The following is a 55,966-nucleotide window of genomic DNA, read 5'->3' on the forward strand; positions in this document are numbered from 1 at the left end:
GCACCACCCCCCCCCCCCCCACACCCCCCCCCCCTCTTTTGTGTCGCGCCCCCCCCCCCCCCCCCCCCCCCCCCCCCCCCCCCCCCCCCCCCCCCCCCCACCCCACCTCCGCCGTACGGTCGACCCGAACCGAAACATGATCTGACTACGGTGGAGCGATGCGTCCGATCATCGGCATCACGAGTTATGTGTTGCCCGCGACCTACGGGGTGTGGCACGACCTGCCCACGGCACTGGTCCCGCACGACTACGTGCTGGCCGTGCGCGAGGCCGGCGGCCGGGCCGTGGTCCTGCCGCCCGACGACCTCGACGCCGGCGTGCTCGACGTCCTCGACGGCCTGGTGCTGGCCGGCGGCCCCGATCTGCATCCCCGCTGGTACGGCGCGGAGCCCGAGCCGCTGACCGAAAGCCACCCGGAGCGCGACGACGCGGAATTTCTCCTGGCCAGGCGGGCGTTGGAACTGGACAAGCCCCTTCTGGGGGTGTGCCGCGGGATGCAGCTGCTCGCCGTGGCCGCCGGCGGCCGGCTCCACCAGCACCTGCCCGACCTGCTCGGGCACGAGAAGCACCGGCCGGCCCCGGGCGTGTACGGCCAGCACGACGCGAGCTTCGAGCCGGGCAGCCGGATCGAGGCGCTCATGGGTGACGACGTGGCCATCCACTGCTACCACCACCAGGGCGTGGCCGACCCGGGCACGCTCCGGGTCACCGGCCGCGCCGAGGACGGGCTGCCGGAGGCGGTCGAGGATCCGGATCGCCGGTTCGTGCTCGGCGTCCAGTGGCATCCCGAACTGATACGAGATCGGCGCCTGTTCGGCGCGCTGGTGACGGCGGCGACGGCCTAAGTCCCGGCGCCGGGTTGCCGAACCTGGCGATGATGAGGAACAACGAGGAGGACAGCAGCACATGCGCAGGCCCCTGATCGGCATGACCGCGTACGCCCAGCAGGTGAAGTACGGCAGCAACGACCTCATGGCGGGCATGCTCCCCATGTCGTACGTGCGAGCGGTGCATGCGACCGGCGGGCGGGCCGTGCTGATCACCCCGGACGACCCCGGCACCGATGTGATCCACTCGCTGGACGGGATCGTGTTCTCCGGCGGCGGCGACATCGACCCGGCGAACTGGGGGGCCGAGCAGCACCCGGAGACCGACATCGACCCGGCCCGGGACGAGGCCGAGCTCCTGCTCATGCGCGCGGCGCTCGACGCCGACCTGCCGGTCCTCGGGGTGTGCCGGGGCATGCAGGTGATGGCCGTGATCGGCGGCGGCACGCTGCACCAGCACCTCCCCGACCTGATCGGGCACGACCGGCACCGGGCCGCCTCGGGCACCGACCCGCTGGCCGCCGACGCGTCCGCCTTCGGCCGGCACGACGTCGTGGTGCGTCCCGACTCGCGGTCCTTCGACCTGCTCGGCGAGCGCCTGACCGTCAACTCGTTCCACCACCAGGCGGTCGACGACCCCGGCAAGTTCCAGGCCGTCGGGTGGTGCCCCGACGACCGGGTCATCGAGATCATCGAGCACCCGGAGCACAGCTTCGCGCTCGGCGTGCAGTGGCACCCCGAGCGCACCTCCGACCTTCGCGTCTTCGCCGCGCTGGCCGAGGCGGCCGCGGTCCGCGCCGGAATCGCGCCGATCGCCCTCGCCGCCTGACCGGGTGGGCCGGTGTTACGGTGCTGAACCGTACCGGTCGGACAGCCGCCGGTCGCTCGATCCGCGGGAGGGGCCATGGGCGCCGAGGCGAACAGCGCCCCGGCCGCGCTGCTCACCGCGTTCGAGCGCGGCGGCGAGATGGGCCGGCGGATGCTCGAGCTGGACTGGTCCACGAGCCCGCTCGGACCACCCGCGACCTGGCCCGACGAGCTGGTCACCGCCGTCAGCGTCATGCTCGCGTCCAAGGTGCAGATCGCGCTCTTCTTCGGCCCGGAGCACTGCGGCCTCTACAACGACGCCTACATCCCGGCCCTCGGCACCAAGCATCCGGCGAACCTGGGCCGGCCCGGCCGGGACATGTGGGACGAGGTCTGGGCGGTGCTGCAAGATCTCTTCGACGGGGTTCGCGAGCGCGACACCGCGTTCTTCTCCCCGGACCACCCGTTCCTGCTGCGGCGGCACGGCTACCTCGAAGAGGTGTATTTCGACATCTCGTTCGACCCGCTCCGGGCCGCGGACGGGCAGGTCACCGGCATCTTCTGCATCGTCGCCGACACCACCGCCCGGGTGCTGGGCGCTCGGCGGTTGCGCACGCTGAGCGCGCTCGGCGCCCGGCTGGCGGACGCGGCGGACGAGGACGCGCTGGTCGCCGAGGCGGACGCCGTCCTCGCCGACAACCTCGCCGACGTGCCGTTCGCCCGGCTCGTGCTCGACCCGGCCGAGCTGCCGCCGGCGGCTCGCGCGGCGATGGCGACCGGCCGGCGCGGGACGGTGCGGCTGCGGGAGATCGTGGATCAGCCGCGGGACGCCGCGGACGAGGCCCTGGTGCTGCCCGTCGGCGCCGGCGCGCTGGTCGCGGGGGTGAGTCGCCACCTGCCGCTCGACCACCAGTACCGCAACTTCTTCGACCTCGCGGCGGCGCAGGTCTCGCAGGCGCTGACCCGGTTGCGGGCGTACGAGCAGGAGAAGGCCCGGGCCGCCGCGCTCGCGGCCCTCGACCAGGCCAAGACCAGCTTCTTCTCCAACGTCAGCCACGAGTTCCGTACGCCGCTGACGCTGATCCTGGGCCCGCTGGAGGACCTGCTCGACGACCCCGCGCTGCCGGCGGCCGAGCGGGAACGGCTGCTGACCATGCACCGCAACGGCCTGCGCCTGCTCAAGCTGGTCAACACGGTGCTCGACTTCTCGCGGCTCGAGTCCGGCCGGATGACCGCCTCCTTCCGCCCCACCGACCTCGCCGACTACACCGGCCGGCTGGCCAGCACGTTCCGCTCGGCCGCCGAGCGGGCCGGCCTGGAGTTGCTGGTGGACGCGCCGCCGCTGCCCGAGCGGGTGTACGTCGACCGCGAGATGTGGGAGAAGATCGTCCTCAACCTGCTCTCGAACGCGGTCAAGTTCACCGAGACCGGGCGGATCGTGCTGCGCGTCTTCGCCGAGGACGGCCACGCCGTGCTCTCGGTGCGCGACACCGGGGTGGGCGTGCCGGCGGGTGAGCTGCCGCTGCTGTTCGACCGCTTCCACCGGGTGACCGGCGCCTGGTCGCGGAGCCACGAGGGAACCGGCATCGGGCTCGCGCTGGTGCGCGAGCTGGCCGAGCAGCACGGCGGAACGGTGACGGCGCAGAGCGAGGTGGGTCGCGGCAGCGTCTTCCTCGTACGCATTCCCTTCGGTACGGCTCATCTCCCGCCCGACCGCCTGAGCCCGGACTCGACCCTGGTCGTCTCCGACACCGCGTCCCGGCTCTTCCTCGAGGAGACGTACTCGTGGCTGCGGGAGGAGCCGCCGGCGCCCGTCGGCACGGACCGCGAGCGCGGTCGCATCCTGCTCGTCGACGACAACGCCGACCTGCGCGACCACGTGGCCCGGCTGCTGCGCGCGCACTGGGATGTGACCACCGCGATCGACGGCGTGGCCGCCCTCGAACTGGCCGAGCGGCAGACGTTCGACCTGGTGCTGACCGACATCATGATGCCGCGGCTGGACGGCTTCGGCCTGATCGCCGCGCTGCGGGCCGACGAGCGCACCCGGGACGTGCCGATCCTGGCGCTCTCGGCCCGGGCCGGCGAGGAGGCCTCCGGTGAGGGCCTGGCCGCCGGCGCCGACGACTACCTGGTCAAGCCGTTCTCGGCGCGCGACCTGACCGCGCGGGTGCGGGCCAACCTCGACCTCGGCCAGGCGCGCCGCCAGGTGATCAGCCGGCTGCGGGGGCTGGTCGACGCGGCCGCCGCGGTGAGCACCGTGCGCACCACGGCCGAGGTGCTCGACGTGGCGGCCCGGCACGTGCAGGCGATGACCGGCGCCGGCCGGGTGGTGGTCACCGCCAACGGGGCGCGGGCCGAGGTGGACGGCGGCGCCGACCAGGAGGCAGAGGCCGACCAGGTGCTGACGCTGCCGGACACCTCCGGCGCCGGCGTCGGCGAGCTGCGGGTCTGGTCGGGCAAGTCCGGGCCGCTCGAGCCGGCCGTGCTCGCCCAGCTCGCCCGGCTGATCGGGCTGCGCCTGGAGAACGCGCGGCTCTACGAGGCCGAGCACCGGATCGCCACCACGCTGCAGCACAGCCTGCTGCCGCACTCGCTGCCCCGGGTGGCCGGCGCGATCGTGGCCAGCCGCTACCTGCCGGGCAGCACCGAGGCCGAGGTCGGCGGCGACTGGTACGACGTCTTCCCGGCCCCCGACGACCGGCTGTTCCTGGTGATCGGGGACGTGGTCGGCAAGGGGGTCCAGGCCGCGGCCGGCATGGGTCAGCTCCGCAACGCTCTCCGCGCGTACATCCTCGAAGGTTTTGATTGCGGTGAGGCCCTGACCCGCCTCAACCGCCTGGTCGACAACCTCGGCCGGCGGCAGTTCGCGACCGTGGTCTGCGCGCGCTTCGACCCGGTCGCCGGCCGGCTGCACTACTCCTCGGCCGGGCACCCGCCGCCGGTGCTGGTGCGGCCGGGCAAGCCGGGGGAGTTCCTCTACCGCAGCGCGCTCGGGCCGCCGATCGGGGCGCTGTCCGATGCGGAGTACCCGACGCTCGAGGCCGCGCTCGAGCCCGGCAGCCGCCTGCTGCTGTACACCGACGGCCTGGTCGAGGACCGCCGGACCCCGATCGACGTCGGCCTGGCCGAGCTGCTCTCCGACGTCGACCGGCCCGCCGACCACGTCGAGGATCTGCTCGACACGCTGCTGGCCAAGGCCGCCCGGCGGACCCGGCGCGACGACATCGCGCTGATCGCCGTGCAGGCCACCGAGCCGCGCGAGTTCGTGCTGCGGCTGCCCGCCGACCCGACCCGGCTCAGCGTGCTGCGCCGCCGGCTCGAGGACTTCCTGACCGGCAACGGCGTGCCCGAGGCCGACGTCTTCGACCTGACCGTGGCGGTCTCCGAGGCCGCCGCGAACGCGATCGAGCACCCGGTCGACCCGCTCGAGGAGCTGATCACCATCGAGGCCTCGGTCGAGGACGACGCGGTGCTGGTGACCGTGCGCGACACCGGAAGCTGGCGGCCGGCCGCGGCGGGCGGCTTCCGGGGGCGGGGGCTGGCGCTGATCGGGGCGCTGACCGAGCTGTCGGTGGCGCGCGGCGCCGAGGGCACCGCGGTGACGCTACGGCGGCCGATCAATCCGGGCTGAGCCACGGCTGGGTGGACAGGCCCGAGATCTCCAGCACCCGGCGCACCTGGGCCGAGGGCAGCACGGTCAGCCGCTCGCCGTAGAACGCGACCAGCTGGAGCAGCGCGTGGATCGCGGCCGAGTCGAAGAAGCTGACGTCGCGCAGGTCGAGGGTGGCGGTGGTGACGTCGTCCTTGGTCGCGGCGCGGAACATCGCGTCGGCGGTCGACATGTCGACCTCGCCGGAGATCGTCACGACCGCGCGCCCTCCGTCCACCACGGCGTCGGCCGAGAAGTTGAGGTCCGCGCCCTCTTGATCCACCAACACACGATTTCACAGGGGCCCGGGGGCAGCAAGAAGCGGGCGAAGAGGTCAGCCGAGCCGTTATGGTGCGGCGGCCGCCACACCGATCTTCGTGACCGGCGGCGATAGGCTGGAACTATGACCGTTCGCGCTCCATTGGCGCCGGGAAAGCAGTCGCCCTGGCGGGCGGTCCCGGCGCAGATCGTCCGTCCCGAGTACGTCGGCAAGAAGCGCCCGAAAGAGTGGCGCGGGTCGCACGTGCAGACCGCCGAGACCATCGAGAAGATGCGGATCGCCGGGCGGACAGCGGCGCAGGCGACGCAGCTCGCCGGGGAGCACTGCAAGCCGGGCGTGACCACCGACGAGATCGACCGGGTGGTGCACGAGTTCCTCTGCGACCACGGGGCCTACCCGTCGACGCTGGGCTACAAGGGCTTTCCAAAATCGTGCTGCACGTCCCTCAACGAGGTGATCTGTCACGGCATCCCCGACACGACCGTGCTCGAGGACGGCGACATCATCAACGTCGACGTGACCGCCTATCTGAACGGCGTGCACGGCGACACCGACGCCACGTTCCTGGTCGGCGACGTCAGCGAGGAGGCGCGCCTGCTCGTCGAGCGCACCCACGAGGCGATGATGCGGGGCATCCGGGCGGTCGCTCCCGGCCGGCCGATCAACGCGATCGGGCGGGTCATCGAGGCGTACGCCCGCCGCTTCGGTTATGGCGTCGTCCGCGACTTCACCGGTCACGGGATCGGCGAGACGTTCCACTCGGGGCTGTACATCCCGCACTACGACAACCCGCGGCTCGACACGATCATGGAGCCGGGGATGACCTTCACGATCGAGCCGATGATCACGCTCGGCACCCACGAGTACGACCTGTGGAAGGACGGCTGGACGGTCGTCACCAAGGACCGCAAGTGGACGGCGCAGTTCGAGCACACGCTGGTGGTGACCGAGGACGGGTTCGAGATCCTGACCCTCCCGTGACCGCGATCGTGGAGCATCACCACGCCGACGTCTCCGGGGGCTGGTTGCGCGCGGCCACCTTCGGCGCGATGGACGGCCTGGTCACGAACATCGCGCTGATCGCCGGCGTGGGTGGCGGCGGGGCCGGGCACCGTACGCTCGTGCTCACCGGCGTGGCCGGGCTGGTGGCCGGCGCGATCTCGATGGGCCTCGGCGAGTACACGTCGGTGCGCACCCAGAACGAGCAGGTCTCGGCCGAGCTGGCCAAGGAGCGGCACGAGCTCGAGGTCAACCCCGAGGGCGAGGCCGAGGAGCTGGCCGCCGCGTGGACCGCGCGCGGCCTGCCCGAGCACCTGGCCCGCCAGGTCGCGTCGGCGCTGCGTAACGACCCCGAGCAGGCGCTGCGGGTGCACGCGCAGGAGGAGCTGGGCGTGGTGCCCGACGAGCTGCCGAGCCCGTGGGTGGCGGCCGGGTCGTCGTTCGTCTGCTTCTCGGTCGGCGCGCTGATCCCATTGATCACATACCTGCTGGGCTTCGACAACCTGTGGCTCGCGCTCGGGGTGGGCGGGCTCGGCCTGTTCGCGGCGGGCGCGGTGGTGGCCCGCTTCACCGCCCGGTCCTGGTGGCGCAGCGGCCTGCGGCAGCTCGCCCTGGGCGCGCTCGCGGCCGGCGTCACCTATGTGATCGGCGCGTTGATCGGCGCCTAGTCGAACAGCTCGGCCAGGGTGCCGTCGACCGGGCGGCCGCGCGCGGTCAGCTCCCCGGCCTGCTCCTTGAGCACGGCGCCGAGCTCCTGGATGTCGGCGCCGGCCACGCCCGTGCGGCGGACGGCGTCGGCGGCGCCCCGGAAGTACGTGCGCGTGAGCAGGCCGGTCACCAGCGCCGCGTGCAGCCGGGCCTCGGCGATCAGGACGAGGGCGGCGTCGGTCTCGTACCACTCGGCCAGCCGTACGGCCCGGGTGTGCGCGGCCCCGGCCAGGGCCCAGTTGTGCCGGGCCAGCGTGCTGAACTCGGGCGGCCGCGCCTCGGCGAGCCGGGCCAGGTGGGTGTCGCGCAGCTCGGCGAACCAGCCCTTCGGATCGTGCAGCGGCCGGGTCGTCACGTAGCGGTCGGCCTCCAGCGGCCAGCGCGAGGTCAGCTCGCGGGCCCGGCGCAGGCCCTCGTCGCCGTCGACCACCTCGAGATCGACGAGCGTGCCGTCGACCTTGCGCAGCGCCGGTTTCGGCCCGGTGGCCGGCCGGTAGGTCACCACCAGCAGGTTGACGTCGCTGCCGTCGTGGTCGTCGCCGTGCGCGAGCGAGCCGTGCACGCCGATCGCCCGCACGTCGGCCGGCCATCGCCGCTGGATCACGTCGCCGAGGCGGACCGCCAGCTGCCCCCGCGGCGAGGTGGTGTCGATCTCCTCGTGCACCCGGTCATTCTCGGTGATCCGCCCGTCCACGGAGGGTGGCGGACGGTGGGTGCGAAAAGGGCTATTTGGTACGGCCGGGGAACGCCATCGTCACCGGGCTCACCTCGGCCAGGCGGCGCCAGCGGGTCGCGCGGACGGCGGCGTCGGTCATCGCGGCCAGCGCGGCCGTGCGGTCGGCGTCCTGGGTCACCGGCAGCATCGGCCGCCAGGCCTGCGCCACGCCGTCCTCGATCTGGATGGCCAGCTTGAGCGCCGTCGCCCGATCGGTGATCGGGAACGGCATCCGGTAACCGGCGGGCGCCGCGGCCGCGTCCTTCGCCAGGGGGATCAGGTAGTCGCGACGGTCGCGGTGGGCCTGCTCGGCCGCGCGGGCCTGGGTCACCTCGCCGGCGCCGGTCAATCTCACCCCGATGATCCCGTACGCGTAGATGGCCGCCTCCTCGGCCGCCAGCGCGGCCGCCATCTGCTCGTTCACTTCAGCGCCTCCGCGTGCGTGGCCCGGCAGGCCGCGATCGAGCCGACCAGGGCCGCCCGGTCGGCCGGGGCCGTCTTGCAGGCCGCCACCGCCGTGCGCTGGGCCGCCTGCTCGGCCGTCCGCAGGCTCGCGATCACGTCGTCCGCCGCGTTCGCGCCGCTCGGCGCGGGGGCCGCCGCGCCCGACGCCGGGGTCTTCCCGATCGCCTGGGCCAGCGCGTCGGCGTGCGCCCGGTGGTCGGCGGCGAGCGGGGTCAGCCGGGCGGCGAGGCCGGGCTGCGCGGCCGCGGCCTGCTCGTAGGCGGCGGCCAGCGCGAGCGCCTCGTCGAGCACGGGCTGCAGCGCGTCCGGCGCGGGTGGCGGTTTCGGGTCGTCCTCGAAGAGACCGCACCCGCCCGTCCCGGCCAGGGCCGCCACGCCGAGGCCGGCCCCGAGCAGCCGCCGACGGGTCGGTCCGGTGTTGCTCACATGCACCGCGTCAGTAGACCACGGGCCGGGAGTGTGCCGAATCGGTGCGCCGGGGGACGCCCCCGTCGTCCCGCGCGTTACGCTCTGCGTCAGCCGCGGGGCTTCTGGCCCGGCGGCATATAGTGCTTTCCTTTGAGAACGGAAGAGAGGTCGAGCCCGATGACGCAGCGTGGTCGCGCCGGTGCCCGGCCTGGCAACCGCCCCGGCGCCCGCCGGACCCGGGACGAGGCCCCTCCGCCGGCCCCGCCCCGCATCGATCTCGCGGCCGCCCGGGTCCGGGTGCGCGAGGTGATCGAGCCGGTGATCGAGCGGGCCGGCTACGACCTCGAGGACGTGCACATCTCCCGGGCCGGTCGCCGGCACGTGGTGCGGGTCCTGGTGGACAGCGACGGGGGAATCAATCTCGACGGCGTCGCCGTCGTCTCGCGGGAGATCTCGGCGGCCCTCGACGAGGCCGACGAGCGTGGCGGCGAGGTCCTGGCCGGGGAGTACCAGCTCGAGGTCGGCTCGCCCGGCGTCGACCGGCCGCTGACCGAGCCGCGGCACTGGCGGCGCAACCGCGGCCGGCTGGTCGCGGTCAACGGCCTGACCGGCCGGGTGGTGGACGTCGACGACGCGGGCGTGGTGCTCGACGTCGACGGCGTGCCGCGGACGATCGCCTTCGCCGAGCTCGGGCCCGGCAAGGTGCAGATCGAGTTCAAGCGCATGGACGAGGCCGACTTCGGCGACGAAGACGACGTAGACGACGAAGACGATGGGGAGGGCGAGGAGTGAACATCGACCTCGCGGCGCTGCGCGCACTGGAGCGCGAGCGGGAGATCCCGTTCGACACGATCCTCGCGGCCATCGAGACCGCGCTGCTGACCGCCTACCGGCACACCGAAGGCGCGCAGGGCCACGCCCGCGTCGAGATCGACCGCAAGACCGGCGTGGCGACGGTGCTCGCCCAGGAGCTCGACGCGGACGGCACCGTCGTCCGCGAGTGGGACGACACGCCGCACGACTTCGGCCGCATCGCGGCCATGACCGCCAAGCAGGTGATCCTGCAGCGCCTCCGCGAGGCCACCGACGAGCAGCACTTCGGTGAGTACGCGGGACGTGACGGCGATCTGATCACCGGCATCGTGCAGGCCGACGCGGCCCGGGCCGAGAAGGGCATCGTGACGGTCGACCTCGGCAAGATCGAGGCGGTCCTCCCGCAGTCCGAGCAGGTGCCCGGCGAGTCCTACGAGCACGGCGCCCGCCTCCGGGCCATCGTGGTGCACGTGGCCAAGGGCTTCCGCGGCCCGCAGGTGACCCTGTCCCGGTCGCACCCGGCCCTGGTCAAGAAGCTGTTCGCGCTCGAGGTCCCGGAGATCGCCGACGGCACCGTCGAGATCGCCGCGATCGCACGTGAGGCAGGTCACCGCACCAAGATCGCGGTGCATTCGACCGTTCCCGGCGTGAACGCGAAGGGCGCGTGCATCGGTCCGATGGGCCAGCGCGTCCGGGCCGTGATGAGCGAGCTGCACGGCGAGAAGATCGACATCATCGACTGGTCGGAGGATCCGGCCACGTTCGTCGGCAACGCCCTCTCGCCGGCGAAAGCCCTGCGTGTGGAGGTCGTGGACGCGGCCACCCGGACGGCCCGGGTAACCGTGCCCGACTTCCAGCTCTCCCTGGCCATCGGCCGGGAAGGTCAGAACGCCCGGCTGGCCGCCCGGCTGACCGGGTGGCGCATCGACATCCGACCGGACAACGAGCCGGCCAACGTCTCGGACCGTGATGCGGCCGAGGCGGGAAGCTGACCGGATACGCGGCGCGCGCGACCGAGGGGTAGACTTTTCCATGGTCGGTCCGACACGAACCTGTGTCGGTTGTCGTGAACGCGCGCCGGCCATCGAGTTGATCCGGTTCGTAGCGGTGGGCAGTGGAGACGACCCCGATGGGGACGCTCTCCGTCTGCAAGCCGATCCGGGCCGCCGATTGCCGGGCCGGGGAGCACATCTGCATCCCGATCCGGCCTGCTTCGCGCTGGCGGAGCGGCGTCGCGCCTTCGGGCGAGCGTTGCGATTCACCGGTGTTGCTGACACCGGTCCGCTTGCCGAGCACATCCGTTCGGTCACCGTGCCGCACGGAACCACCGATGATCCGGCTCTGTCGCCGGATCACGACCCAGCAAGGTAGGACGACCCAGATGAGCACACGATGAAGTCCCTGAAATGAACAGGCTTCTAGTGCACGAGTGAGGTCGTTGCGGGTGCGCTCGCACGACCTCGAAGTGAGGAGTGCAGTGCCAGGCAAGGCCCGCGTACACGAGCTCGCAAAGGAGCTCGGGGTCGACAGCAAGACCGTTCTCGCCAAGCTCAAGGAGATGGGCGAGTTCGTCAAATCCGCATCCAGCACGGTCGAGGCCCCCGTGGCCCGACGGCTGCGTGGCGCCCTCGAGGCCGGTTCCGCCCCCGCGGCGAGCCCGGCCGGATCGGCGTCGGGCGCTTCCGCGCCCGCCGCTGCTCGTTCGGCTCCGCCCACCAACGCGCGACCCCAGCCGCCGCGCCGGCCCACCAGTCCGGCCGCGGGTGCGCCCAACGCACCCACGTCCCCGGCGCCGGCGCCCGGCCCGTTCGTGCGTCCGAAGCCGCCGGCCGGCCGCCCGGGCCCCACGCCCGGTCCGGTCGCCAAGCCGGCGAGCGCCCACGACATCGAGGTCGCGGCGGCCGAGGCACGTGCCTCGGCGCTCAAGGCCGAGCAGGAGGCCGCGGTCAAGGCCGCACAGGCCGCCCGCACCCGCGACGCCGAGCGTCGCGCCCAGCAGCCGCCGACCGAGGGTCGCACCAGCGGCCCGCGTCCGGGTCCCGGCGCGGTCCCGCCCCGTCCGGGTTCCCCGGCCGCAGGCAGCCGTCCGGCCGCTCCCGGCGCTCCCGGCAGCCCGCGTCCCGGCCCCGCCGGTGGCGCGCCGCGGCCGCCGGCGCGCGGTCCCGGCAACAACCCGTTCGGTGTCTCCGGTGGCGGGTCCACGCGACCCACGCCCTCGGCGATGCCGCGTCCCAACCAGCCCGGCATGCCGCCGCGGCCGAGCCCGGCGTCCATGCCGCCGCGGCCCAGCCCCGCGTCCATGCCTTCCCAGCGTCCGGGTCGTCCGGGCCCCGGTGGCGGCGGCGGTGGCGCCGGTCGTCCCGGCGGTCCCGGTGGCGGTCGCGGCGGCCCCGGTGGCGGCGGCGGTGGCTTCCGTCCCGGTGGCGGCGGCGGTGGCGGTGGCGGTGGCTTCCGCAGTGGCGGCGGTCCCGGCGGTGGCGGTGGCGGCGGTGGCGGTGGCTATCGCGGCGGCCCCGGTGGTGGCGGCGGTGGCGGTGGCTACCGTGGCGGCCCCGGTGGCGGCGGTGGCGGTCCGGTCGGCGCCGGCGCTCCGGGTCGTCCCGGTGGCGGCGGTCGTGGCCGTGGCGGCGGCGCCGCGGGTGCCTTCGGGCGTCCGGGTGGCCGGCCGACCCGTGGCCGCAAGTCGAAGAAGCAGCGGCGTCAGGAGTTCGACAACCTGTCGGCTCCGGCCATGAGCTCGGGCGCGCCCCGCGGCAACGGCCAGGAGATCAGGCTGTCCCGTGGCGCGTCGCTCTCCGACTTCGCCGACAAGATCAACGCGAACCCCGGCTCGCTGGTCCAGGAGATGTTCAACCTGGGCGAGATGGTGACGGCGACGCAGTCGTGCTCCGACGACACGCTGCTGCTGCTCGGCGAGCACCTGGGCTTCGACGTGCAGATCGTCAGCCCCGAGGACGAGGACCGCGCGCTGCTCGCGCAGTTCAACATCGACCTCGACGCCGAGGTGGCCGAGGACCGGCTGGTCACTCGTCCGCCCGTCGTGACCGTCATGGGTCACGTCGACCACGGTAAGACGAAGCTGCTCGACGCGATCCGCAAGACGAACGTGGTGGCCGGCGAGGCGGGTGGCATCACCCAGCACATCGGCGCCTACCAGGTGTCGTACGAGCACAACGGCGAGGACCGGGCGATCACGTTCCTGGACACCCCGGGTCACGAGGCGTTCACCGCCATGCGTGCTCGTGGCGCCCAGGTGACCGACATCGTCATCCTGGTCGTGGCCGCCGACGACGGCGTGATGCCGCAGACGGTCGAGGCGTTGAACCACGCCAAGGCCGCCGAGGTGCCGATCGTGGTCGCGGTCAACAAGGTCGACAAGCCCGACGCCAACCCCGACAAGGTGCGTCAGCAGTTGACGGACTACGGCCTGCTCGCCGAGGAGTACGGCGGCGACACCATGTTCGTCAACGTGGCGGCCAAGCCCGGCATCGGCATCGACGACCTCCTCGAGGCCGTCCTGCTGACCGCCGACGCGTCCCTGGAGCTGACCGCTCCGACCGACGGGCCGGCGCAGGGTGTCGTGGTCGAGTCGCACCTCGACAAGGGCCGCGGCGCCGTCGCGACCGTGCTGGTGCAGAAGGGCACGCTCCGGGCCGGCGACTCGATCGTGGCGGGCGGCGCGCACGGCCGCGTCCGCGCCATGCTCGACGAGAACGGCAAGACCGTGGCCGAGGCCGAGCCGGCTCGTCCGGTCCTGGTCCTGGGTCTGACCTCGGTGCCGGGCGCCGGCGACACGTTCCTGGCGGCCGAGGACGACCGCACGGTGCGGCAGATCGCCGAGCAGCGTCAGGCTCGTCGCCGGGCGGCCAGCTTCGCGAACTCGCGGAGCCGGGCGACCCTCGAGACGCTCATGGAGCAGCTCAAGGAGGGCGAGAAGACCTCGCTCACCCTGGTCATCAAGGGCGACTCGTCCGGTTCGGTCGAGGCCCTCGAGGACGCGCTGTTCAAGATCGAGATCCCGGACGAGATCCAGCTCAAGGTCATCCACCGCGGCGTCGGTGCGATCACCGAGAGCGACGTGAACCTGGCGTCGGCGTCCTCGGACTCGACCGCCACGATCATCGGCTTCAACGTCCGCGCCTCGAACAAGGTCAAGGACATGGCCGACCGGGCGAACGTGGAGATCCGCTACTACAGCGTGATCTACCAGGCCATCGAGGAGATCGAGGCCGCGCTCAAGGGCCTGCTCAAGCCGGAGTACGAGGAGGTCGAGCTGGGCACCGCGGAGATCCGCGAGGTCTTCCGCTCGTCCAAGATCGGTCTCATCGCCGGCTGTCTGGTCCGTACCGGTCTGCTCCGCCGCAACGCCAAGGCTCGCGTCCTGCGCGAGGGCGTCGTGGTGGCCGAGAACGTCACGATCAGCTCGCTGCGTCGCTTCAAGGACGACGCGACCGAGGTCCGTGAGGGCTTCGAGTGTGGTCTGACCATGACGGGCTTCGGCTCGCCGCAGGTCGGCGACGTGATCGAGACCTTCGAGATGCGCGAGAAGCCGCGCGCGTAAGGCGATAGCCCTGGGAGCCCCCTGTCCTCGGAAAGCGCGGACAGGGGGCTCTCGCATGCCTGCTGTGGGGGCCGAGCCCCCAGACCCCACGGTGCGGCGGTTGCGTTCGCTGCGCCGGTCCCGCCACCTGCCAAGATGGAACCCATGTCCCGGTACGCCCTGCTGCTCGCCCCGTCCGCCAACCGCGTCTACGCCGATCAGGCCGGTCGCCTCGCCCGCGCCGAGCTGGCCGCGTTCGGACCGGCCCTGTCGTCCGACCTCTCGGACATCGACGTCACCGTCCTGGGTGGCGTGGAGTACCTGACCTTCGCCGGGAGCCTGTCTCCCCGGGACATCTCGTACCTGTCCAACCTGTCGTCGGCGTACGCGCTGTTCGAGGTGGTGGACGATCTTTTGCGTCCGGTCACCCTGACCGCGCTCGCCCGGTACGACAGCGACCTGATCACGATCCCGAAGTACGCCGGCAAGACGAACGAGCAGTTCACCAAGCTCGTCCTCAACCTCACGCTGCTGGCCTCGGCGTCGGCCGGCCGCATGCTCGACGGCCACCTCACCGTCATCGACCCGCTGTGCGGCCGCGGCACCACGCTCAACCAGGCGCTGATGTACGGCTACGACGCGATCGGGATCGAGGTCGACGGGAAGGACGTCGAGGCGTACAAGCTGTTCCTGCAGACCTGGCTCAAGCGCAAGCGGCTCAAGCACACCGCCGACCTGGTGCCCGTGCGGCGGCAGGGGCGGCGCGCGGCCCGGCGCCTCGAGGTGACGCTGGCCGCCAGCAAGGACGACCACAAGGCCGGCGCCGTGCAGAAGGTGACCGTGCTCCAGGCCGACACCACGCAGCTCGACGGCCTGTTGCGGGGTGGCGTCGCCGACGTGTTGGTGGCCGACCTCCCGTACGGGATCGCCCATGGCAGTTATGACGATCAGGGTGGGCTCTCCCGCAGCCCGCTCGACCTGCTCGAGCGCGCGGTGCCGCATTGGCTGCCGCTGGTGCGCCCGGGCGGCGCCCTCGGCCTGTCCTGGAACATCAAGGTCGCCCGGCGCGAGCTCGCCGAGGACATCCTGCTCGCGAACGGCCTGGAGATCGTCCGGCACGAGCCGCTGGCGCACCGCGTCGACCAGGGCATCGAGCGGGACGTCCTGATCGCCCGGAAACTGAGCTGAAAAAGGTCATAGCCCGGCGGTACGGTGCTCGCGATGTTTACCGAAACCGCAGTGTTCGACCTGCTGCTGCCCGGCGACTCCCGCTCGCTGAAGCAGAAGCGCTCCTACGTCCGCCCGATCATCGCGATGCTGAAGAAATTCGAGGTCAGCGTCGCCGAGGTCGGCATGCACGACCTGCACGGCCGGGCCCAGATCGGCGTGGCCGTGGTCGCGCCCGACGCCGCCCAGGTTCGCACGGTGATCGACACGTGCGAAAACCAGATGGCCGGCCGGCCCGAGATCGAGCTCCTGTCGGTCCGGCGCAGGCTCTACGGCGACGACGATTAGCCAGGTCGGCGGGACGTTCGTCGGCAACAGGTCGTGGGTAGGCTTCAGCAGTTGGGCGGGAGTAGTTCGGACCCCGCGGGAATCACAGTCGGAGGTGGGCGATATGTCGGACCCGGCCAAGACGCGTCGGCATGCGGAGCGCGTGAGGGAACTGGTGGCGTCGCTGGTACGTGAGATCAAGGACCCCCGGCTCGGCATGGTGACGATCACGGACGCCCGGATCACCGGCGACCTGCGTGAGGCCACCGTCTACTACACGGTTCTCGGCGACCCGACCGAGCAGGCCGCGACCCAGGCGGCGCTCGAGAGCGCCAAGGGCATGCTGCGCACCCGCGTCGGCCACGCCCTGGGCCTGCGGCACTCGCCGAGCCTGGCGTTCGTGCTCGACAACGTGCTCGACCACGCCAAGGAGATCGACGACCTGCTCGCCGAGGCCCGGCTGCGCGACGAAGAGGTCCAGCGCCTGTCCGCCGGCAAGCAGTACGCGGGCGATCCCGACCCGTACAAGTCGGAGGACGACGAGGACGGCGAGGACGGCGAAGAGTCCGAGCGGGTCGGCGCACGCGAGGACCTCGGGTGACGACTCCCTCGGGCGTGCCCGGGGGAGTGACCGGCGAGGAGTGGTCCGCGACCGTCGAGGCGGTTCGCGGGCTCGCTCCCGGCGCGGACGGCGACGAGGTCCAGCTGATCTGCCACGTGAACCCGGACGGGGACGCGCTGGGCAGCATGCTGGGCTTCGCGCTCGCGCTGCGGAAGTCGGGCATCACCCGTCTGCGGGCGACCTTTCCGGGCGAGTTCGAGCTCCCGGTCCCCTATCAATCTCTCCCCGGCGTCGACCTGCTCGTGCCCGAGTCCGGAGCCTTCGCCGCGCCGAAGGTGGTCATCACGTTCGACGTGGCCGCCGAGTCCCGGCTGGGCGGGCTGGTCCGGCTGCTGGACGCGCCGTGCGTGATCGTGCTCGACCACCACGCGTCGAACACGCGCTTCGGCCGGCTCAACCTGATCGACCCACACGCGGCGGCGACGTCGGTGGTGGTCGAGGGCCTGCTCACGCGACTGGGCGTGCCGCTGGACGCGGAGATCGCCGAGTGCCTGTACGTGGCGCTGGCCACCGACACCGGCTCGTTCAAGTTCGACATGACCACGCCCGAGGTGCACGAGCTGGCCGCCCGCCTGATCGCGACCGGCATCAGCCCCGGCGTCATCTCCCGGCGCATCTTCGACACCCGCCCGTTCGGGGCGATGAAGCTGGCCGGCGAGGCGCTGGGCCGCGCGGCGCTCGACCCGACGGCGGCCGGCGGCCACGGCATGGTGTGGACCTACGCCACGCTCGACGACCTGCGGCGGTACGGGCAGAAGCCGTACGTGCTGGACAGCTTGATCGACCCCATTCGCAGCGTCGCCGAGGCCGACGTCGCGGTGGTGGTGAAGCAGTCGGGCGAGAACGAGTGGGCGGTGTCCCTGCGCAGCAAGGGCGCCGTGGACGTGAGCGCGGTGGCGGTGTCGCTGGGCGGCGGCGGCCATCGGCTGGCGGCGGGGTTCACCGGGCACGGCACGCCGGGTGACGTGGTCGCCGCGGTTCGCGCGCGCCTGGAGGACTACCTGCTCTGACGGGCCCTTTGCTCTGCTCACCTATACGCGCGTCGTGGTGGCCTTGCTCTGCTCACCTATGCGTGCGTCGTGGTGGCCTTGCTCTGCTTACCTATGCGTGCGCCGTGGTGGCCTTGCTCTGCTCACCTATGCGTGCGCGCACGGTGGCCTTGCTCTGCTCACCCCTGCGCGCGGCCGAGGTCTTATGCGGTGGCCACGCACCAGCCGAACGGCTCGAGGGCGACCCGGCCGGCGCCCCCATCGACGGTGGCGGCGCCGGCCTCCACCTGCCACGAAGCCGGCGGGAGTTCGGCGTCGGCCGGCGTCGCGCCGAAGTTGAGGGCGGCCGCGACCCGTTCGCCGTTCGGGCCGGTCAGGGTGTAGCTGAGGACACCGTTGCCGAGGCTGTGCACCTCGGTGGTAGCGCGGACCAGCCAGGCGTGGCGCCGGCGGATGCCGATCAGGGCCTGGTGCAGGCGCTGGGTCTCGATGCCGTCGTCGCCGAGGGCGGCCGGTGACGCGGGGAACGCCGGGCGGACCGCGTCGTCGCCGCCCTCGCGCTCCTCCTTGACGCCGCGCCAGGCGCGCTCGTCGCCGTAGTAGACCGACGGCACGCCGCCGACCGTGAACAGGACGGCCAGGGCGTGCGGGAGGTGCCGCGGGTCGTCGAGGCGGCTCGCTATCCGGGTCACGTCGTGGTTGCCGACGAACGTCTGCGGCGCGAACGTCGCGAGCAACTCGTTGTGCCGGCCGAGCGCCCAGGCGAGCTCGTGCGGGTTGACGTCGTTCAGCGAGCTCCAGATCGCCTTCCACAGCTCGTACTGGGTGACCGAGTCGAGCCCGCCCTCGACGATGAACGACTCGTAGTCGCCGTGAATCACCTCGCCGGACAGCCACACGTCGGGGTGCTCATCGCGTACGCGCTGAGTGACGTTTTTCCAGAAAGGGACCGGCACCGCGTAGGCCGCGTCGAGACGCCAGCCCGCCACCCCGCGGTCGAGCCAGTGCCGGAGCACCGCGGTGACGTGATCGGCGACGGCCGGCGATGCGTGGTTGAGCGCGACGAGCTGCGAGTGCCCCTCGAAGGTGCGGAAATCGCCGTTGTCCCGCACGAACCAGTCGGCGAACTCGGAACTCGCGCCGAGGCGCTGCACATCCTGGAAGGCGGCGAACTCGCGGCCGACATGATTGAAAACCCCATCGAGCAGCACGCGTACGCCTTTGGCCGCCGCTTTTTCGACCAGGTCAGCGAGATCGTCCTCGGTGCCCAGCCGCGGATCGACGCGGAAGTGGTCGACGGTGTCGTAGCCGTGCGACTCGGACGCGAAGATCGGCCCCAGCGCCAGGCCGTTGCACCCGAGCTCGAGCAGGTGGTCGAGCCAGTCGGCGAGGACCGGCAGACGGTGGCGCACCGGCTCGCCCGGCGGCAGCGCCGTGCGCTCGGCGCCGAGGAAGCCGAGCGGATAGACGTGCCACCAGATCGCATGATCCGACCAGCGCATGCTGCCCTTTCTAGTGCCTGATCCCGTTGGCCACTTGTCGGCGGAACTCATCCGATCGGGTGGCCGAGTGTTGTTTTCGCAGGTCGTGAACGCTTTTCCAGCATCCCGCGCGGTTGCCGGGCCGGTTTCGTTTGTCTCGCAGGGTGGGAACGTCGCCTCGGCCGTTGGAACTGAACGATAGTTTGGTCCTTAACGGTGATTTGGTTTTGCGCGGCCGTGACCACCAGCCGCCGCGAAGCCTCGAGCCACCCGGGTCCACCGACTCGGGCCGCGTCATCTCGCGCCATGCGTCCGGCGACCCCGGACCGGCCACTTGACGCCCCGCTCGACCGATCTTGGGCGCATGCCGTCGAGCCGCGCCCCACCCACCGTGGAGGAACCACATCATGGCTGCCAAGCCGAAGCCGCCCACCACTGACGAAGCCCGCGAGCAGGCGCGTCGCGCCCTGCAGACCTCGCTGGACACGCGCCAGTAAGCGGTAAGCACTCAACTTCATTGCGATCCTTACGGCCCGGCGGGCATCATGGGTATCCATGAGCCCGCCTGCCCGGCCCGCTGCCCTTGATCGCGTCACTGCCCGTGGGATCGCCCGCCTGGCCGTGCCCGCCCTCGTGGTGCTGGCGGCCGAGCCCCTCTACGTTCTCGTCGACACCGCCGTCGTCGGGCATCTCGGGCGCGTCCCGCTCGCGGCCGTCGCCGTCAGCGGAACCGTCATGTCGATGGCCGCCTGGCTCGGCACGCTCATGGCCTACGGCACCACCAGCCGGGCCGCCCGCCGCTTCGGCGCCGGCGATCGAGCGGCCGCGGTGGCCGAGGGCGTACAGACCTCCTGGCTCGCGCTGATCGCGGGCGTGCTGCTGGCGCTGCTCGCCCAGGCCGGCGCCGGACCGCTCGCCCACGCCCTCGCCGGTTCCGCGGTGACCGCCGATGCCGCCGCCGGCTGGTTGCGCATCGCGGCGCTCGGCGCGCCCGGCCTGCTGCTCGCCGCCGCCGGCAACGGCTGGATGCGCGGCGTGCAGGACACCCGGCGGCCGTTGCTCTTCGTGCTCGGCGCGAATGTGCTCTCCGCGATCCTCTGCCCGCTGCTCGTCTACCCCGTGGGGTGGGGCCTGACCGGCTCGGCGGTGGCGAACGTGGCCGCCCAGAGCGTGTCCGGCGCCTGCTTCCTGATCGCCCTGATCCGCGAGACGCGGGCGCTGCGTCCCCGGCCGCAGATCATCGTGCAGCAGCTGGTCCTGGGCCGCGACCTGCTGATCCGGGGCGCGGCGTTCCAGGCGTGCTTCCTCTCCGCCACGGCCGTGGCGTCACGCTTCGGAGTGGCCGCCGTCGGGGCTCACCAGATCGCGTTGCAGCTGTGGTTCTTCAGCGCGCTGGCCCTGGACGCGGTCGCCATCGCGGCGCAGTCACTGGTCGGGGCGGCGCTCGGGGGCGGGGACGCGGAGGCGGATCGCGACGTGGCCCGGCGGGTGACGGTGGCCGGCGGCATCGCGGGGATCGGGTTCGCGGTGCTCGCGGCGGCCGGGGCCCGGGTGGTGCCCGGCTGGTTCACGCCCGATCCGTCGGTGCACGAGCAGGCGGCGGTCGTGTGGCCCTGGTTTGTCGGGCTGATGCCGTTCGCGGGGGTGGTGTACGCCCTGGATGGGGTGCTGATCGGAGCGGGGGATGTGCGTTACCTGCGCAATCTGACGCTCGCTTCGGCGCTGCTGGGCTTCTTGCCGGCGGTGTGGCTCGCGTATTGGCTGAAGCTTGGGTTGGGTGGGGTTTGGGCGGGGTTGGGGTTGTTTATTCTTGTGCGGTTTGTGACGACGGTGTGGCGGTGGCGGTCGGGGAAATGGGCCGTGCTGGGGGCTGTGCGCGTGGGGTGACCGGGGGTGTTGGGTGGCGGGGGCTTGACCTGATGGAGTGGCGGGTGGGGCTGTGGATGACGTGCTGAAAATGTCGTAGGCGGGCGGTTAGCTTTCCCCCACCCAGCAAACGGGGTGGGGTGGAGGTGGAGTCAGGCGGAATCTGGCGGACTCAGGCGGAGTCGAGTGAAGTCGGGCGGAGTCGGGCCGAGTGGGGTCGGGCGGGGTCGGGCGAGCGAGGCTGCGGCGTCGACTCGGCGGCTTGACTCTGCCCCTGGGGGAGACACCAGAATTCTTCGCGGGCGGTTCCCCCTGGGAGGGCGGGTTCTGTGACGCGCGGGGCTGCCGGAGCGGAGCGCGAGCCAATCCGCGGGCGCAAGCCGATCCGCGGGCCCAAGCCGATCCATGGGCCTTAGTCGATCCATGGGCCCAAGCCGATCCATGGGCCCAAGCCGATCCACGGGCCCAAGCCGATCCACGGGCCCAAGCCGATCCACGGGACGCGGTCCGCGGCCGGGTTGCCGGAGCGGAGCCAACCCGCGGGCCAACCCGCGACTTCCGGCGGCCAAAGCCGAGACAAGGCGCCCTCTCAGGCCGGGGAGCGGCGGGACCGAAGCCGGGTGGGCGTCGAACGCGGCCCGAAGCCCGGCACCTAGGGTGAACGGGTGAGTGCAGACGGCCTGATCGTGGTGGACAAACCCGCGGGGATGACCTCGCATGACGTGGTGGCTCGCATTCGGCGGCTGGCCAAGACCCGGCGGGTCGGTCATGGCGGGACGCTCGATCCGATGGCCACCGGGGTGCTGATCATCGGGGTCAACCGGGCCACGCGGCTGCTCACCTATGTGATCGGGGCGACCAAGAGCTATCGGGCCACGGTTCGGCTCGGGCAGACGACCGTCACGGACGACGCCGAGGGGGACGTCACGGCGGCCGTCTCGGCGGCGGGCGTCGGCGACGCGGACATCCGGGCGGGGCTGGCGGCTCAGCGCGGGGAGATCGATCAAGTGCCCAGCGCGGTCAGTGCCATCAAGATCAATGGGGAGCGGGCCTACAAGCGGGTTCGGGATGGGGAGACGGTTGAGCTTCCGGCTCGGCGGGTCACCGTCTCGCGGCTGGACGTGCTCGGGATTCGGGCGGTGGGGGACCTCGTCGACGTTGACATCGAGGTGGACTGCTCGTCGGGGACCTACATCCGGGCCATCGCGCGGGATCTGGGCGTGACGCTGGGGGTGGGTGGGCATCTGACTGCCCTGCGGCGTACGGCGGTGGGGCGCATGACGCTGGCCGAGGCGCACACGCTCGAGGAGCTCGAGTCGCGCGCGCCCGATGTGGTGGGACTGTCGATGGCGGAGGCGGCTCGGCAGGCGTTTCCGCAGCGGGAAGCCACGCCGGACGAAGCCAAGGTGCTCAGCCACGGTGGGCCGCTCGCGCCGGTGGGGATCGGTGGGCCCTATGCGGTGTTCGAGCCGGGCGGGGATGTGCTGGCCATCGTGTCCGAGCGCGATGGGCGGGCCCGGGCCGAGATCGTGCTCAAGCCGGCCTGAAAGCAAGACCTGAAAAGCAAGAAGAGCTCAGGCCGGGAGATGGCGGGCCACCGCGGCCACCAGGTCGGCGGCGGCGTAGGGCTTGTCCAGGAAGTCGTCGCAGCCGGCGTCGATCGCGGCGGCTCGGTCGGCGGGGAGGACGCTGGCCGTCACGGCGATGACCGTGGGGCGGGCCGGCGCGCCCGACAGCTCCCTGGCCAGGGTCAGGCCGTTGCCGTCGGGGAGGTTCATGTCGAGCAGGATCAGGTCGATGTGATCGGCGGACAGGCGGTCGCGGGCCGCGGCCAGGCTGGTCGCGTCCAGCACCTCGGCCTCGCGGACCGTGGGGTCGGCGGCTCGGGACAGGACGGCCTTGACCAGGGTTCGGTTCAGTTCCTCGTCCTCGACCAGCAGGATCTTGCTCAACGTGTGCTCCTTCAGCCGGTCGTGCGGGCGGGACGGCGGACCCGGGCCGCGGGGTGACGATCAAGATCAAGATCAAGGGCGGCCGGCAGCCGTACGGTGAAAGCGCTGCCCTCGCCCAGCGCCGATGCCAGGGTGATCTCGCCACCGTGGGCCTCGACCAGGCGTTTGGTCAGGGCCAGGCCGAGGCCGGTGCCGGCCCGTTGCCGGTCGGGGTCGCCGACCTGCTGGAACTCCTCGAAGACGCGGTCGTGATCTTCGGGGGCGATGCCGACCCCGGTGTCGGTCACCGACACGTACACGTCGTCCCCGGGTTGCCGCACCGCGACCGTGACCGAACCGCCGGGCTCGGTGAACTTGATCGCGTTGGAGAGCAGGTTCTCCACGATCTGCCGGAACCGCACCCGGTCGGCCATCGCCGTCGCCGTCCGCAGGTCGGTGTGCACCTCGATCCGCTTGGTGCTGAACAGCGGCGACAGGCCGGTGAGCAGCTCGGCCACCGCGGTGTCGACCCGCAGCGGGGCCGGGCGCAGCTCGAGCCGCCCGGCCTCGACCTTGGCGAGGTCGAGGATGTCGTTGATCAGGCCGAGCAGGTGCCGGCCGCTGGTGTGGATGTGCTCGACCCACTCGGCCGGCACGAGGCGGCGGTCGCCGGACGGCTCCTCGACGCGCATCAGGTCGCTGAAGCCGATGATCGCGTTGAGCGGGGTGCGCAGCTCGTGGCTCATGTTCGCGAGGAACGCGCTCTTGGCCTGGTTGGCCGCGGTCAGCGCGGCGACCGACGCGCTCAGCGTCTCGGCCACCGCCTGCCGCTCGGCGAGGATGCCGGCCTGGCCACCGAGCGCCGCGAGCAGGCGCAGGTCGTCGTCGCGGAACAGCGTGCGGTGCCGGTTGAAGAGCAGGACCGCGCCCTCGACGTCGGGCGGGACCGGCATGCCGAGGACGGTTACGAAGTCGTCGCCCAACCGGTCGCCGTAGTGCCCGACCAAGGCCGGCATGCCCTCGCGGAGACGGGCCGGGCGGTCGCCGTGGATCAGCGCGGTGAGATCCTCGGCGCTGAGCGACGGGTGGGCCGGCACCGGCGGGCCGGCGTACGCGGTCTGCGCCAGTTGACCGTCCGCCCGCGGCATCAGGACGGCCACCGCGTCGGCGCCGGTCTGCTCGCGCATGATCTCGGCGTAGAGCTGCCACACCTGGGCCGACGACTCGGCCGGCGCGCGCAGCAGGCGCTCGGTGACGCTGTGCGCGGCGCTGGCCGAGAACACCCGGCGCAGCCAGCGCGGAGGCAGGAACGCCACCAGGTAGCCGAGGCCGCTGGCCAGCGCCAGGACCCGGCTCCCGGCGAGCAGCGCCGCGTTGTCGTAGAGGCTGCTCAGCCCGATGAAGAAGACCATGATGGCGAACGCGAGCGTGGCGGTGGAGGCGATCATGAGGCGGGCCCGGTTCGCGCCGGCCCGGGTCCGGGCCTTGCCGAAGAGCAGGAGGGCGGGGATGGTCTCGCTGACGCTGAAGCCGATCACGACGGCGATCAGCGCGGTCGAGTCGAGCGGGCGCGGCTCCTTGACGATCGGGATGGCCAGGGCCACGTACGCGCAGAGGACGAGCCGATCCAGCCAGAGCGGCACCGCCCGCAGCCGCGCCGCGAGCCGGACGGTCAGGTACGGCTGGGCCAGCAGCGCCGTGGTCGAGACCAGCGACACCCAGTCCGGCAGCGGGCCGCCCAGCCGCCGGGCGATGTCCACGCAGAAGACCACGGTGCAGGGGAGGAAGACGAGCGTCACGTTGCCCTGGAGGGAGTCGCGGCGCCGGAGGTAGCCACCGAGCGCGCGCAGGAACAGCACCGCGAAGGTGAACTCCGCCGCGAGGAGGACGAGAGCACTCCAGCCGATGCGCATATCGGCCTCAATCGTAGCGTTTCGGGCGGTAGGCGCGACCGATACGCTGTGGCGCGGGACGTTCGTGGGAGAGGGCAGAGACATGCAGCGGTGGCGGGGCTACGAGGCGGTGCCCGGCGGGTGGGGCCGGTCGGTGGTCACGATCGGTGTCTTCGACGGCGTGCACCGCGGCCACCAGGCGATCATCGGGCACGCCGTGAAGCGCGCGCGCGACCTCGGCATGCAATCCGTGGTGATGACCTTCGACCCACACCCGGCCGAGGTCGTACGCCCGGGATCGCACCCGGCCGTGCTGACCGAGCCCGTGCGCAAGGCCGAGCTGATCGAGCAGCTCGGCGTCGACGCACTCTGCGTGGTGCCGTTCACGCCGGCGTTCTCGCAGCTGCCGGCCGAGGCCTTCGTGCACGACGTGCTGGTCGAGGCGCTGCACGCGGCGGTCGTGGTGGTCGGCGACAACTTCCGCTTCGGGCACCGGGCGGCCGGCGACGTGGCGCTGCTCGAGCGCCTGGGCCGGTCGTTCGGCTTCACGGTCGAGGACGCGCCCCTGGTGTCCGCCGACGGCGTGGTCTTCTCCTCGACGTACATCCGCAGCTGTGTCGACGCCGGGGATGTCCGCGCCGCCGCCGCCGCGCTCGGCCGGCCCCACCGCCTCGGTGGCGTGGTGGTCCGCGGCGACCAGCGCGGGCGCGAGATCGGCTTCCCGACCGCCAACCTCATGGTGCACCGCTACGCGGCGGTGCCGGCCGACGGCGTCTACGCGGCCTGGCTGATCCGGGGCGGCGAGCACGCCGGGCGGCTGCCGGCCAGCGTGTCGATCGGCACCAACCCGACGTTCAGCGGCCGGGAGCGCCGGGTCGAGGCCTACGTGCTCGACTTCGCGGGCGACCTCTACGGCGAGCGGGTGAGCCTCGATTTCGTCGCCCACCTGCGGGAACAGCGCGTCTACGACGGCATCGAACCGCTGGTGGCGCAGATCCGCGAGGACGTCGAAGAGACCCGCGCGTTGCTCCACTGACTGCCTGGTAGGATTGAGACGACCGTTGGCTGACCAACGTCCGGTTTCCGCGTGCCTGCCCGACGCCGCGGGTGCGGAAATCTGAGATCACCGGCAACACAGAAGCACGGAGAACATGGCGCTCGATCAAGAGACCAAGAACAAGATCATCGACGAGTACAAGGCTCAGGACGGCGACACCGGCTCGCCCGAGGTCCAGGTCGCGATGCTGACCAAGCGGATCGCCGACCTGACCGAGCACCTCAAGGTGCACAAGCACGACCACCACAGCCGTCGTGGTCTGCTTCTGCTGGTCGGCCGTCGCCGCCGACTGCTCAACTACGTGCAGAAGAAGGACATCGCGCGCTACCGGACGCTGATCGAGCGTCTCGGCCTGCGCCGATGATCTGACGGGGGAGCGGCCGAGGGCCGCTCCCCCGCGCTTTACCCATGGACCCGCGCGGCTCACGCCGTCAGCACCGGTCCTCGGTAGTGGTTCCCAGGCAGGTACGAAATCCTGGGTACTTCGATCGAAGACCGGCTCACCTGAACCGCGCTGCAGACCGCCGGGTCCTCGACGAAGGAGTACCGCAACAACATGACAGAGCAGAATGCTCTCGGGACCGAATCCCGCACCGCGATCATCGACAACGGCGCGTTCGGCACGCGCGAGGTGACGTTCTCCACCGGACGGCTGGCCAGGCAGGCCGCCGGCTCGGTGATCGTCCAGCTCGGCGAGACCGTCGTCCTGTCCGCGACCACCGCGAGCAAGGCGCCGAAGGAGCACTTCGACTTCTTCCCGCTCACGGTCGACGTCGAGGAGCGGATGTACGCGGCCGGCCGGATCCCCGGCTCGTTCTTCCGCCGCGAGGGCCGTCCCAGCGAGGACGCCATCCTCACCTGCCGCCTGATCGACCGGCCGCTGCGCCCGTCGTTCACCAAGGGCCTGCGTAACGAGGTCCAGGTCGTCGAGACGATCCTGGCGCTCGACCCCGCCCACCCGTACGACGTCGTCGCCATGAACGGCGCCTCGATGTCGACCAAGCTCTCCGGCCTGCCGTTCTCGGGCCCGGTCGGCTCGACGCGCGTCGCGCACGTCGAGGGCCAGTGGGTCGCGTTCCCGACCCTGGAGGAGCTCGAGCGGGCCACCTTCGACATGGTCGTGGCCGGCCGCGTCCTGCCGGACGGCGACGTCGCGATCATGATGGTCGAGGCCGAGGCCACCCCGCACGCGATCAAGCTGATCTCGGCCGGCGCCACCGCGCCCACCGAGGAGGTCGTCGCCAGCGGCCTCGAGGCCGCCAAGCCGGCGATCCGCGAGCTGTGCCGCGCGCAGAGCGAGCTGGCCGAGATCGCCGCCAAGCCGGTCGCCGAGTACCCGGTCTTCCTCGACTACCAGGACGACGTCTTCGCCGCCGTCGCGGAGGCCGTCCGCGAGGAGACCGCCGAGGCGCTGAAGATCGCCGCCAAGCAGGAGCGCGAGGAGGCCCTCGACCTGATCAAGGCGAAGGCCCACGACCTGTTCGACGAGCGGTTCGAGGGTCGCGAGAAGGAGGTCAGCGCCGCGTTCCGGTCGCTGACCAAGTCCGAGGTGCGCGCCCGCGTGCTGCGCGACCAGATCCGCATGGACGGCCGCGGCCCGCGCGACATCCGGCCGCTGACCGCTCAGGTCGGTGTGCTGCCGCGGGTGCACGGCTCGGCGCTGTTCGAGCGGGGCGAGACCCAGATCCTGGGCGTCAGCACGCTGAACATGCTGCGGCTCGAGCAGACGCTGGACACCCTCGCTCCCGAGAAGTCCAAGCGCTACATGCACAACTACAACTTCCCGCCGTACTCGACCGGTGAGACCGGCCGGGTCGGCTCGCCGAAGCGCCGCGAGATCGGGCACGGCGCGCTGGCCGAGCGGGCCCTGGTGCCCGTGCTGCCGTCGCGCGAGGAGTTCCCGTACGCGATCCGCCAGGTCTCCGAGGCGCTGGGCTCCAACGGCTCGACGTCGATGGGCTCGGTCTGCGCCTCGACCCTGTCGCTGCTGAGCGCCGGTGTGCCGCTGAAGGCGCCGGTCGCCGGCATCGCGATGGGCCTGATCTCGGACGAGGTCGACGGCAAGACGCAGTACGTGGCGCTCACCGACATCCTCGGCGCCGAGGACGCGTTCGGCGACATGGACTTCAAGGTCGCCGGCACCAGCGAGTTCGTCACCGCGCTCCAGCTGGACACCAAGCTCGACGGCATCCCGTCCGACGTGCTCGCGTCCGCCCTGCAGCAGGCGCACGACGCCCGCACCACGATCCTCGCGGTCATGGAGCAGGCGATCAACGCGCCGGCCGAGATGTCCGAGTACGCCCCGCGCGTCACCTCGGTCAAGATCCCGGTCGACAAGATCGGCATGGTCATCGGCCCCAAGGGCCAGACGATCAACGCGATCCAGGACGAGACCGGCGCCGACATCTCGATCGAGGACGACGGCACGATCTACGTCGGCGCGACCAACGGCCCGTCGGCCGAGGCCGCGGTCGAGCGGATCAACGCGATCGCCAACCCGACGCTGCCGAAGATCGGCGACAAGTTCCTCGGCACCGTGGTGAAGACGGCCGCGTTCGGCGCGTTCGTCTCGCTGCTGCCCGGCCGCGACGGCCTGCTGCACATCTCCAAGGTGGGCGACGGCAAGCGGGTCGAGCGGGTCGAGGACTTCCTGAACGTCGGCGACAAGGTCGAGGTGTCCATCGCGGACATCGACGCCCGCGGCAAGATCTACCTGGACAAGGTCCGCCCCGAGGGCGAGGAGGCCCCGGCCCCGGCCGAGGGTCAGGCCCGCGAGTCGCGGCCGCGCGAGGACCGTGGTCCCCGTGGCGACCGTGAGGGCGGCGGCGAGCCGCGCCGGCGTCGTTCGCGTCCGAGCGGCGACCGCGGTGGCGACCGTGGCGCACCCCGCGAGTAATCACCAGTGACATCGAGTTCGCGCGGGCCGGCCGGAAGGCCGGCCCGCGTTGTCACCCGGACCCTCTCGGAGGGCGTGCGTCGCACGACCTTCCCGAGCGGCCTTCGGGTGATCACGGAGAACATCCCGGGCACGCGCAGCGCGTCGCTCGGCGTCTGGGTGGGCATCGGCTCCCGGGACGAGACGCCGGCCATGTCGGGCGCCTCGCACTTCCTCGAGCACCTGCTCTTCAAGGGCACGCACAAGCGCACGGCGCTGCAGATCTCGGCCGAGATCGAGGCGGTCGGCGGCGAGACCAACGCCTTCACCACGAAGGAATACACCTGCTACTACGCGCGGGTGCTCGACACCGACCTGCCGCTGGCGGTCGACGTGATCTGCGACGCGGTGGCCGACTCGCTGCTCGAGCCGGCCGACGTCGAGGTCGAGCGGGGCGTGATCCTCGAAGAGATCGCCATGCACGAGGACGAGCCCGGCGACGAGGTGCACGACATCTTCACCGAGGCGATCTTCGGTGACCACCCGCTGGGCCGGCTCATCTCCGGGACCGAGGAATCGATCACCCCGATGACCCGCAACCAGATCAACAGCTTCTACAAGCGCCGCTACACGGCCCCGCACATCGTGATCGCGGCGGCCGGCAGCCTCGACCACGCCATGGTCGTGCGGCTGGTACGCAAGGCGCTCGCCGGCACGGCGCTGGACTCGGCCCCGGCCGACCCGGCCGCCCCGCGCGGCGGCGTCAAGCGGGTGCGTCACCAGAAGGCGCACACGGTGGTCCGCAACCGGGACACCGAGCAGGCGCACGTGGTGCTCGGCGGGGTCGGCATCGGCCGTCTCGACGAGCGGCGCTTCGCCCTCGGCGTGCTCAACAACGTGCTCGGCGGCGGCATGTCGAGCCGGCTCTTCCAGGAGATCCGGGAGAAGCGCGGCCTGGCCTACTCGGTCTACTCGTACGCGAGCCAGTACGCCGACGCCGGGCTGTTCGGCGTCTACGTCGGCTGCGCCCCCGGCAAGGTCGAGGAGGTTCTCGACCTCACCCGGACCGAGCTCGAGCGGGTCTCCCGCACCGGGCTCACGGCCGAGGAGATCTCCCGCGGCAAGGGCATGGTCAAGGGCTCGTACGTGCTCGGGCTCGAGGACACCGGCTCGCGGATGAGCCGCCTGGCCAAATCGGAGCTCCTGTACGGCGACCTGATGACCGTGGACGAGTTGCTCGGCCGGGTCGACGCGGTCAGCGCCGGCGACATCGACGCGATCGCGAGCCAGTTGCTGGCCCAGCCGATGTCGCTCGCCGTCGTGGGCCCGTTCGATGAAGCCGCCTTTCCCCGGGCCTGACTAATCTAGGACCTCGTGACCACGCTGGAGACGCCGCCCGAGACGCCACCCGTCGTTGCCGACCTGCGCAAGCGGCGGGTGATCGGCATGCTGATCTGGGCGGCGGCCTTCGCGGCCTTCGTCGCCGTGGTGGGGGTGCCGACCAGCGACCCGCTCGTCGCGTTCGGCTGGCTGTGGCTCGCCACGATCGCCTGGCGCAACTACCAGCCGTGGCGGGCGCACCTGCTGTTCCTGCGCGACTGGCTGCCGGTCATCCTGCTGCTGGTCTTCTACAACGTTTCGCGCGGCTCGGCCGACAAGCTCTTCGCCCCGCACGTCTACCCGATGATCGACGCGGACGAGGGGCTGTTCGGCTGGCTCACCGGCGGGCGCATCCCGACGATCTGGCTGCAGCAGCACCTCTACCAGCCCGGCCACGTGCAGTGGTGGGAGGTCGTGGTCACGCTGATCTACGTCTCGCACTTCCTCACGGTGCCGACCGTCGCGGTGGTGCTGTGGGTGCGCAGCCGGGAGATGTCGTACCGCTTCATGCGCCGGTGGATCACGCTGAGCCTGGCCGGGCTGGCCACGTACTTCCTCTACCCGGCCGCGCCGCCGTGGTGGGCCTGGGAGCACGGCGCGCTCACCGAGCAGGTCTACCGCATCTCGTCGAACGGCTTCGCGGCGATCGGGCTGCACAGCGCCGGCAACACGCTCAACGGCCTCCAGGCCGACCAGTCGAACCCGGTGGCCGCGATGCCGTCGCTGCACACCGCGTACGCGATGATGGCCGTCGCCTTTTTCCTGCCGATGGTCCGGAAGCGGTGGTGGCCGCTGCTGCTGGCGTACCCGCTGGCGATGACCTTCACGCTGGTCTACACGGGCGAGCACTACGTGGCCGACGTGCTCGTGGGCTGGCTGTACGTGGCGCTGACCTTCCTCGCGGTCGGGCTGGGCGAGCGCTGGTGGGCCCGGCGGCGTGCGTTAGGTTGACCGGGTGACTGACTCGATTCGCGTTGGCGTTCTCGGTGCCCGGGGCCGGATGGGCCTCGAGGTGTGCAAGGCGGTCGACGCCGCCGACGACCTCGAGCTGGTCGCCATGATCGACCAGGGTGACGTGCTGTTCGGCGCGGGCGCCCAGGTCTTCGTCGACTTCACCAACCCCGACGCCGTGATGGGCAACATCGAGTGGGCGGTCGAGCAGGGCATCAGCATCGTGGTCGGCACCTCCGGCTTCACCGCCGAGAAGATCGACCGGGTGCGCGACCGGCTGGCCGGCAAGCCCGGGGTGGGCGTGCTGATCGCGCCGAACTTCGGGCTGGGCGCGATCCTGATGATGCAGTTCGCGGCCCGCGCGGCGAAGTACTTCGAGTCGGTCGAGATCATCGAGCAGCACCACCCGCGCAAGCTGGACGCGCCCAGCGGCACCTCGATGCACACGGCCAAGCTGATCGCCGAGGCCCGGCTGGCGGCCGGCTCGCCCCCGATGCCGGACGCGACCAAGGAGGAGCTGGACGGCGCGCGCGGCGCCCTGGTCGACGGGGTGCGGGTGCACTCGGTGCGGGCCTCGGGGCTGGTGGCACACCAGGAGGTGCTGTTCGGCAGCGCCGGCGAGACGCTGACCATCCGGCACGACTCGCTCGACCGGGTGTCGTTCATGCCGGGCGTGCTGCTGGCCGTGCGCAGCGTGCTGCGGCGCCCGGGCCTGACGATCGGCCTGGACTCACTGCTCGACTGAGAGCCCGGCGGGCAGGCCGGTCAGCGTGGCGCCGTCGAAGTCGACCCGGTGGCCGGCGACGACCAGGCCGGTCACGACGGGCGCGCCCGGGAGCGGGCGCACGCGGACCACGCCGTTCGGGACGTCGGGGTCGAGGCCCAGCCAGGATTGCAGGATCAGGATCGCGGCGGCGGCCGACCACGCCTGCGGGTGGCAGGCGGCGGGGTAGGCGACCGGACGGGACAGCTCGGTGCGGGCGTCGCCGCCGTGCAGCTCGGGCAGCCGGAAGCCGAACGTCTCGGCCGCGACGAGCAGGCCGTCGATCAGCGTCAGCGCCTCGGCCGCGAAGCCGCCCCGGGCCAGGCCGGCGGTGACGATCGCGGTGTCGTGGGCCCAGACCGAGCCGCAGTGGTACGAGAGCGGGGCGAAGCCGCGGTCGGCCGACGACATGGTGCGCAGGCCGTAGCCGCCGGACATCACGGGGTCGGCGAGGGCGGCCGCGACCCGGGACTCCTCCTCGGCCGTGAGCATTCCGGTGCCGAGCAGGTGGCCGGCGTTGCTGGTCAGCGCGTCGACCGGGCGCTCGTCGCGGTCGAGGGCGAGGGCGGGGTAGCGGCCCTCGGCGACCCAGAACGCGGCCCGGAAGCGGTCGGCCATCGCGGCGGCCCAGGAGCGCCAGCCGGCGGCACCGGGACGGTCGAAGGCATCGAGCAGGGCGGCGCCGTCGAGCGCGGCCCGGTACGCGTACCCCTGCACCTCGGAGAGGGCGATCGGCGGCTCGGCCTGGCGTCCGTCGTGAAAGCGCACCGCGTCGCCCGAGTCCTTCCAGCCCTGGTTGGCCAGGCCGCGGCCGCCGGCGTCGAGGTACCTCAGGAAGCCGTCACCGGTCTGGTCGGCGAGCCAGCCGAGGGCCGCCTCGAGGTGGGGCAGCAGATCGCGTACGGCCGAGGGATCCAGCCCCCACCGCCAGGCGTCGTGCAGCAGGCTGATCCACAGCGGGGTGGCGTCGATCGTGCCGTAGTACGTCGCCGGCAGCCGGAAGCCGAGCGTCACGTCCGACCGGCGCAGCTCGTGCATGATCTTGCCGGGCGCCTCGCCGGTCTCCGGGTCGGTCTTCTCGCCCTGCCGGCGGGCCAGCGCCCGCAGCGTGCCCAGGGCCAGGTCGGTGCCGAGCGGCAGCATCATCCGCGCGGCCCACAGGCTGTCCCGGCCGAAGAGCGTGAGATACCACGGGACGCCGGCGCCGAGGAACGTGTCGCCGTCGTCGATCGCGGTGGTCAGGCGCAGCGCGGCGAGGTCGTCGAGGGACTGCGCGACGAGCCGCTCGAGCCGCCGGTCGTGGGCGTGCACGGACGGCCGGGACCAGGCCGCGCCGGGGCCGGGCAGCATCACCGCCCCGGGGTCGTCGACCGTCGCCGACCAGTGCAGGACCGTGGACTGGCCGGGGGCGAGCGACACCTGCCAGGTGCGCGACGGGTCGACCCGCACGGTGACGCTGGACGTCTCGTCGAACGAGGTGCGGCCGGACTTCACGGCTTCGATCGGGGCCAGGTCGCTCGCCGTCTCGACGGTGACCGTGGTGGTGACCGGGACGGTGGCGGTCGAGGCGATCTCGATCTCCTCCTCGACCGAGCCGGGCCGGACCCGCCGGGTGCGCACGACCCGGACGGTCGGGTCGGCGATCTCGTCGCCCAGCCAGCGGGCGACCGAGACGAACCGGGTGGCGCCGGGACCGTTCGCGGCCCAGCCGACCGGCTCCGGCTCGCGGTCGTCGAGGCGCAGCACGGCCGCCGACAGCACCCGGCAGTCGGCGTGGAAGACGCCCTGGACACCGGCCGGGCGGATCTGCCCGTCGGCGCCGGAGAGCGCCGTGGTCGGCGCCGCGATCGTCGGGACCAGGTCGTGCAGGAGGGGCTGAAGGTGCCTCACGGTTTGCATTTTCCCTTTGCTTGGCCGTGCGCTGTAGTTTGTCGGGCGATGGACGACGTTTCTCTTCGCGGCCGCCGCATCCGGCTCGCGGCCACCGTGATCTGCGGCTTGCTGCTGCTCGGCGGCACCCTCTTCGGGGTCGACGACGACTTCCCGTTCGGCCCGTTCCGGATGTATTCGACGGCCCCCGACCCCAACGGCGACGCCAAGGACACCCGGGTCGAGGGCGTCGACTCTTCGGGGAAGACGGTGCAGATCACCGAGGGGAACAGCGGCATCCGGCGGGCCGAGATCGAGGGACAGGAGCAGGCGTACGTCGCGACGCCGTCCCGCCTCAGCTCGGTGGCCGACGCGTACGCCGCCCACTCGCCCGGGGCCGCGCCGCTGGACGCGGTGCGCGTCGTCGTGCGCTGGCACGGCATCGAGCACGCCCGGCCCACCGGCAAGTACCGGGACGAGGTGATCGCCCAGTGGACGCGGTGACGCGATGGCTCTTCGCCCCCGTGCCGCGCGGCCGGATAGCGGCCTTCCGCACGGTGGTCTACGTTTTCGTGGCGCTGGACCTGGTGGTCTTCACGCCGTGGGTGCGGGCGCACGCCAACACGCCCGGTTCGCTGTACAAGCCGCTGCTGGTCGGCCGCCTGCTGCACCTGCCCACCCCCACGCCGCTGATCGTGCACACAGTCTTCTGGGCCCTGATCGTCCTGTCGCTGGCCGCCGCCACCGGCCGCGCGCCGCGCCTGCTCGGCTGGACGGTCTTCGCCCTGTACTTCGAGTGGATGATCATCGCGATGAGCTACGGAAAGGTCGACCACGATCGGGTCGGCTTCCTAGTGGCGCTGGCCGTCCTGCCTACGGTCGGTCTCTGTCGTTTCGGGGACAAAACGCCCACCGCCGCCGGCGGTTGGGCCTTGCGGGTCACCCAGATCGCGGTTGTCTGCACGTATTTCCTGGCCGCCTGGGCCAAGCTACGCTTCGGCGGCGCCGACTGGCCCCTGAGCGCCGTCCTGGCCCAGGCGATCATCCGCCGCGGCACCTGGCTGGCCGACCAGATCGCCGTGGTACCCGGCCTGCTGATCGCCGCCCAGTTCGGCATAATGGCGTTCGAGCTGCTGAGCCCCTTGATCTTCGTAGTCCCACAGCGCTGGCGGTGGGTCGCGGTGGCCTACTTCTACTCGTTCCACGTGATGACGTTCGCGACCATCACGATCTCTTTCGCCCCACACTTGGTGGCAATGACCAGCTTCCTCGCGTTGGAGAAGGTCCGCCCGATCGTCTGGGCGCGCCGCCGTTTCGGTCGCGACCCAGATCCGGATACGGGCCCGGCTTCATTTTCGTCGTCGTCGCCGCCCTCGTCGTCGCCGCCCTCCCCGTCCCCGTCGTCGTCGCCGCCGTCGCCCGCGGCGTCCCCGACACCGTCAGCGCCCCCGACGACGTAGTGCTGCCGCGCGCCCTTTGCTCTGCTTACATATACGCGCAGCGTTGCCATCTGCAGGGCGCGGCGTCGGCAACGCAGCGCTTGGCGTTCCCCTCGGCAGGGCGTGGCGTTCCCCTCGGCAGGGCGTGGCGTTGCCGCCGTCCGCAGGGCGTGGCGTTTCGTCCGTGGCGTCCAGCGTCGCCGCCCGCGACGCGCAGCTCTGCTCACCCATACGCGCGACTCTGTTGCGAAAGGCATGCGACGGATTGACGGCCGGCGCCCTACGGCAACGTGCCCGACGTCGCCCGAGCGTATGGGTGAGCAGAGCTGCGCGTAGTGGTTGGCGAGCGGCGCGGGTGGCGGGGAGCGAGGCCGCGCGTATGGGTGAGCAGAGCTGCGCGTAGCGAGTGGCGAGGCGGCGCGGGTGGCGGGGCGAGGCCGCGCGTATGGGTGAGCAGAGCTGGGCGTAGCGGTTGGCGGGGGCGGCGCGCGTATGGGTGAGCAGAGCCGGGCCTAGCGAGTGGCAGGGCAGGGCGTGCGGCGGCGCGCGTATGGGTGAGCAGAGCTGCGCGTAGCGGGTGGTGGGGGGCGGCGCGTCTGGCGGTGAGGAGGGGGCGCGCGTATAGGTGAGCAGAGCAAAGGGCTCGGGGTGACCACGCGGGACAGCCCGGCGGGCGTGCGCGGAGGGTGTGTTGCAAGCAGCCGGGCGGAAGCGGCGGGACCTGGCTTTACCCGTACGTTATGGGGCTTCTTTTCCGTAGAGCAGGTCCCGCTGAGCTTGCGGTAGCGAACAAGCCGCCGTGCCGCCCGGGAGCAGGTGGCGATGGTCGGCTACCCAGCGGTAGGCCGGCCACGCGGCCAGGCGCACCGGGCCCAGCTGGAGGGCGCCGCCCGCGACGTGCCAGAAGCGGCCGGCGTCGCGCAGCAGCAGGGCGATGGCGTCGGGGCCCGAGGCGCGGGCTTCGGCGTCGACCCACTGCACTGCTTCCTCGCATTGCGAAGTCGTCAGGCCCAGGGCGTCGAGGTCGGCGAACTGCCACGGGATAACCCGCGCGTGGGTGGGGATGCGGCGCTCGATGAAGTCGGCGCACGTGGTGCAGAAGGCGCAGTCGCCGTCGTAGACGAACGTGGCGGTCATTCGGCGCTCAGATCCACGTGCAGGCGGAGCTGGGGGACGAGCATGTCGTCGACGTCCAGGGCGCGGCCGGCGCCGTCGGGCTCCCAGCCGGCCGAGGTCAGGAACTTCTGGGTGGCCTTGTCCTGTTCGTAGGCCCAGGCTACGGCGTGCGTCAGGCCGTCCTCGCGCCACAGGTCGACGGCGGCGGAGAGCAGGCGGCTGCCGTGGCCGCGGCGGCCCCAGCGGGGCTCGACCAGCAGGTCGGTGACGGCGGCGAAACCGGCGGGCAAGGGTGGCTCCTCGGGGGCCTGGGCCTGCTCGTCGGCGGGGCCCGACGCGGCGAAGCCGACTATCTCCGAGGCCGACTCGCCCTGCTCGACGGCGATCAGCACGCGGTGGGACGCGGACGGCGGGGCCGAGATGGCTTCGGTCCAGCCTCGGGTGAGGTAGGCCTCGTCGAGGGCGGCCAGGACGTGCGCGGGGAACATCCGCCGGTATGCCGTGCGCCAGGTGGAGAGCTGGATGCGGGCGATGTGGGCGGCGTCCTCGGGACGCGCGGGGCGGACGAAGCCGAGAGCCATGACCGCGAGCCTACAGAGCCACCGCGTAGCGCATTTCGGGTAGTTCGGCGGTGGTGCCGCGCGGGGTGTACGTCTGGGTGGCGCCGTCGGGGGCCAGGCCCATGCGCTCGTAGAAGCGGCGGGCGCCGTGGTTCTCGGTGAGGACCCACAGGCGCATGTCGGGGAAGCCGGCCGCGGCGAGTCCCTCGCGGGCGGCGGTGAGCAGGGCGCGGCCGGTGCCGTGGCCCCAGGCGTCGGGGGAGACGTAGACGGCGTAGAGCTCGCCGGCGGTCTCGTCGGTTCCGCCGTCGTCGAGGCGGTAGGGGCCGTAGGTGGCAAATCCGGAAATGCGGCTGTCGGTCACGGCGACCAAGGTCACCGAACCCGAAACCTTTTTGCGCGTACGGAGGGAAGCCGCGCGCGCCGCCGGATCCAGCGCGGCCAGGTGGTCCGCGGGGACGATTCCGGCGTACGCCACCTGCCAGGTCCGGATGTGCAGGGCGGCCACCTCGTCGATGTCCGCGTCGGTGAGCGGGCGGATGCGGGTCATGGCGCGATTTTGTCGTACCCCTGCTCTAGCGTGCAGATCGATGGCACCCGAATCGCTCTCCGTCGCTCAGGCCCGGCGCATCGCGCTCGCGGCCCAGGGTTTCCTCGACCCGCCGAGCCGGTCCACGAGGCCGGGCGGCGCCACCGACATGCGCCACGTGCGCCGCGTGCTGCGCCGGCTGCATCTGATCCAGATGGATTCGGTCAACGTGTTGCAGCGCGCCCACTTCATGCCGCTCTACAGCCGGCTCGGGCCCTACCCGGTCGAGCTGCTCGAGCGGGCCGCCTACCGCAAGCCCCGCGAGCTGTTCGAGTTCTGGGGTCACGAGGCGTCGCTGATCACCACCGACCTCCAGCCGCTGTTCCGCTGGCGCATGGCCCGGGCCGAGGACTTCGCCTGGGGCAGCATGGTGCGCATCGTGCGGGAGCAGCCCGACCTGGTCCGCTGGGTGCTCGACGAGGTGCGCGGCCGCGGCCCGATCACCGCCGCCGAGATCGAGCACGACACGCCCCGCAGCAAGGACCACTGGGGGTGGAACTGGTCGGTCGTCAAGCAAGCGCTCGAGTGGCTGTTCTTCACCGGCCAGGTGACCGCGGCCGAGCGCACGACCTCGTTCGCCCGGCGCTACGACCTGACCGAGCGGGTGCTGCCGGCGGCGGTGCTCAACGCGCCGACCCCGGCCTACCCCGACGCGGCCCGGGCCCTGGTCGAGCTGTCCGCCCGGGCGCTGGGGGTGGCGGCCGAGCCCGAGCTGCGCGACTACTTCCGGCTGCCGGTCGAGGGCTTCAAGCAGGCGGTCAACGAGCTGGTCGACGACGAGGTGCTGATCCCGGTCGCGGTCCAGGGCTGGCGGCACGCGGCCTATCTGCATCGCGACGCGAGGATCCCGCGGTGGGTGCGGGCCGCCACGCTGGTCAGCCCGTTCGACCCGCTGATCTGGGATCGGGGGCGCACCGAGCGGCTGTTCGACCTGTCCTACCGGATCGAGATCTACGTGCCGGCGCCGCAGCGGCTCTACGGCTACTACGTGCTGCCGTTCCTGCTCGGCGACCGGTTCGCGGCCCGGGTCGACCTCAAGGCCGACCGCAAGGCCGGCGTGCTGCGCATCCCGGCCGCCTGGCTCGAGCCGACCGCCGGCCAGGAGGAGACGGCGGCCGCCCTGGCCATCGAGCTGCACCGATTGGCGGGCTGGCTCGGCCTGCACACGGTCGAGCCGCCGGCCCGGGGCGACTTCGCCGGCCCGCTGTCGAGTGCCCTCGGGGCACTGCCGTGACGGGACGGGAGGGGGGACCGGCCGGTGTACCGTGGCGGCCATGACGCTGGCTGATGAGCCGATCCAGGGTCCGGCGCTCCCCCCGGGGTGGTATTCGCCACCCAAGCAGGACGCGGTCACCCGGTTCGTGCAACGCGTCTGGAGCAAGTCGCCGATCTGGGCCGCGCCGGTCGCCATGCTGGCCTGCATGTCCGGCGGCGTGGCCTACACGCTGGCCACCCACCCGGCCGACGCGGGAGCCGGCGACGCACCGACCTGCCTGCTGAAATACACCACCGGCTTCGTCTGCCCGGGCTGCGGAGGCACCCGCGCCGCGTGGTATCTGCTGCACGGCGACATCCCGGCCGCGGCCCGGCACCACGCGATCTTCACGTTCGCGGTGCCGTTCCTGCTGTACATGTACGTGGCGTGGGCCGGTCAGCGGCTGTTCAACTGGAAGCTGCCGCAGCTCAAAGTCGGTCCGGGGGCGATGATCGCATTCGTGGCGGTCTGGGGCGTCTGGAGCGTCCTGCGTAACCTGCCCTGGGCCCCGTTCACCGCTTTCTACGTCTGAGCGGCGCGTCCGATAGGTTGTTCGGTATGACGCACGACCCGCGACCCTTCGGACGGCTGTTGACCGCCATGGTCACCCCGTTCGCCCCGGACGGCTCCCTCGACGTCGAGGGCGCGGCGAAACTGGCCACCTACCTCGTCGACGAGCAGCGCAACGACGCGCTCGTCGTCAGTGGCACCACCGGCGAGTCGCCCACGACGACCGATGCGGAAAAGGAGACGCTGCTTCGGGCCGTCATCGAGGCGGTCGGCGACCGGGCCCGGATCATCGCGGGCGTGGGCACCAACAACACGGCCCACACGGTCGAGCTCGCGCACGCCGCCGAGAAGGCGGGAGCGCACGGCCTGCTGGTCGTGACGCCGTATTACAACAAGCCCCCGCAGGCCGGCGTCGCGCGGCACTTCCTGAGCGTGGCCGACACGGTCGGGTTGCCGATCATGGTGTACGACATCCCGCACCGGGCCGGCACGGCGATCGCCACCGAGACCATGTGCACGATCGCCGAGCACGACCGGATCGTCGCGGTCAAGGACGCCAAGGGCGACTTCACCGCCTCGTCCTGGGTCACCGCCCGCACCGGCCTGGCGTATTACTCCGGCGACGACGCGGCCACCCTGCCGCTTCTCGCGGTCGGCGGCGTCGGGCTGGTCGGCACCTCGACCCACTTCACCGGTCAGATCGCCAAAGACATGATCGAGGCGTACGAGCGGGGCGACGTCGCCGCCGCTCTGAGCCTGCACCGGCAAGCGTTGCCGCTGTTCACCGGCATCTTCCGGGCGCCGGGCACCATGCTGGTGAAGGCCGGCCTGCGCGCCAGGGGACTGCCCGCGGGGCCGGTCCGGTCGCCGCTGGTCGACGCCGGCGACAACGAACTGGACCAGTTACGCGAGGACGCGGCCCAAGCCGGCATCGTCCTCTGATAAAAGAAAGACGCGAATGAGTCAAGCTCACGTGGAGCTGGATCCGCCACCGCCGCTGCCGGAGGGCGCCTTGCGCGTCACCCCGCTCGGCGGGCTCGGGGCCATCGGCCGCAACATGACCGTGCTCGAGTTCGACGGGAAGCTGCTCGTCATCGACTGCGGGGTGCTCTTCCCCGACGTCGAGCAGCCCGGAGTTGACCTGATCCTGCCCGATTTCACCCCGATCCGCGATCGCCTCGACGACATCCAGGCGATCGTGCTCACCCACGGCCACGAGGACCACATCGGCGCCGTGCCCTACCTGCTGGCCCACAAGCCGGACATCCCGCTGGTCGGCTCGGAGTTCACGCTGGCGCTGGTCGAGGCCAAGCTCGCCGAGCGCCGCCTGGACCCGTACACGCTGACCGTGCGCGAGGGCCAGACCGAGCGGCTCGGGCCGTTCGAGTGCGAGTTCTTCGCGGTCAACCACTCCATCCCCGACGCGCTGGCGGTCGCCGTGCGCACGCCGGCCGGGCTCGTCCTGCACACCGGCGACTTCAAGATGGACCAGGTGCCGCTGGACGGCCGCATCACCGACCTGGCGGGGTTCGCCCGGCTCGGCGCCGAGGGCGTCGACCTGCTGCTCTCCGACTCGACGAACGCCGAGGTGCCCGGTTTCGTGGCGCCCGAGCGCGACATCGGCCCGGTGCTCAGCTCGATCTTCGGCAAGGCGAAGGGCCGCATCATCGTGGCCAGCTTCGCCTCGCACGTGCACCGCGTGCAACAGGTGATGGACGCGGCCTGGGAGTACGACCGCAAGGTCGCCCTGATCGGCCGGTCGATGGTCCGCAACATGGGCATCGCCCGCGACCTCGGCCTGCTGCACATCCCGGAGGGCCTGCTGGTCAGCCTCGACGAGGCGACGAACCTGCCGGGCGACGAGATCGTCTTCATGTCGACCGGGTCGCAGGGCGAGCCGATGAGCGCGCTCGGCCGCATGTCGACCGGCGACCACCGGCACATCACGATCGCCCCGGGCGACACCGTCGTGCTGGCCAGCTCGCTGGTGCCGGGCAACGAGACCTCGGTCTACCGGGTGATCAACCAGCTGTCCCGGGCCGGCGCCACCGTCATCCACAAGGAGACGGCCAAGGTGCACGTCTCCGGGCACGCCCCGGCCGGCGAGCTGCTCTACCTGCTCAACGTGGTGCGCCCGAGCAACCTCATGCCGGTGCACGGCGAGTGGCGGCACCTGCGGGCGCACGCCCAGCTCGGCGTCGAGTCCGGCGTCGCCGCCGACCGGGTGGTGCTCTGCGAGGACGGCGACGTCGTCGACCTGGTCGAGGGCCACGCCCGGCACGTCGGGCGGGTCGAGAACCGGTACGTCTACGTGGACGGCCTCGCGGTCGGCGACGTCAGCGAGTCGCTGCTCACCGAGCGGCGGATCCTCGGCGACGGCGGCTTCATCTCGGCCACCGTGGTGATCGACTCGGTGACCGGCAAGGTGGTCGGCGAGCCGAACATCTCGGCCAAGGGCTTCTCCGAGGACCCGGAAGCGTTCAGCCCGGTCATCCCGTTGCTGACCGCGGCCCTGCACCGCTCGGCCGAGGACGGCATCACCGACACCCATCAACTGCAGCAGGTCGTACGCCGTACGGTCGGCCGCTGGGTCAACGATGCGTATCGACGGCGGCCGATGATTGTGCCGACGGTCGTCGAAGTCTGAACCTTCCGCATACGACGTCCGTACCTCTGGGCACGGTGCCGCCCCCACGGCACCCGTGTCGAGGGGAGTTCGGAAGATGCAGCGCAGACGGATCGCCGTGGCGGCGGCGGTCGTGGCGGCGGCCGGGGCAGCGGTGGCATTCACCCTGCCGTCGATGGCCGGCACCACGTCGTCGGCCAAGAAAGCCTCCACCAGGTCCGGTGTGGCCCCGCAGATCCTCGCGGCCATGCAGCGCGACCTCGGACTGGACGGCGATCAGGCGACGGCCCGCCTCAACCGTGCCCGATGGGCGAGCAAGGTCTCGTCCACCCTGTCGGCCCGGACCGGCGCCGATTTCGGTGGCGCCTGGCTGGCCACCGACGGCACGACGCTGAAGATCGCGATCACCGACCCCGCCGCGGCGGACACGGTGCGCGCCGCCGGCGCGGTGCCGGTGCTGGTCAAGCGCAGCGAACAGACGCTGGTCACGGCGAAGGAGAAGCTCGACGCCGTACGGGCCGACGCCGCCGGCGTGACCGGCTGGTACGTCGACGTGCAGACCAACAAGCTGGTCGTGGTCGCGAAACCGGGCAAGACCTCGTCGGCGAAGTCGCTGGCGTCGGAGGCGGGCGTCAAGAGTGACGCGGTCACGGTCGTGACCAGCACGGCGTCGCCGAAGCCGCTGTTCGACGTGCGCGGCGCCGACCCGTACTTCATCTCGCTCGACGGCGGCACCGCCCGCTGCTCGATCGGCTTCTCGGTGGAGGGCGGCTTCGTGACCGCCGGCCACTGCGGCACGCCCGGCGACCAGACGGCCGGCTTCAACCAGCAGGCCCAGGGCACGGTGAAGGCCTCGGTCTTCCCCGGCGACGCCGACATGGGCTTCGTCGAGGTCAACGGCGACTGGACCCCGCGCCCGGTGGTCAACGACTTCGCGGGCAACGAGCTCCCGGTGGCGGGCAGCACCGAGGCGCCGGTGGGCGCCGCGATCTGCCGCTCGGGCTCGACGACCGGCACCCACTGCGGCACGATCGAGGCCAAGAACCAGACCGTGGTGTACCCGGAGGGCGCGGTCACCGGCCTGACCCGCACCAACGTCTGCGCCGAGGGCGGCGACTCCGGCGGCCCGTGGCTCTCCGGCGACCAGGCGCAGGGCGTCACCTCGGGTGGCTCCGGCGACTGCACGGTCGGCGGCGAGACGTTCTTCCAGCCGGTCAACGAGATCCTGGCGGCCAACAACCTCACGCTGGTGACCTCCGGCGACACCGGCGGTGGCGACACCGGCGGCGGCGAGGCGACCACCCCGCCGAGCGAGGAGCCGACCAGCCCGCCGGCCGAGCAGACCAGCGCCTGCGAGCAGCTCCCGGTCCAGCGGCAGGGTGCGATCAACCGGGCCGGCGCCGCGCAGGCCACCCCGGGCAACGGCGCCTTCCGCGCCAACGCCGGCCGGCAGAGCGCCTGCCTCGACGCTCCCGACGGCGCCGACTTCGACCTGTTCCTGCAGCGCCTGACCGGCGGCGGCTTCCGCACGGTGGCCAAGGCGACCGGGGACGGCGACAAGACCCTGAGCGCGAACCTGCGCGCGGGCACCTACCGGTACGTGGTCCGGGCAACCTCCGGCACGGGCTCGTACACCCTCGGGATCGCGGTCCCGTAAGCGGCCGAGCGGGGCGCGCCCAACCTGCCGAGGGCGCCGCCCCGCTCTACCGTGGAGACGTGTTCTACGAAGCCGTCGCGTACGCCGCAGTGGCCCTGCACTTCGCGTTCCTGGCCCTGGGCTTGCTCGGCGGCTTCGCCGCGTGGCGGTGGCCCTGGATCTTCTGGTTCCAGCTCGCCGCCGCCACCTGGCTGGTGCTGGTGGTCGCCGCGAGCCTGCCCTGCCCGCTCACCTGGGTCGAGGACCGCGCCCGCGCGGGGGCCGGACTGCCCGCGCACGAGGGCGGCTTCCTCGCCAACCACGTGGCCGGCCTCTTCTACCCGGTGGGTCACGAGCGGGCCGCGCAGGCGGTCGCGGCCCTGGTCGTGCTCAGTTCGTGGGCCGGTCTTCTCGTAGTGCGCCGACGGCGTCGGCGAGCTGGGAGCCCGTCGCGATCCCGGACAGCATCACCTGATCGAGCTGCTCGGGAGTGACGCCCTTCTCCCAGTCGACGATCACGTCGCCGACCACGTGCACCACCCCGTCGTCCTGGACGTGCACGTACGCCTTGGGCCAGAGCCGGTCGTGGTTCCAGGAGTTGCAGAACTCGTAGAGCCGGGTCACGTCGTCCATCCCGAAGAAGTGCTGGACCAGCGTGCGTACCTGGAGCATCTCGCCCTGCTCGCCGATCTGGAAGAAGTAGACGAGGTTGCCCTGGAAGTTCCCGGCGACGTCGCCGTCCTCGTCGACCGCGTAGGCGTAGCCCCGCTCGTCGAGCACCGATTTGATCATTTCATGGGTCAGTTCCTGCACTTGATCGATAGTAGGACGCGGTGCGCCTTCACGTTCGAAGAGCCCATCGACGCTACGGTGTGTTCATGGCGGGCCGAACACCACCGGCGAAGACCACGCGGGGCCGTGCTACGCCCACGCGTGGCGCCGCGGCGAGCCGTGCCCGGAAGCCGGCGCCCCGAAAGTCGACGCCGGCGGCCCGGCGGCGGACCACGGCGAGCCGCGCCCGGCCCTCGATGAGCTCGGCGGTCGCCACCGGCGTCGGCCGTGGCCTCGGCGCGCTCTGGATGGGCGTGGCGCACAGCGTCGGCTGGGTCGCCCGGGGCGTGGGCCGCCAGGCCGCCACCGCCAAGGAGATCGACCCCGAGCACCGCCGCGACGGCGCCGGCCTGCTGGTGCTGGGCCTGGCCATCCTGATCAGCGTGGCGGTCTGGGCCGGCAGCGCGGGCCCGGTCGGCAAGTGGCTGGCCGACGCGGTGCGCCTGTTCTTCGGCGGGCTCGCGGTGCTGCTGCCGCTGCTGCTCTTCTACGGCGCGGTGCGGCTCATGCGCCGCCCGGCCGACCCCGAGCACCGCGGGCGCACGCTGGTCGGCTGGACGGCGATCCTCGTGGCCACCGCGGCGCTGCTGCACATCAGCCGGCAGCCGGGCGACGACGTGGCCATGGAGCGGGCCGGCGGCCTGCTCGGGTACGGCGTCGGCGCGCTGCTGGAACGCGCGGTGACCGCCTGGGTGGCGGTGCCGCTGCTGGTCCTGCTCTTCGTCTTCGGCCTGCTGGTGATCACGGCGACGCCGATCAACAAGATCCCGGAGCGGGTGCTGCTCCTGGTCGACGTGCTGACCGGTCGCTCGACCGACCGGGCGCCGCTGCCCGAGCCCGACATCGATCTCGGCCTCGAAGGTGAGGAGGAGGACGCGGCGCCGGCCAAGCCCCGGAGGCCCGCCCGCCGCCGGCAGGGCTCGCTCGCCGACATCGGCCTCGCGCCGCCCGACGAGGAGCCGGCGATCGAGGACGACATCGTCCACGACGTCGTCCCGATCCCCAAGAGCCGGAAGAAGCCGACGCCGCCGGAGCACTCGCAGCCGCTGCCGACCCGGGCCGAGCAGCTGGAGATCACCGCGCTCGAGGGCGACTACCACCTGCCGCCGCCGACGCTGCTGGCCACCGGCGCGCCGGCGAAGGCCCGCAGCCGCGCCAACGACGAGGTCATGGCCGCGCTGGCCGGCGTCTTCGACCAGTTCAACGTCGACGCCGTCGTCGTCGGCTTCACCCGCGGCCCGACGGTCACCCGCTACGAGGTCGAGGTCGGGCCGGGCGTCAAGGTCGAGCGGATCACCCAGCTCTCCCGCAACATCGCGTACGCGGTGAAGTCGGCCGACGTGCGCATCCTCAGCCCGATCCCGGGCAAGAGCGCGGTCGGCGTCGAGATCCCGAACACCGACCCCGAGATGGTCTCGCTCGGCGACGTGCTGCGCTCGCGGGCCGCCACCAGCGATCACCACCCGATGCTGGTCGCCCTGGGCAAGGACATCGAGGGCGGCTTCGTGGTCGCCAACCTGGCCAAGATGCCGCACATCCTGATCGCGGGCGCGACCGGCGCGGGCAAGAGCTCCTGCCTCAACTCGCTGCTGGTGTCGATCCTGACCCGCTCCACGCCGGACGAGGTGCGGTTGCTGCTGGTCGACCCCAAGCGGGTGGAGATGACCGCGTACGAGGGCATCCCGCACCTCGTCACGCCGATCGTCACCAACCCGAAGAAGGCGGCGGACGCGCTCGAGTGGGTCGTCGGCGAGATGGACATGCGCTACGACGACCTCGCGGCCAACGGCGTGCGGCACATCGACGACTTCAACCGCAAGGTGCGCAGCGGCGAGATCACCGCGCCACCGGGCAGCGAGCGCGAGCTCAAGCCGTACCCCTATCTGCTCGTGATCGTGGATGAGCTCGCGGATCTCATGATGGTCGCCCCGCGCGACGTCGAGGACTCGGTCGTCCGGATCACCCAGCTGGCCCGGGCCGCGGGCATCCACCTGGTGCTGGCCACCCAGCGCCCGTCGGTCGACGTGGTGACCGGCCTGATCAAGGCGAACGTCCCGTCCCGGCTCGCCTTCGCGACGTCCAGCCTCGCCGACAGCCGGGTCATCCTCGACCAGCCGGGCGCCGAGAAGCTGCTCGGCCGCGGCGACGGACTCTTCCTGCCGATGGGCGCCTCCAAGCCGACCCGCATCCAGGGCGCGTGGGTCGAGGAGAAGGAGATCGCGGCGGTCGTCAAGTTCTGCCGCGACCAGCGCGAGCCGGAGTTCCGCGAGGGTGTCACCGACGCGCCGCCGAGCAAGAAGAAGCAGATCGACGAGGAGATCGGCGACGACCTCGAGCTGCTGCTCCAGGCGATCGAGCTGGTCGTCTCGAGCCAGTTCGGGTCGACCTCGATGCTCCAGCGCAAGCTGCGGGTGGGCTTCGCCAAGGCGGGCCGGCTGATGGACCTGATGGAGCAGCGCGAGATCGTCGGGCCGTCCGAGGGCAGCAAGGCCCGGGAGGTGCTGGTCAAGCCGGACGGGCTGGAAGAGGCGCTGGCCGAGCTCCGGGTCGACGGCTGATCGTTCTCTCGTCGGCCAGCACGCGGCGGCCCACGATCACCAGGGCGGCGAGCATCATCGTGGCCGGGACCGTCAGGGGGACGGCCGAGCCGCCGAGCAGATAGGGCTCGTACGAGAGCAGCGACGCCGCCTGGACGAGCAGCGGAACCGGCCAGAGCCGCCGATCATGGACGGCCAGGATGACGGTCAGCACGTCGGCCAGGAAGAAGTAGCGCTCGTGCATGCCCGGCAGCGTGAAGGGCGCCATGATCGCGAAGAGCGTCGCGGCCCCCACCACGTCTATTTCTCGAAAAATCAGGACATAGGTGGTGAGGAGGATCGCGGCGGCGGCGAGCGCGTAGCCGACGACGCGGATCGTGCCGGCGTGCGTGCCGTCCGGGACGAAGGCGTACAGGCTCGGCGCCCGCTGGGTCAGCGTCGTGATGTAGTGCGCCTGCCGCGCCGGGCTGTAGATGGTGAGCAGCTCGACCGGGTCGCGGCCGGCGATCACCGCGGGCAGGCCGAGCGCCAGCAGCACGGCGGGCGCCGCCAGGAACGTACGCCATCGCAGCCGCCCGGCCAGCGCGAGCAGCAGCAGAAGCGGAAAGATGAAGATCCCCTGCGGTTTGATCGCGAGTGACACCGCGCACATCGCCACCGCCGCCCATTGCCGCTCGATCTGCAGGCAATAGATTCCGCCCAGCGCGAAACCGGCCCACATCGCGTCCATCTGCCCCCACAGCGACGCGTTGATCACCACGGTCGGCAGCAGCGCCACGACCAGCGCGGCGGCCATCGGGACGCGAAACCCGGCGAAGCGCAAGGCGACGATCCGGTACGCGAAGACCGCGAGCACGACGTCGAACAGGACAAACGTGGCCTTGATCTTGAGCAGCAACGGCCCCGGCAGATGCAGCAGCACCACGAGCAGGTAGACGAACGGCGCGTTGTAGTTGCCGACCTCGGCCCCGATCGCGCGCGGGCCACCCACGGCGTTCAGCTGCCGGCACCACATCAGGAAGATGTCCATGTCCGGCGTCCGCACCCGCCAGCCGGCCCAGCGCGCCGCCACCGCCAGCGTGATCAGCGCCACCAGCAGCAGCGCCTCGGCGTGACGGGGTGGCGTGCGCGGGCGGCCCATGCTGCCGAGTATCGCGGCCCGCGAGCGCCCGCCCGAGAGAACCGCGAGGGTTACCGTCCGTGCGGGGGAACGGCGTCCCGTTGTCGCCCGGTAACCTTGGCGGAGTGTCAGCGACTCCTTCCCCCCGCCGCGTCGCCCTGCTAACCCTCGGATGCGCCCGTAACGAGGTCGACTCCGAGGAATTGGCCGCGCGTCTCGACGCCGGCGGCTGGGAGGTCAGCACCGACGCCGAGGGCGCCGACGTGGTGCTGGTGAACACCTGCGGCTTCGTGGAGAAGGCGAAGCAGGACTCGATCGAGACGCTCCTCGCGGCGGCCGACACCGGCGCCAAGGTGGTGGCGGCCGGCTGCATGGCCGAGCGTTACGGCCGCGAGCTGGCCGACAGCCTCCCCGAGGCGCAGGCCGTGCTCGGCTTCGACGACTACGCCGACATCGCCGACCGGCTCGACGGGGTGATGGCCGGCGAGCGCTTCGACGCGCACACCCCGCGCGACCGCCGCGAGCTGCTGCCGATCACGCCGGTGCAGCGGCAGACGGCCAAGGTGGTCATCCCCGGGCACGCCACCGTCGACGAGCACACCCCGGCCCACCTGCGCAAAGTGCTGCGCCGGCGGCTCGACTCCGGCCCGGTCGCCTCGCTCAAGCTGGCCAGCGGCTGCGACCGGCGGTGCTCGTTCTGCGCGATCCCGGCGTTCCGCGGCGCGTTCGTCTCCCGCGACCCCCAGGAGCTGCTGGCCGAGGCCGAGTGGCTGGCCAAGTCGGGGGTGCGGGAACTGGTCCTGGTCAGCGAGAACAGCACCTCGTACGGGAAGGATCTCGGTGATCCCCGCCTGCTGGAGAAGCTGTTGCCGCAGCTCGCCGCCGTCGAGGGCATCGTGCGCGTGCGGGCCAGCTACCTCCAGCCCGCCGAGACCCGGCCCGGCCTGGTCGAGGTGATCGCCACGACCCCCGGCGTCGCGGCCTACTACGACCTCTCGTTCCAGCACTCGAGCGAGCCGGTGCTGCGGCGGATGCGGCGCTTCGGCTCGACCGAGCGGTTCCTCGAGCTGCTCGGCACCGCCCGCGCGCTGGCCCCCTCGGCGGGGGCGCGGAGCAACTTCATCGTCGGGTTCCCGGGCGAGACCCGGCAGGACGTCGACGAGCTGGTGCGGTTCCTGACCGACGCGCGGCTCGACGCGGTCGGCGTCTTCGACTACAGCGACGAGGACGGCACCGAGGCGGCCGGGCTGCCGGGCAAGGTCCGGGAGGACACCATCAAGCGCCGGTACGACCGGCTGGTGTCCCTGGCCGACGAGCTGTGCGCCCAGCGGGCCGAGGAGCGTCTCGGCTCGACCGTGGAGGTGCTGATCGACACCGTCGGGGGCGGCGAGATCGAGGGCCGGGCCGAGCACCAGGCGCCCGAGGTCGACGGCTCCACCACGCTCGTCTCGTCGGCCGAAGCTGTCGATCTTGCCGCGCTGCGCCCCGGTGACCTGGTCCGGGCGCGGGTGACGGCAACGGAAGGCGTCGACCTGATCGCGGTGCCGGTCGAGATGATCGACGCGGCGCCGGTGCCAAGGCAGTGACCGAAGAGCCGGCCGCCACGGCCGCTCCCAAGGTCGTCTCGCTCTACAACCCGGCGAACGTCCTCACGGTCCTGCGGATCGTGCTGGTCCCGGTCTTCGTCGCGATCGTCGTCGCCTCCGGCCTCGAGGGCACCGGCTCGCGGATCGCCGCCTGCCTGGTCTTCTGCCTGGCCTCGGCGACCGACTTCGTGGACGGCTGGATCGCCCGGAAATGGTCGCTGGTCACGTCGTTCGGCAAGATCGCCGACCCGATCGCCGACAAGGCGCTGACCGGCACGGCGCTGGTGCTGCTCTCCGCGTACGACCGCCTGCCGTGGTGGGTGACGATCGTCATCCTGGCCCGCGAGTGGGGCGTGACGGCGCTGCGCTTCTGGGTCATCCGCTACGGCGTGATCGCGGCCAGCCGGGGCGGCAAGCTCAAGACCGTCCTGCAGATCGCCGCGATCGCCTGGTATCTCTGGCCGGTGCCCGACCCGATCGACGCGGTCGGGCCGTGGCTGATGGGCGCGGCTCTGCTCGTCACGGTGGTGACCGGCGCGGACTATCTGTTCCAGGCTCTGCGGCTGCGCCGCGATCACTAGGATCGGGTCGTGGACGTCGACGACAAGCTCGAACGGGCGCGGCTGGCCGCGGCCGCGGCCGTGCACCGGCTGGTCGAGCGCGGTGAGACGTTGGCCACTGCCGAGTCGCTGACCGGTGGCCTGGTCGCCGCCACGGTCGTCGAGATCCCCGGGGTGAGCACGGTCTTCCGCGGCGGCCTCGTGGTCTACGCGACCGATCTGAAGGCCACCCTGGCCGGCGTCCCCGAGGTGCTGCTCGACGCTCACGGCCCGGTCGACCCGCAGGTCGCCCTGGCCCTGGCCGCCGGCTGCCGGGAGCGCTGCGGCGCCGACTGGGGCGTGGCGACGACCGGCGTGGCCGGGCCCGACTCGCAGGACGGCAAGCCGCCGGGCCTGGTCTACATCGCCGTCGCCGGAGTCGGCGGATCGTCGGTCCGCGAGCTGAAACTGGAAGGTAACCGGGCGGACATCCGCACCGAAAGTGTGACGTGTGTGCTGAGACTGCTCTCAGACACGTTGCAGGAGGCGCCTTCGCCGTCCTGAGCTGGGGAATGTCCCAGTGATCTCGGTTGTTGGACCGAGGTCTCGCCGCCGGGGAGTCCCGGAATTCGGCGGGGCGGGATGTCGGCGTCGCCGGCAACGGGTACGGTTGCGGGAAGCCTCCGGCGCGTGCCGGCGGCCCGCCGCAGGAGGAGGTGCCATGGTCCTGCTACGCCGGGTTATCGGCGACGCACTTCGGGCGCGCCGGCAGGGACAGCACCGCACGCTGCGCGAGGTGTCCACCGCCGCGAATGTCAGCCTGGGGTATCTGTCCGAGATCGAGCGCGGCCAGAAGGAAGCGTCGAGCGAGCTTCTCGCGGCCATCTGCGATGCTCTCGGCGCGCGTCTCTCCGAGGTTCTGGGCGAGGTCAGCGACACGCTGCTGCTCGCCGAGGAGATGGAAGGCGTGCTGGTTCCGGTCGAGGGGAAGACGGACGAATCCGTCCGCAAGGTCGCGCGTGACGGGGAAGTCTCCGTCTCGGTGCGCCAGGACTCGCCGCTCAAGGCGACTCTGCGGACCACCCGGAAACCCCAGCGCGAAGTGGTGTACGCCGCATAGATCGTTTGCAGTCTCACCAGGGCCGGACCGCCATGATGGCGATCCGGCCCTGCGCGCATTTAGATGTCCGGTACGGGATCGACCCTGAGCCGTGCCGCGGCGTAGCCTCGAACCGTTGGGGGAGACCCTGAGATCCCCCGGAGGTCACGTGACGACAGTGGCGGCGAGCTGTCACGATGGTGTTCACGCCATCGCCTTGTTGTTGGTGGCGGCCGCAGACTGAGCGACCGATTTTGAGCGACACTGAGGGGATACCGCGAGATGGCGAACCCGTTCGTCAAGGGCTGGCGTTACATGATGGCGCTCTTCGGCGCGAAGATCGACGAGTACGCCGACCCGAAGGTCCAGATCCAGCAGGCCATCGAGGACGCGCAGCGGCAGCACCAGGCCCTCGTGCAGCAGGCGGCGGCGGTCATCGGCAACCAGCGGCAGCTGGAGATGAAGCTGTCCCGCCAGATGTCCGAGGTCGAGAAGCTCCAGGGCATGGCGCGTCAGGCCCTGGTCCTCGCCGACAAGGCGCGCGCCGACGGCAACGAGTCCGAGGCCCAGAAGTACGAGTCGACCGCGCAGACGCTCGCGACCCAGCTGGTCTCGGGCGAGCAGTCGATGGAAGACCTCAAGACCCTGCACGACCAGGCCCTCTCCGCCGCGGGTCAGGCCCGCAAGGCGGTGGAGAACAACGCGATGGTGCTCCAGCAGCGCATCGCCGAGCGCTCCCGGCTGCTCAGCCAGCTCGAGCAGGCCAAGATGCAGGAGACCGTGGCCAAGTCCCTCGAGTCGATGTCGTCGCTTGCCGCGCCCGGCAACACGCCGTCGCTCGACGAGGTGCGCGACAAGATCGAGCAGCGCTACGCGAACGCCATGGGCCGGGCCGAGCTCGCTTCGAACTCGGTCGAGGGCCGCATGCTCGAGGTGCAGAAGTCGAGCCTCGACATGGCCGGCTCGTCGCGGCTCGAGCAGATCCGGGCCAGCATGGCCGGGGAGAAGCTCGGCGCCGCGCCGTCCCAGCCCGCCGTCGAGCAGGCCCCGGCCTCCGACCCGGCGAGCGTGGCCCGGCTCGACGAGATCCGCGCCAGCATGAACCAGAAGCGGGGCGACACCACCGCGGCCGGTTGATCTTTTAGGGGCGGGGAGGACGACGGTGGACGAGCGGACCAGGTACTTCCGGAAGCTCAGGCGGCTGCGCAACTCGGCGCGACGCTGGAGCGTTCTGGGCGGGGGTCTGGTCGCGGCCACCGCCGTCCTCACGCCGTATTCGGGGATCGGCATCGCCGACGCGATCTGGGCCGGCGCGGCCGGCTCCTCGGTCGCCCTCGCCTGGTGGCGCTGGAGCGACCATCGGGCGCTGGCCGCCCTCCCGGCCCCGCCCGCGCCCGATCCGGCCCTGGCCGGCCAGCGGCTGACCGCGGCGATCGAGCGGTTCCCGGCCGGGCGCACGGTGATGAACGAGGTGCGCCGCCAGAAATCCCGTTACGCCCTGCGCGGCTCGGCGGTGGCGCAGGCCTGGGACCGGCTCGACCGCGCGTCCGTCACCCTCACCGGCCTGGCCGGCCGCCTGACCGGTCCCGGCGAGGCGGCCCTGCTCGAGGCGGCGACGGCCGAGCGGTGGCTGCGCGATCTCGGGCAGCGGGTGGCGAGCGTCGAGCGGGCCATCCCGCTCAGCCCCGGCGGGCTCGAGGAGTCCCACGCCGGTCTCGCCGAGCAGTTCACCGAGGGCGTCACGGCGTACGAGCAACTGGTCGCCGCGGCCGCCAGCTACGTGGCCGAGGACGGGCACCCGCTCGCCGAGAGCAAGCATCCGGCACTGTCCAGTCTGGTCGACGCGACCGACCGGCTGCGCGGCCTGGCCGAGGGCCTGGCCGAGTTGAAGCGCCCGCCCGCGCCGTCGGTCTAGGCCCGCCCTAGCGGTCGGGGGTCAGGGAGGCGGTCAGCTCGCGGTAGGCGGTCAGCACGACCTGAGTGTGCTCGGCCAGCTCGGCGGCGGGATCGGTCGAGGAGTGAACGGGCGTGTTCAGGGAGCGTTCGGCCGCCCGGATGGCCTCGCGCATCTGCTGTTCGCGAATGAAGGTGCGGCCCGCCTCCTCGGCCCGGCGCAGGCTGGCGTCGCGGGCGGCGAGGTCGATCTCCAGCGCGGAGAGGGCCTCCTTGGCCGCGCGGATCTGGGCCCGGAGGCGCTCGGCGGTGCCGTCGGCCGGGGACACCGCGGCGAAGTCGGGGCGGGTCAGGCCGGCGAGGACGGCGGCGAGCTCCTGGTGGCGTTCCCGCGCGCCGGCGATCTCCCACAGGGACTCGGCCAGGAGGGACTCGGCCTCGTCGGTGTCGATCAGGTCGCCGAGGGCGGGCCACGTCTCGCTGATGCGGTCGGCGATGGCCACGGAGCGGTCGAAGGCGGCCCGCTCGGCCTCGGCGGTCAAGACGCGGGTCTCGCGTGCATCGCGGGCATCCCGAGCATCGCGGGCATCGCGGGCATCGGTGGCCGAGAGCGCGCGCCGGCCGGGTGCGGACAGCGGCGGGCGGGGCTTGCGCGGGCGGCTGCGGGCGATCGCGGGAACGGCGTAACCGAGCAGGAACAGGGCGATGACGGCCAGCGCGATCGCCATCGCGACGCCGACGTAATAGACGCCGGCCGCGGCGATCAGCACCGGCGGCGCCCAGATGCCGGCCACCACCGGCAGCGAATGCTCGACCGGCGGCGGCTCGTCCGGGACGCGGATCTCGACCAGCGCGCGCCACGCGCGCGGCACCCGGCGGCCGGGGACGCGCGGGTCCGTGCGGGAGATCAGCGTGGTCGTGCGGTCGCGCGCGACGAAGAGCGTCAAACCTGCCCCCTTCCGACCTCGAAGAATAGGGCACCGGGCGGCCAGTAGATTGGGCGCGTGCCACACGTGCGGACCGTTCCGACCTCCGATCTGACGCCGGGCGAGCGGGTGGCGATCCGCGCGCTGCTCGATCGGGCGTTCCTCGGGAACTTCGACGACCACGACTGGGATCACACGCTCGGCGGCCTGCACGTGGTGGTGACCGAGCAGGGCGAGCCGATCGCGCACGCGGCGGTCGTGCAGCGGCGCTTTCTGCACGGCGGCCTTTCCTGGCGCGGCGGCTACGTCGAGGGGGTCGCGGTCCATCCGGGGTGGCGCGGGCAGGGCTTCGCGGCGACGGTCATGGCCGGGGCGGAGAAAATCATCGATGGCGCGTACGCGCTGGGCGCCCTCTCCGCCTCCGATGCCGGCCGTGGTCTCTACCTGCACCGCGGCTGGCTGCCGTGGCAGGGCCCGACCCACGTGCTGGCGCCGGACGGCCCGCGCCGCACCGAGGACGACGACGACAGCACGCTGGTGCGGGTCGTCGCGGGCGGCGCCGAGCTGCACCTAACCGAGCCGCTGACCTGCGACTGGCGCGACGGCGACGTCTGGTAGCGACCGACCCGGCTCGGCCCGCGTCGAGGTGAAGGAGCATGGCGTGATCGCCGGAAGGCGGCCGGCCAGGAACGCGCCCGGCGACACGCCCATCATCGAGCGGAAGTCGCCGATCATGTGGGCCTGGTCGAAGAACCCGGCCCGCGAGGCGACCTCGGTCCACGGCTTCCGGCCGGCCAGGTCGAGCACCGTGCGCACCCGGCTGATCCGGGCGAAGTGCTTCGGCGACAGGCCCACGTCGCGGGCGAAGAGGTTGCGAAGGTGGCGCTCGCTCACCCCGAGCCGGCCGGCCACATCGGACAGTCGGGCGCCGGCCCGGGTCATCTCGCGCATGGCCGCCTCGATGAGGGCGGGGCCGTGCGGCGGCACGAAGTCGGCAGAGAGGCGGGCCGCGGTGAGACGCGCGGCCACCTGGGCCGTGTCGGCGCCGGCCGCGGCCAGCGACGCGGTCAACCGGCGGCCGGGCGCGCCCCAGAGGTCCTCGATCGGCACCGCGCGGTCGGCCAGCTCCGACACCGGCACGCCGAGCACCGCGTGCGCCTCGCCGGGCCGCAGCCGCACCCGGACGCAGACCGGCAGCGCCTTGGCCGGGTTGTAGCTGCCCCGGGTGCGCGGCCCCACGACGATGAGGTCGCTGCGCCGCTCGGGCGTCGTCCGGAACGCGAGAACCGTCGCCACTTCGGGCCTCTGCACAAACACGTCCACGCTCGAACGCTAGCCCGCGCGGCGGCGGGAACGCAGTGCCGAAACCTCCAAGACGCGGGCCGGTCGGCGACGCCAGGCTCGGCGGCATGATTCTCGTGACGGGTGCCACCGGCACCATCGGGTCCGCACTGGTCGAGCAGCTTCTCGCGTCGGGCGAGGAGGTGACGGCGCTGACCCGGGACCCGGCGCGGATCGAGCCGCGGTCCGGGCTGACCGTGACCACCGAGATCGGCAAGGCGCGCGCGGTCTTCCTGCTCGCGCCGGCTTCCCCGGCGGCGCCGGACATCGAGCGGGCGTATCTGCGGCGGGCGGTCGAGGCGGGGGCCGAGCGGGTGGTCAAGCTTTCCGCCATCGGTACGCCGGACGAGCCCACGGACGGGTTGGGCGGGTGGCATCAGCCGGGCGAGCAGGCGGTACGGGACAGCGGCGTCGCCTGGACGATCCTGCGGCCCACGACGTTCGCCTCGAACACGCTGGGCTGGGCCGCGGGCATCCGGGCCGGCACCCCGGTCCCGAACGTCTTCGGCGACGGCCGCCAGGGCGTGATCGACCCCGCCGACGTGGCCGCGGTCGCCGCCGAGGCGCTGACCCGGGCCGGGCACGAGGGCGCGACCTACACGCTGACCGGCCCCGAGCTGCTGACCGTCCCCGAGCAGGTCGCCCAGCTCGCCGCCGTCCTCGGCACGACCGCCACCACGGTCGACGTGCCGCCGTCGCGGGAGATGTTCCCGGCCGAGATCGCGGACGTGGCCCTGGCCGGCGCCGAGCTCGTCCGGGCCGGCGGCAACGCGATCGTCACCGCCGACGCCGAACGGGTTCTCGGCCGGCGGCCCGGGACGTACCGGGCGTGGGCGGAACGGACCTTCGCCGGCTGAGGGGCGGACCTTCTACAGCTGAGGGGCGACCGCCGACGCCACCAGCTCCACGTGGTCCAGATCGGACAGATCCAGGGCCTGGAGGAACAGGCGGGTGGCGCCGGCCTCGCCGTACGACTTGA

Annotated in this window: 54 protein-coding genes (1 of these 54 only partly in view); 38 read left to right on the top strand and 16 right to left on the bottom strand. The window is 72.1% G+C overall.

Features of this window, described 5'->3' with window-relative positions; all coding sequences use genetic code 11:
- The first annotated feature begins 158 nt into the window (after nt 1–158).
- The 3 genes from ACZ6TB_RS15690 to ACZ6TB_RS15700 all read left to right on the top strand — a co-directional run bounded on the left by ACZ6TB_RS15690 (nt 159) and on the right by ACZ6TB_RS15700 (nt 5,268).
- Complete coding sequence (locus ACZ6TB_RS15690; RefSeq protein WP_465554819.1) at nt 159–845, top strand: gamma-glutamyl-gamma-aminobutyrate hydrolase family protein; 687 nt, start codon at nt 159–161, stop codon at nt 843–845.
- Nucleotides 846–906: 61 nt separating this feature from the next.
- A complete protein-coding gene (locus tag ACZ6TB_RS15695; protein ID WP_465554820.1) occupies nt 907–1,656 on the top strand; it encodes a gamma-glutamyl-gamma-aminobutyrate hydrolase family protein in 750 nt (249 codons plus the stop codon).
- A gap of 75 nt (nt 1,657–1,731) precedes the next feature.
- A complete protein-coding gene (locus ACZ6TB_RS15700) occupies nt 1,732–5,268 on the top strand; it encodes a SpoIIE family protein phosphatase (protein WP_465554822.1) in 3,537 nt (1,178 codons plus the stop codon).
- On the opposite strand, the gene ACZ6TB_RS15705 is transcribed toward ACZ6TB_RS15700, so the two are convergent.
- Nucleotides 5,255–5,569 carry an STAS domain-containing protein gene (locus ACZ6TB_RS15705; RefSeq protein ID WP_465554824.1) on the bottom strand — a complete coding sequence of 105 codons (315 nt, stop codon included), beginning with the start codon at nt 5,567–5,569 and terminating at the stop codon, nt 5,255–5,257. The genes ACZ6TB_RS15700 and ACZ6TB_RS15705 overlap by 14 nt on opposite strands.
- A gap of 120 nt (nt 5,570–5,689) precedes the next feature.
- On the opposite strand from ACZ6TB_RS15705, the gene map reads away from it, so the two are divergent.
- Together map and ACZ6TB_RS15715 are read left to right on the top strand one after the other, a co-directional pair.
- Nucleotides 5,690–6,547: a type I methionyl aminopeptidase gene (gene map / locus ACZ6TB_RS15710; protein WP_465554826.1), complete on the top strand. Its 858-nt coding sequence runs from the start codon at nt 5,690–5,692 to the stop codon at nt 6,545–6,547.
- A complete protein-coding gene (locus ACZ6TB_RS15715; RefSeq protein WP_465554828.1) occupies nt 6,544–7,233 on the top strand; it encodes a VIT1/CCC1 transporter family protein in 690 nt (229 codons plus the stop codon). Before map ends, ACZ6TB_RS15715 begins: the two co-directional genes overlap by 4 nt.
- Here ACZ6TB_RS15715 and ACZ6TB_RS15720 read toward each other — a convergent pair.
- The 3 genes from ACZ6TB_RS15720 to ACZ6TB_RS15730 form a co-directional block, all read right to left on the bottom strand.
- Entirely contained in the window at nt 7,230–7,937 is a 708-nt protein-coding gene (locus ACZ6TB_RS15720) for a nucleotidyltransferase domain-containing protein (RefSeq protein WP_465554829.1), read from the bottom strand. The two genes, ACZ6TB_RS15715 and ACZ6TB_RS15720, sit on opposite strands and share 4 nt — an antisense overlap.
- Nucleotides 7,938–7,998: 61 nt before the next feature.
- Nucleotides 7,999–8,412 carry a DUF4439 domain-containing protein gene (locus ACZ6TB_RS15725; RefSeq protein ID WP_465554831.1) on the bottom strand — a complete coding sequence of 138 codons (414 nt, stop codon included), beginning with the start codon at nt 8,410–8,412 and terminating at the stop codon, nt 7,999–8,001.
- Nucleotides 8,409–8,819 (bottom strand): hypothetical protein, encoded by a 411-nt coding sequence (locus ACZ6TB_RS15730; protein WP_465555558.1) that lies wholly within the window; start codon nt 8,817–8,819, stop codon nt 8,409–8,411. Before ACZ6TB_RS15730 ends, ACZ6TB_RS15725 begins: the two co-directional genes overlap by 4 nt.
- 219 nt (nt 8,820–9,038) lie before the next feature.
- On the opposite strand from ACZ6TB_RS15730, the gene rimP reads away from it, so the two are divergent.
- The 8 genes from rimP (at nt 9,039) to ACZ6TB_RS15770 (ending at nt 17,340) form a co-directional block, all read left to right on the top strand.
- Complete coding sequence (gene rimP, locus ACZ6TB_RS15735; RefSeq protein ID WP_465554832.1) at nt 9,039–9,653, top strand: ribosome maturation factor RimP; 615 nt, start codon at nt 9,039–9,041, stop codon at nt 9,651–9,653.
- Entirely contained in the window at nt 9,650–10,666 is a 1,017-nt protein-coding gene (nusA, locus tag ACZ6TB_RS15740; RefSeq protein ID WP_465554834.1) for a transcription termination factor NusA, read from the top strand. Before rimP ends, nusA begins: the two co-directional genes overlap by 4 nt.
- A 40-nt stretch (nt 10,667–10,706) precedes the next feature.
- Nucleotides 10,707–11,045: a YlxR family protein gene (locus ACZ6TB_RS15745; RefSeq protein WP_465554836.1), complete on the top strand. Its 339-nt coding sequence runs from the start codon at nt 10,707–10,709 to the stop codon at nt 11,043–11,045.
- 106 nt (nt 11,046–11,151) lie between these two features.
- On the top strand, nt 11,152–14,235 hold the full coding sequence (infB, locus tag ACZ6TB_RS15750; protein ID WP_465554838.1) for a translation initiation factor IF-2: 3,084 nt from the start codon (nt 11,152–11,154) through the stop codon (nt 14,233–14,235).
- Nucleotides 14,236–14,379: 144 nt separating this feature from the next.
- The gene (locus tag ACZ6TB_RS15755) at nt 14,380–15,402 is read left to right on the top strand and encodes a TRM11 family SAM-dependent methyltransferase (protein ID WP_465554840.1); all 1,023 of its coding nucleotides are present in this window, start codon (nt 14,380–14,382) and stop codon (nt 15,400–15,402) included.
- A gap of 33 nt (nt 15,403–15,435) precedes the next feature.
- Nucleotides 15,436–15,729 (top strand): DUF503 domain-containing protein, encoded by a 294-nt coding sequence (locus tag ACZ6TB_RS15760; RefSeq protein WP_465554842.1) that lies wholly within the window; start codon nt 15,436–15,438, stop codon nt 15,727–15,729.
- 103 nt (nt 15,730–15,832) lie between these two features.
- Entirely contained in the window at nt 15,833–16,309 is a 477-nt protein-coding gene (gene rbfA, locus ACZ6TB_RS15765) for a 30S ribosome-binding factor RbfA (RefSeq protein ID WP_465554844.1), read from the top strand.
- Nucleotides 16,306–17,340, top strand: a complete 1,035-nt coding sequence (locus tag ACZ6TB_RS15770; protein ID WP_465554846.1) for a DHH family phosphoesterase — start codon at nt 16,306–16,308, stop codon at nt 17,338–17,340. The genes rbfA and ACZ6TB_RS15770 overlap by 4 nt, the downstream gene beginning before the upstream one ends.
- Nucleotides 17,341–17,522: 182 nt before the next feature.
- On the opposite strand, the gene ACZ6TB_RS15775 is transcribed toward ACZ6TB_RS15770, so the two are convergent.
- Nucleotides 17,523–18,821, bottom strand: coding sequence for an alpha-amylase family protein (locus ACZ6TB_RS15775; RefSeq protein ID WP_465554848.1), 1,299 nt, complete (start codon nt 18,819–18,821; stop codon nt 17,523–17,525).
- 534 nt (nt 18,822–19,355) lie between these two features.
- On the opposite strand from ACZ6TB_RS15775, the gene ACZ6TB_RS15780 reads away from it, so the two are divergent.
- Both ACZ6TB_RS15780 and truB read left to right on the top strand, forming a co-directional pair.
- A complete protein-coding gene (locus ACZ6TB_RS15780; RefSeq protein WP_465554850.1) occupies nt 19,356–20,687 on the top strand; it encodes an MATE family efflux transporter in 1,332 nt (443 codons plus the stop codon).
- A 644-nt stretch (nt 20,688–21,331) separates the two neighbouring features.
- Nucleotides 21,332–22,213, top strand: a complete 882-nt coding sequence (gene truB, locus ACZ6TB_RS15785) for a tRNA pseudouridine(55) synthase TruB (RefSeq protein WP_465554852.1) — start codon at nt 21,332–21,334, stop codon at nt 22,211–22,213.
- Nucleotides 22,214–22,240: 27 nt separating this feature from the next.
- Here truB and ACZ6TB_RS15790 read toward each other — a convergent pair whose 3' ends face one another.
- The gene (locus ACZ6TB_RS15790; protein ID WP_465554854.1) at nt 22,241–22,618 is read right to left on the bottom strand and encodes a response regulator; all 378 of its coding nucleotides are present in this window, start codon (nt 22,616–22,618) and stop codon (nt 22,241–22,243) included.
- Nucleotides 22,619–22,629: 11 nt separating this feature from the next.
- Nucleotides 22,630–24,510 carry a GAF domain-containing sensor histidine kinase gene (locus tag ACZ6TB_RS15795; RefSeq protein ID WP_465554856.1) on the bottom strand — a complete coding sequence of 627 codons (1,881 nt, stop codon included), beginning with the start codon at nt 24,508–24,510 and terminating at the stop codon, nt 22,630–22,632.
- Between the two features lie 82 nt (nt 24,511–24,592).
- Between ACZ6TB_RS15795 and ACZ6TB_RS15800 the strand changes: the two genes are divergently transcribed.
- The 6 genes from ACZ6TB_RS15800 to dapB all read left to right on the top strand — a co-directional run bounded on the left by ACZ6TB_RS15800 (nt 24,593) and on the right by dapB (nt 31,497).
- The gene (locus tag ACZ6TB_RS15800; RefSeq protein ID WP_465554858.1) at nt 24,593–25,525 is read left to right on the top strand and encodes a bifunctional riboflavin kinase/FAD synthetase; all 933 of its coding nucleotides are present in this window, start codon (nt 24,593–24,595) and stop codon (nt 25,523–25,525) included.
- 115 nt (nt 25,526–25,640) lie between these two features.
- Nucleotides 25,641–25,910 carry a 30S ribosomal protein S15 gene (gene rpsO / locus ACZ6TB_RS15805; protein WP_203724260.1) on the top strand — a complete coding sequence of 90 codons (270 nt, stop codon included), beginning with the start codon at nt 25,641–25,643 and terminating at the stop codon, nt 25,908–25,910.
- A 192-nt stretch (nt 25,911–26,102) separates the two neighbouring features.
- Nucleotides 26,103–28,442 carry a polyribonucleotide nucleotidyltransferase gene (locus tag ACZ6TB_RS15810; protein WP_465554859.1) on the top strand — a complete coding sequence of 780 codons (2,340 nt, stop codon included), beginning with the start codon at nt 26,103–26,105 and terminating at the stop codon, nt 28,440–28,442.
- A gap of 6 nt (nt 28,443–28,448) precedes the next feature.
- Nucleotides 28,449–29,780 (top strand): M16 family metallopeptidase, encoded by a 1,332-nt coding sequence (locus ACZ6TB_RS15815; protein WP_465554861.1) that lies wholly within the window; start codon nt 28,449–28,451, stop codon nt 29,778–29,780.
- Between the two features lie 87 nt (nt 29,781–29,867).
- Nucleotides 29,868–30,752, top strand: a complete 885-nt coding sequence (locus ACZ6TB_RS15820; RefSeq protein ID WP_465555559.1) for a phosphatase PAP2 family protein — start codon at nt 29,868–29,870, stop codon at nt 30,750–30,752.
- A gap of 4 nt (nt 30,753–30,756) precedes the next feature.
- A complete protein-coding gene (gene dapB / locus ACZ6TB_RS15825; protein WP_465554863.1) occupies nt 30,757–31,497 on the top strand; it encodes a 4-hydroxy-tetrahydrodipicolinate reductase in 741 nt (246 codons plus the stop codon).
- Here dapB and ACZ6TB_RS15830 read toward each other — a convergent pair.
- Nucleotides 31,483–33,405, bottom strand: coding sequence for a glycogen debranching N-terminal domain-containing protein (locus ACZ6TB_RS15830; protein ID WP_465554865.1), 1,923 nt, complete (start codon nt 33,403–33,405; stop codon nt 31,483–31,485). The two genes, dapB and ACZ6TB_RS15830, sit on opposite strands and share 15 nt — an antisense overlap.
- Before the next feature lie 48 nt (nt 33,406–33,453).
- On the opposite strand from ACZ6TB_RS15830, the gene ACZ6TB_RS15835 reads away from it, so the two are divergent.
- Together ACZ6TB_RS15835 and ACZ6TB_RS15840 are read left to right on the top strand one after the other, a co-directional pair.
- Complete coding sequence (locus ACZ6TB_RS15835; protein ID WP_465554867.1) at nt 33,454–33,888, top strand: hypothetical protein; 435 nt, start codon at nt 33,454–33,456, stop codon at nt 33,886–33,888.
- Nucleotides 33,876–34,844 (top strand): MFS transporter permease, encoded by a 969-nt coding sequence (locus tag ACZ6TB_RS15840; protein ID WP_465554869.1) that lies wholly within the window; start codon nt 33,876–33,878, stop codon nt 34,842–34,844. Before ACZ6TB_RS15835 ends, ACZ6TB_RS15840 begins: the two co-directional genes overlap by 13 nt.
- A gap of 717 nt (nt 34,845–35,561) precedes the next feature.
- Here the strand turns inward: ACZ6TB_RS15840 and ACZ6TB_RS15845 are convergent.
- The 3 genes from ACZ6TB_RS15845 to ACZ6TB_RS15855 are packed head-to-tail and all read right to left on the bottom strand — an operon-like array spanning nt 35,562 to nt 37,049.
- Nucleotides 35,562–35,960 carry a thiol-disulfide oxidoreductase DCC family protein gene (locus tag ACZ6TB_RS15845; protein ID WP_465554871.1) on the bottom strand — a complete coding sequence of 133 codons (399 nt, stop codon included), beginning with the start codon at nt 35,958–35,960 and terminating at the stop codon, nt 35,562–35,564.
- Nucleotides 35,957–36,520 carry a GNAT family N-acetyltransferase gene (locus ACZ6TB_RS15850; RefSeq protein WP_465554873.1) on the bottom strand — a complete coding sequence of 188 codons (564 nt, stop codon included), beginning with the start codon at nt 36,518–36,520 and terminating at the stop codon, nt 35,957–35,959. The genes ACZ6TB_RS15845 and ACZ6TB_RS15850 overlap by 4 nt, the downstream gene beginning before the upstream one ends.
- Before the next feature lie 10 nt (nt 36,521–36,530).
- Nucleotides 36,531–37,049: a GNAT family N-acetyltransferase gene (locus ACZ6TB_RS15855; RefSeq protein WP_465554875.1), complete on the bottom strand. Its 519-nt coding sequence runs from the start codon at nt 37,047–37,049 to the stop codon at nt 36,531–36,533.
- 40 nt (nt 37,050–37,089) lie between these two features.
- Here ACZ6TB_RS15855 and ACZ6TB_RS15860 point away from each other — a divergent pair, with 40 nt between their 5' ends.
- From ACZ6TB_RS15860 to ACZ6TB_RS15885, 6 genes are all read left to right on the top strand, one after another.
- Nucleotides 37,090–38,322, top strand: a complete 1,233-nt coding sequence (locus ACZ6TB_RS15860) for a winged helix-turn-helix domain-containing protein (protein ID WP_465554877.1) — start codon at nt 37,090–37,092, stop codon at nt 38,320–38,322.
- 40 nt (nt 38,323–38,362) lie between these two features.
- Nucleotides 38,363–38,875, top strand: coding sequence for a DUF2752 domain-containing protein (locus ACZ6TB_RS15865; RefSeq protein WP_465554879.1), 513 nt, complete (start codon nt 38,363–38,365; stop codon nt 38,873–38,875).
- Nucleotides 38,876–38,901: 26 nt separating this feature from the next.
- Nucleotides 38,902–39,795: a 4-hydroxy-tetrahydrodipicolinate synthase gene (gene dapA, locus ACZ6TB_RS15870; protein WP_465554880.1), complete on the top strand. Its 894-nt coding sequence runs from the start codon at nt 38,902–38,904 to the stop codon at nt 39,793–39,795.
- 16 nt (nt 39,796–39,811) lie between these two features.
- Nucleotides 39,812–41,500 carry a ribonuclease J gene (locus ACZ6TB_RS15875; RefSeq protein ID WP_465554882.1) on the top strand — a complete coding sequence of 563 codons (1,689 nt, stop codon included), beginning with the start codon at nt 39,812–39,814 and terminating at the stop codon, nt 41,498–41,500.
- A 76-nt stretch (nt 41,501–41,576) separates the two neighbouring features.
- A complete protein-coding gene (locus ACZ6TB_RS15880) occupies nt 41,577–43,136 on the top strand; it encodes a S1 family peptidase (RefSeq protein WP_465554884.1) in 1,560 nt (519 codons plus the stop codon).
- Nucleotides 43,137–43,195: 59 nt separating this feature from the next.
- The gene (locus ACZ6TB_RS15885; RefSeq protein WP_465554885.1) at nt 43,196–43,609 is read left to right on the top strand and encodes a DUF2784 domain-containing protein; all 414 of its coding nucleotides are present in this window, start codon (nt 43,196–43,198) and stop codon (nt 43,607–43,609) included.
- Here ACZ6TB_RS15885 and ACZ6TB_RS15890 read toward each other — a convergent pair.
- Entirely contained in the window at nt 43,506–43,928 is a 423-nt protein-coding gene (locus ACZ6TB_RS15890) for a type III secretion system chaperone family protein (RefSeq protein ID WP_465554887.1), read from the bottom strand. The two genes, ACZ6TB_RS15885 and ACZ6TB_RS15890, sit on opposite strands and share 104 nt — an antisense overlap.
- A 65-nt stretch (nt 43,929–43,993) precedes the next feature.
- Here ACZ6TB_RS15890 and ACZ6TB_RS15895 point away from each other — a divergent pair, with 65 nt between their 5' ends.
- Nucleotides 43,994–46,504 (top strand): FtsK/SpoIIIE family DNA translocase, encoded by a 2,511-nt coding sequence (locus tag ACZ6TB_RS15895; RefSeq protein ID WP_465554889.1) that lies wholly within the window; start codon nt 43,994–43,996, stop codon nt 46,502–46,504.
- On the opposite strand, the gene ACZ6TB_RS15900 is transcribed toward ACZ6TB_RS15895, so the two are convergent.
- Nucleotides 46,452–47,624 (bottom strand): glycosyltransferase 87 family protein, encoded by a 1,173-nt coding sequence (locus ACZ6TB_RS15900; RefSeq protein WP_465554891.1) that lies wholly within the window; start codon nt 47,622–47,624, stop codon nt 46,452–46,454. The two genes, ACZ6TB_RS15895 and ACZ6TB_RS15900, sit on opposite strands and share 53 nt — an antisense overlap.
- Before the next feature lie 104 nt (nt 47,625–47,728).
- Here ACZ6TB_RS15900 and rimO point away from each other — a divergent pair, with 104 nt between their 5' ends.
- From rimO to pspM, 6 genes are all read left to right on the top strand, one after another.
- Entirely contained in the window at nt 47,729–49,189 is a 1,461-nt protein-coding gene (gene rimO, locus ACZ6TB_RS15905) for a 30S ribosomal protein S12 methylthiotransferase RimO (RefSeq protein ID WP_465554892.1), read from the top strand.
- Complete coding sequence (pgsA, locus tag ACZ6TB_RS15910; protein ID WP_465554894.1) at nt 49,186–49,770, top strand: CDP-diacylglycerol--glycerol-3-phosphate 3-phosphatidyltransferase; 585 nt, start codon at nt 49,186–49,188, stop codon at nt 49,768–49,770. Before rimO ends, pgsA begins: the two co-directional genes overlap by 4 nt.
- Before the next feature lie 9 nt (nt 49,771–49,779).
- A complete protein-coding gene (locus ACZ6TB_RS15915; protein WP_465554896.1) occupies nt 49,780–50,292 on the top strand; it encodes a CinA family protein in 513 nt (170 codons plus the stop codon).
- A gap of 157 nt (nt 50,293–50,449) precedes the next feature.
- The gene (locus ACZ6TB_RS15920; RefSeq protein ID WP_465554898.1) at nt 50,450–50,848 is read left to right on the top strand and encodes a helix-turn-helix domain-containing protein; all 399 of its coding nucleotides are present in this window, start codon (nt 50,450–50,452) and stop codon (nt 50,846–50,848) included.
- A gap of 261 nt (nt 50,849–51,109) precedes the next feature.
- Nucleotides 51,110–51,964, top strand: a complete 855-nt coding sequence (locus tag ACZ6TB_RS15925; protein WP_465554900.1) for a PspA/IM30 family protein — start codon at nt 51,110–51,112, stop codon at nt 51,962–51,964.
- A 25-nt stretch (nt 51,965–51,989) separates the two neighbouring features.
- A complete protein-coding gene (gene pspM / locus ACZ6TB_RS15930; protein WP_465554902.1) occupies nt 51,990–52,742 on the top strand; it encodes a phage shock envelope stress response protein PspM in 753 nt (250 codons plus the stop codon).
- 7 nt (nt 52,743–52,749) lie between these two features.
- Here the strand turns inward: pspM and ACZ6TB_RS15935 are convergent, their stop codons facing one another.
- Complete coding sequence (locus ACZ6TB_RS15935) at nt 52,750–53,667, bottom strand: hypothetical protein (RefSeq protein WP_465554903.1); 918 nt, start codon at nt 53,665–53,667, stop codon at nt 52,750–52,752.
- 48 nt (nt 53,668–53,715) lie between these two features.
- Here ACZ6TB_RS15935 and ACZ6TB_RS15940 point away from each other — a divergent pair, with 48 nt between their 5' ends.
- Nucleotides 53,716–54,264, top strand: a complete 549-nt coding sequence (locus tag ACZ6TB_RS15940; RefSeq protein ID WP_465555560.1) for a GNAT family N-acetyltransferase — start codon at nt 53,716–53,718, stop codon at nt 54,262–54,264.
- Here the strand turns inward: ACZ6TB_RS15940 and ACZ6TB_RS15945 are convergent.
- Complete coding sequence (locus ACZ6TB_RS15945) at nt 54,217–54,969, bottom strand: helix-turn-helix domain-containing protein (protein WP_465554905.1); 753 nt, start codon at nt 54,967–54,969, stop codon at nt 54,217–54,219. The two genes, ACZ6TB_RS15940 and ACZ6TB_RS15945, sit on opposite strands and share 48 nt — an antisense overlap.
- Nucleotides 54,970–55,055: 86 nt before the next feature.
- Here ACZ6TB_RS15945 and ACZ6TB_RS15950 point away from each other — a divergent pair, with 86 nt between their 5' ends.
- Nucleotides 55,056–55,844, top strand: coding sequence for an NAD(P)H-binding protein (locus tag ACZ6TB_RS15950; RefSeq protein ID WP_465554907.1), 789 nt, complete (start codon nt 55,056–55,058; stop codon nt 55,842–55,844).
- A gap of 12 nt (nt 55,845–55,856) precedes the next feature.
- Here the strand turns inward: ACZ6TB_RS15950 and ACZ6TB_RS15955 are convergent, their stop codons facing one another.
- A protein-coding gene (locus ACZ6TB_RS15955) for an LLM class F420-dependent oxidoreductase (protein WP_465554909.1) crosses the window boundary here: on the bottom strand, nt 55,857–55,966 show its 3' end. It continues 817 nt past the right edge of the window; only the last 110 of its 927 coding nucleotides appear in the window; its start codon lies off the right edge, out of view — the gene reads right to left on this strand; it ends in the stop codon at nt 55,857–55,859.

It is taken from the genome of Actinoplanes sp. NPDC051537, from assembly GCF_055586105.1.

Coding starts and splice junctions, on each gene's coding strand:
- ACZ6TB_RS15690 (WP_465554819.1), top strand. CDS start 159: ATGCGTCCGATCATCGGCATCACGAGTTATGTGTTGCCCGCGACCTAC.
- ACZ6TB_RS15695 (WP_465554820.1), top strand. CDS start 907: ATGCGCAGGCCCCTGATCGGCATGACCGCGTACGCCCAGCAGGTGAAG.
- ACZ6TB_RS15700 (WP_465554822.1), top strand. CDS start 1,732: ATGGGCGCCGAGGCGAACAGCGCCCCGGCCGCGCTGCTCACCGCGTTC.
- map (WP_465554826.1), top strand. CDS start 5,690: ATGACCGTTCGCGCTCCATTGGCGCCGGGAAAGCAGTCGCCCTGGCGG.
- rimP (WP_465554832.1), top strand. CDS start 9,039: ATGACGCAGCGTGGTCGCGCCGGTGCCCGGCCTGGCAACCGCCCCGGC.
- ACZ6TB_RS15745 (WP_465554836.1), top strand. CDS start 10,707: ATGGTCGGTCCGACACGAACCTGTGTCGGTTGTCGTGAACGCGCGCCG.
- ACZ6TB_RS15755 (WP_465554840.1), top strand. CDS start 14,380: ATGTCCCGGTACGCCCTGCTGCTCGCCCCGTCCGCCAACCGCGTCTAC.
- ACZ6TB_RS15760 (WP_465554842.1), top strand. CDS start 15,436: ATGTTTACCGAAACCGCAGTGTTCGACCTGCTGCTGCCCGGCGACTCC.
- rbfA (WP_465554844.1), top strand. CDS start 15,833: ATGTCGGACCCGGCCAAGACGCGTCGGCATGCGGAGCGCGTGAGGGAA.
- ACZ6TB_RS15775 (WP_465554848.1), bottom strand. CDS start 18,821: ATGCGCTGGTCGGATCATGCGATCTGGTGGCACGTCTATCCGCTCGGC.
- ACZ6TB_RS15780 (WP_465554850.1), top strand. CDS start 19,356: ATGAGCCCGCCTGCCCGGCCCGCTGCCCTTGATCGCGTCACTGCCCGT.
- ACZ6TB_RS15795 (WP_465554856.1), bottom strand. CDS start 24,510: ATGCGCATCGGCTGGAGTGCTCTCGTCCTCCTCGCGGCGGAGTTCACC.
- ACZ6TB_RS15800 (WP_465554858.1), top strand. CDS start 24,593: ATGCAGCGGTGGCGGGGCTACGAGGCGGTGCCCGGCGGGTGGGGCCGG.
- rpsO (WP_203724260.1), top strand. CDS start 25,641: ATGGCGCTCGATCAAGAGACCAAGAACAAGATCATCGACGAGTACAAG.
- ACZ6TB_RS15810 (WP_465554859.1), top strand. CDS start 26,103: ATGACAGAGCAGAATGCTCTCGGGACCGAATCCCGCACCGCGATCATC.
- ACZ6TB_RS15820 (WP_465555559.1), top strand. CDS start 29,868: ATGCTGATCTGGGCGGCGGCCTTCGCGGCCTTCGTCGCCGTGGTGGGG.
- ACZ6TB_RS15835 (WP_465554867.1), top strand. CDS start 33,454: ATGGACGACGTTTCTCTTCGCGGCCGCCGCATCCGGCTCGCGGCCACC.
- ACZ6TB_RS15845 (WP_465554871.1), bottom strand. CDS start 35,960: ATGACCGCCACGTTCGTCTACGACGGCGACTGCGCCTTCTGCACCACG.
- ACZ6TB_RS15850 (WP_465554873.1), bottom strand. CDS start 36,520: ATGGCTCTCGGCTTCGTCCGCCCCGCGCGTCCCGAGGACGCCGCCCAC.
- ACZ6TB_RS15855 (WP_465554875.1), bottom strand. CDS start 37,049: ATGACCCGCATCCGCCCGCTCACCGACGCGGACATCGACGAGGTGGCC.
- ACZ6TB_RS15860 (WP_465554877.1), top strand. CDS start 37,090: ATGGCACCCGAATCGCTCTCCGTCGCTCAGGCCCGGCGCATCGCGCTC.
- ACZ6TB_RS15865 (WP_465554879.1), top strand. CDS start 38,363: ATGACGCTGGCTGATGAGCCGATCCAGGGTCCGGCGCTCCCCCCGGGG.
- dapA (WP_465554880.1), top strand. CDS start 38,902: ATGACGCACGACCCGCGACCCTTCGGACGGCTGTTGACCGCCATGGTC.
- ACZ6TB_RS15875 (WP_465554882.1), top strand. CDS start 39,812: ATGAGTCAAGCTCACGTGGAGCTGGATCCGCCACCGCCGCTGCCGGAG.
- ACZ6TB_RS15880 (WP_465554884.1), top strand. CDS start 41,577: ATGCAGCGCAGACGGATCGCCGTGGCGGCGGCGGTCGTGGCGGCGGCC.
- ACZ6TB_RS15895 (WP_465554889.1), top strand. CDS start 43,994: ATGGCGGGCCGAACACCACCGGCGAAGACCACGCGGGGCCGTGCTACG.
- ACZ6TB_RS15900 (WP_465554891.1), bottom strand. CDS start 47,624: ATGGGCCGCCCGCGCACGCCACCCCGTCACGCCGAGGCGCTGCTGCTG.
- ACZ6TB_RS15920 (WP_465554898.1), top strand. CDS start 50,450: ATGGTCCTGCTACGCCGGGTTATCGGCGACGCACTTCGGGCGCGCCGG.
- ACZ6TB_RS15925 (WP_465554900.1), top strand. CDS start 51,110: ATGGCGAACCCGTTCGTCAAGGGCTGGCGTTACATGATGGCGCTCTTC.
- ACZ6TB_RS15950 (WP_465554907.1), top strand. CDS start 55,056: ATGATTCTCGTGACGGGTGCCACCGGCACCATCGGGTCCGCACTGGTC.